Raw genomic sequence first — 43,005 nt, forward strand, 5'->3', positions numbered from 1 at the left:
GGCCGGCCGGCCCGCTCGCCGGCCTGGAGCGGCCGCCACGTGGCCGCGCTCGCCGCCGGAGCCCTGACCGCGCGCGCGGCGGTCGGATTCTTCGCGGTCCCGCTCGGCGAGGTCGCGCCGGTCGCCAAGTACGCCCACAACGTCGCGTTCCTCGCCGGCGCGGTGCTGCTCGGCGTCCTGGGGACGCGGCGTCGCGTCACCGCGGGCACGCAGGACAAGGCGACGAGTTGACCCAGGCGCGCTCACCCTTCCTCGCGGACGACCTCGCCGGGATCCTTGTCGTCGCGTAGGCCCCGCCAGGAGGGGTGGCGCAGCCGCCCCTCGCCCGTCCACTCGGCGAACTGCACCTCGCCGACCAGGACCGGTTCCACCCACCGGCCGCCCCTGGCCTCCTCCCGGGTGATGCCGTCGAAGGGGGGCGTGTCCCGCCGCAGCGGCGCCAGGCGCTCGCCCAGCCGCCGCAGCGCCTCGTCGGTGAAGCCGGTGCCGACGCTGCCGGCGTACCGCAGGCGCCCGCTGTCGTCGTTGACGCCCACGAGCAGCGAGCCGACGGTGTTCGCCCGGCGGCCCTCCCCGGCCCGCCAGCCGCCGACGACGACCTCCTGCGTGCGGACGTTCTTGACCTTCACCCAGTCGGGGGAGCGACGGCCGGGGCGGTAGGGCGAGGTGAGCCGCTTGGCCACGACGCCCTCCAGCCCCAGCCGCCGGGAGTCGGCCAGCGCGTGCTCGCCGCCGTCGGCGTAGTAGGGCGGGATGGCCCAGTGGCGCCCGGCGTGCACGAGGTCCTCCAGGCGGCGCCGCCGCTCGGTGTAGGGCATCGCGATGGCGGTGGCCGCGTCGACGTGCAGCACGTCGAACAGCAGGTACGTCACGGGCGTGGTGACCAGGAGCTGCCTGATCTTGAGCGGATTGCGCTGGTGCATGCGGGGTTGCAGCGCCTCGAACGACGGCCTGCCCTGCTGGTCGAAGGCGACGATCTCCCCGTCGAGCACCACCGCGTGCCCGCCCGTGGCCCCGGCGAGGCCGGCGAGTTCGGGATAGGCGGCGGTGACGTCCTTGCCGTTCCTGGAGATCAGCCGCAGCGTGCCGTCCTCGACGTAGCCGAGGGCGCGGACCCCGTCCCACTTCATCTCGTGCGCGTAGTCGCCCTCGGGCTCGGGCAGCCGCCCGAGCCGGGCCATCATCGGCGTGTACGCCGGAAGGCCGGCCATGCCCTGCTGGTACCCCAGCACGGCCGACGCGTACCGTCTGACCTGCGTAAACGCTTAGGGGAGGATCTCCAGGCGGACGTCGAGGCCCTCGTACAGGTAGGGGGTGGCGGTGATGATCCGCCAGCTGCGGCGGGTGGCGTGGACGGCCGCGTGGGCGGCCACCAGGACGTCGGGAAGGAGCGCGTCGGCGGCGGACGGCCGGTGGCGACGCAGGCTCGTCATGATCGCCTGCGCGTACGGTCCGCCTTCGACGGCGTCGTCGGGGGAGAGCGCACCGGTGACCACCATCGACATGCGCAGGAAGCGTTCGAGCCGGGGCTGGACGGGGCCGAGCGACAGCACCTGGACGGCGAGCGCGGGGACGAGGAGGGTGACGCCGTGGGCCGAGGACTGCCGCACGACGGCCCTGCCGTACATGCTCTTGCCCTCGATCAGGTGGACGACGGCGTCGAGGTCCAGCACGTGGCCGGACAGGACACCGGCCGGTGGGACGGGGTCGGTCACGCGGCGTCCGCCTTGGCGTCGCCGGTCACCAGCCGCGCCGCGCGGGCGCTGTCGTCATCGGTGATGCCGTCCTGCCAGCCCGGCCCCCATAAATCGGCCATGATGGCCAGGTCGCCCTGGATGCGCCGCCGCTCCCGCAGTGCCGCGGCGATGTAGGCCGAGGCGTTGCCGGACGCCTGCGCCTCGTCGGCGAGTTCATCCGGCAAAGAGATCGTAATCTTCTTGGTCATACTTGGGAGGCTACCCAGTCATACCGTCGGCGGTCCACCGGTTCCCGGAAGAACGTGGCCGGCGGGCGAACGGGGCGGCCGTCTCACGCACCGCCCGCGCCGCTCCCCAGTCGTCGTCGCCGTGCGCGACGATGCTCAGCAACTCGCGCAGGTGCAGCACCGGCATGCGGTCTCGCCAGCCGTCCTCAAGTGGCGCGACCTCCTCGTACGCGGTGAAGAAGCGGTCGGAGACGGGCGGACGGGGCGAGCACCACAGCATGCTGAGGTCCGCCTCGGCCCAGCAATAGGACACGGCCGGATCGATCAGCGCGGGGTCCCCGCCCAGGTCGGACAGGACGTTCCCGCACCACAGGTCGCCGTGGGTGAGCACCGGGGGCAGGGGCGGGACGAGCTCGGGCAGTGCGGCGCACAGCCGTTCCAGCGCCTCCCGGTCGGCGCGGTCGAAGGCCGCTTCCGCCTGAGGCTCACGCAGCCAGCGCAGGATGCGCCTGCGGGCGAAGAAGGAGTGCCCGTCGTCGTCCCACGTGTTGTCCTGGCGCAGGCGGCCCAGCCAGCCGTCCCGGTGCCAGCCGAAGCGCTCGCTCCGCGCCGTGGTGTGCATGCCCGCGACCATGCGTCCAAGATCGGCCCAGAACCGCTCGTCGTCGCGTCGCGGCCCGAGCGGCCGGAGCACGAGGACGTCGGGCGTCGCCGCCAGCACGTCCGGTGTCGTCACACCGCCCAGGTCGCGAAGCACGCGCAGACCCTCGGCCTCGACCTCGAAGAGGTCGGCGCCGGGCGTGCGCAATGTCTTGGCGAACACCGTGCGCGCGGCCAGCGGGGCGCCGCCGCCGAGGGTCACCATGCCCGCCACCGCCACTACGCCGCCTCCGGCTTCGTCCGCGGACTCGGCCGACAGCCCCGCGGCGCGAAGCCGCTCCACGAGCAGATCCATATCGCTCATCGACGCCATGATCACACAAGCGCCACCAGGGCCCAAGCGGGCCGCGCGCGGGTACACCCAGGGACGAGGGGGTGGGGCGGATGCGGCTCGCGGGGGCACGGGTGCTCGTCACGGGCGCGTCGTCGGGCATCGGCGCCGCCACGGCGCTGGAGCTGTCGGCGCGCGGCGCGCGGCTGGTGCTGTCCGGGCGCGACCAGGAGGCGCTCGCGGGCGTCGCGGCCCGGACGGGCGGAGAGGTCCTGCCCGCCGACCTGTCCGACCCCTCCGCCGACCTCGCCGTACGCGCCGGGCGGGTGGACATGCTGGTTGCGTGCGCGGGCGAGGGCTGGAGCGGGCCGCTCGCGCGGATGTCCGGCGGCACGGCCGAACGCATGATCGCGGTCAATCTGACGGCCCATGTGCAGCTCACCCGGCTGCTGCTGCCCGGGATGCTGGAGCGCGGCCGGGGTCACCTCGTCTACGTCGCCTCGATCGCCGGCGTGGTGGGCGTGCGGGAGGAGGCGGTGTACGCCGCGACCAAGGCGGGCCTGCTGGCCTTCGCCGAGAGCCTGCGCTACGAGGCGCCCGGAGTCGGCGTGACGGCGGTGGTGCCGGGGGTGGTCGACACGCCGTTCTTCGCCCGGCGCGGCCGGCCGTACACGCGTCGCAGGCCCGCGCCCATCCCGCCGGAGCGGGTGGCCCGGGCCGTCGCGGTCGCCGTCGAGCGCGACCGCGCCGAGGTGTACGTGCCGGCCTGGCTGCGGCTGCCCGCCCGCCTGCACGGGGCCGCGCCCGGCGCGTTCCGCGTGCTCGCCCGCCGCTTCGGCCGCGCGTGACGGTCCGCGACACGCGTGGCACCCGGCAGCGCGAGCGTGCGCACCGGGACTGCTCCGTGCCGGGACTACTGCTGCCGGGACTACTCCGTGCCGTCCGCCGGCAGGCGCTCCGGCAGCCCGAGCCGGGGGAACCGGTCGGCGTGGAAGATGACGATCTCGGCGATCGCCCCGCCGGTGATGCGCAGGACGTCGATCGTCAGCGGCAGGTAGCCGCCCTCCCGCTGCCGCCGCTGGTAGAAGGCGACGGCGGGCTGCCGGTTCACGGAGGTCTGGACGGCGCGCAGGTGCTTCATGCGCTCGAAGCCGTCCTCGATCCAGTCGTTCACCACCGTGTCGCGGCCGACGCACAGGCCCGGCGTGGGCGGCATCGAGCAGCGGACGTCGTCCCGCAGCAGTGCGGCGAGCGCGTCGACGTCCGTGGCCACGCTGGCGTCGGTGAAGCGGCGCACCAGCTCGCGCGTCCCGGCGTCCTCCTCGCCGCCGGTCCAGTCCTGCCGCTCGGCGGGCAGGTGCTCGCGCATGCCGGCGCGGGCCCGCTGCAGCGCGCTGTTCACGGAGTTGACGGAGTCCCCGAGGAGCTCCGCGACGTCCTTGGCCGGCCAGCCGAGCACGTCCCGCAGGATCAGCACGGCCCGCGGGCGCGGGGCGAGGTGCTGGACCGCGACCAGGTAGGCCAGCTCGATCGTCTCCCGCGCGACGGCGACGGTCTCCGGCTCGTCCGCGTCGCCCGCGGGCAGCTCGTCGAGCAGCCGGTCCGGGTAGGGCTGCAGCCACGGCACCTCGCCGCCGGTCGCAGGCTCGGGGCGGCACTTGGCGAGCAGGTCCAGGCAGGCGTTGGTGGCGATCCGGTAGAGCCAGGCCCGAAACGTCGACCGCCCCTCGAAGGTCTCCCGCCGCCGCCAGGCTCGCAGAAACGTCTCCTGCACGGTGTCCTCGGCGTCCTCGAACGACCCGAGCATCCGATAGCAGTGCACGTGCAGTTCCCGCCGGTGCCGCTCCGCCAGCCCCGAGAACGCCGGCTCGTCGACCTCGCCCAGACCGCTCACGCCCAGCTCCTCCAGCCGCGTGTCCGCACCCATCACGTCATCCTTCCGCCTCGTCGTGTCCCGTCGTAGATGTGACGGGTGCGGGCGCGACAACTCATCACCAGGGCCGGTCGGCATGACTGATTCGGTGACGGATCCGGTGGCGGAGCACGGCGCGGATCGGCCCCGCCCCCCAGGGTCAGCCGCCGCGCAGGGCGCGCAGGGACTCGCGCAGCGAGCCGAGGGTGGCGAACACCGCCGTCGGCTCGTAGCCGCAGTGCGCCATGCAGTTGGCGCAGCGCGCGTCCCGCCCCCGGCCGTAGGAGCTCCAGTCGGTCTCCTCGACCAGCTCCCGGTAGGTCTTGGCGTACCCGTCGGCCATCAGGTAGCAGGGCCGCTGCCAGCCGAACAGCGAATACGACGGGATCGCCCAGGCCGTGCAGGGGAAGTCGGTCTTCCCCTCGAGGAAGTCGAGGAACAGCGGCGAGTGGTTGAACCGCCAGCGCCTGCGGTTGCCGCCCGCGAACGCGGCGCGAAACAGCTCCCGCGTCTGCCGCACCCCCAGGAAACAGTCCTGGTCGGGCGCCTTCTCGTACGCGTACCCGGGCGAGATCATCATCTGGTCGACGCACAGGTCGTCGTTGAGGAAGTCGAGCACCTCGATCACCGTGCGCGGGCTGTCCCCGGCGAAGAACGTGGTGTTGGTGGTGACGCGGAAGCCGCGCCGCCGGCACTCCCGGACCGCCGCGACCGCCTCGTCGAACACGCCCTCCTTGCACACCGACGCGTCGTGCCGCTCGCGCAGGCCGTCGATGTGGACCGCCCAGGCGAAGTACGGCGAGGGCGTGAACTGGTCGATCTTTCGCGGGATCAGCAGCGCGTTGGTGCACAGGAAGACGTACTTCCTGCGCGCCACCAACTCCTCGACCATCTCCCCGATCTGGGGGTGCATGAGCGGTTCCCCGCCGGCGATCGACACCATCGGGGCGCCGCACTCCTCCACGGCGGCCACCGCCTGCTCCACCGGCATGCGCTGCTTCAGCACGCCGGCCGGGTGCTGGATCTTCCCGCAGCCCGCGCACTTCAGGTTGCACGCGAACAACGGCTCAAGCTCGACCAGCAGCGGGAACCTCTCCCGCCGGCGCAGCCGCTGGGCCAGGATGTACGCGCCGACGCGCAGGCTCTGGCGTACGGGCATCGGCATCAGGGCCGCACCTCCTTCGGCAACGTGAACTCGACGTTCTCCTCGGTGACCCGCCGCTCCTCCACCTCGAGCGGGCCGAGCCCGCCGAGGGCGGCCACGACGGCGTCCACCATCCCGCCGGGGGTGGACGCCCCGGCGGTGAGCCCGACCGTCCGCGCTCCGCGCAGCCAGTCGAGCGCGATGTCGCCGGGATCGTCGACGAGGCGGGCGAGCGGCGCCCCATCGTGACCGCAGCGGGCGGCGACCTCGGTGAGGCGCAGGGCGTTGGAGGAGTTGGCCGAGCCGACGACCAGCACCAGGTCGGCCTCCGCGGCGACGGCACGCACCGCGTGCTGCCGGTTGGTCGTCGCGTAGCAGATGTCGTCGCCGCGCGGGCCCTCGGCGTCGGGGAAGCGCCGCCGTATCGCCGCAGCGACCCGCCCGGCCTCGTCGGCCGCCAGCGTGGTCTGGGTCAGGTAGGCGACCCCGCGCCCCGGCGGCAGGCCCGCGACCCCCGCCTCGTCCTCGACCAGCGTGCCCGCGCCGGGCACCTCCCCGAGCACGCCCTCGACCTCCTCGTGCCCGGCGTGGCCGATCAGCACGACGAGGTCGCCCCGCGCGGCGAGCCTGCGGGCCTCCGCGTGGACCTTCGCGACCAGCGGGCACGTCGCGTCGACGACGCGCAGTCCGCGCCGCCCCGCCTCCTCCCGCACGGAGGGTGCGACCCCGTGCGCGGAGAAGACGGTGACGGCGCCCTCCGGCACCTCGGCCAGGTCGTCGACGAACACCGCGCCGCGCCGCTCCAGGTCGCGTACGACGTGGATGTTGTGCACGATCTGCTTGCGCACGTACACGGGCGCGCCGAACCGGTCCAGCGCGCGCTCCACGATCTCGATGGCTCGCTCGACCCCGGCGCAGAACGAGCGGGGCGAGGCCAGCAGGACCCGCCGCGGGCCCGTGGCCGCCGCCCACCGCGCCAGCACCGGGCCGATCCGGGCGAGCGTGCGCCGCGCGGCGACCGCGCCGCCCATCGTGGCGAGGTTCAGCAGGGGGGCGTCGGGGGTGTCCACGATGACCCGCACGGCCGCGAACGGCCGAGCCCCCGCGGCGGCGGCCAGCGGGGCGCTCTCCATGTCGACGGCGTACGCGCCCTCGCGGGCCAGCGCGTGGCGGCCGCGGCTCGTCACGATGCGGGGGGAGGTGACGAGCGGGCCGGTGCGGGCGGGCAGTCCTGCGCGGAGGAGTTCTCCGGCGAGCAGCGGGGCCGACGGGCACGGCCAGACCCGGTCGCCGGAGCGGACCTCGGTGGCGACGAGCACGTCCCCGGGGCGCAGCCCGTGGTGGAGGGCCCCGCCGAACCCGGTGACGGCGAGGGCGGCGGCGGGCGGGAGCAGGGCCGCGGCGCGGGCCGCCCGGTCGGGCCCCATCCCGATCCGGACGACCCGGACACGCGGATGGTCGCTTCCGAGGTCCGGCCGGGACCGCAGGCCGCGGGCGACCGCCCGGGCCTCCATCCCCAGCGCGGTGCACACGATCAGATCGGTCATGGCGTGGCCTCCGATCCGGCCGTCTCGTGCAGGCTCAGGTAGCGGCCGAGCGCGCTGACCGGGAAGACGAGGCGGTAGAGGTGGTAGTTGATGAAGAAGTCCCCGGGGAAGCCCGTGCCGGTGTAATGGGGCTCGTCCCAGGTGCCGTCGGGGCGCTGGCTGTCGGCCAGCCAGGCCACGCCCCGCTCGACGGACGGGCCCCGCTCCCCGGCCGCGAGCAGGCCGATGAGAGCCCAGGCCGTCTGCGAGGCGGTCGGCTCGCCCCGCCCGATCCAGGCGGGGTCGCGGTAGGAACGCATGTCCTCGCCCCAGCCGCCGCAGGGGTGCTGGTGCGCCTCCAGCCACGCCACGGCCCGCCGTACGCAGGGGGCGCCGGGTCGCACCCCGGCCGCCGCGAGGGCGGGCAGCACCGCCCCGGTGCCGTACACGTGGTTGGCTCCCCACCGGCCGAACCACGAGCCGCCGGGCTCCTGCGCCCGCAGCAGCCACACGACCGCCCGCCGTACGACGGGGGAGCGGGCCATGCCCTCGGCGGCGAGCGCCTCGACCACGTGCGCGGTCACGTCGGCCGACGGCGGATCGATGACCGCGCCGAAGTCGCAGAACGGCAGCCGCAGGCACAGCTCCCGCGTGTTGTCGGCGTCGAAGGCGGCGAATCCGCCGTCGCGGGAGGCCATCCCGGCCATCCAGCGCAGGCCCCGCTCCAGCGCCGGCCGGGCGTCGGGCCGGCCCAGCCGGCGCAGCGCGAGGATCACCTCGGCCGTGTCGTCGACGTCGGGGTAGCCGTCGTTGTCGAACTCGAAGGCCCAGCCGCCCGGTGCGAGACCGGGGCGCCGCACCATCCAGTCGCCCGGCCCCCGGATCTCCTCGCGCAGCAGCCACGCGCCGGCCCTGGCCAGCGCGGGGTGGTCGCGGGGCAGGCCGGCGTCCAGGAGCGCGGTCATCGCGAGCGCGGTGTCCCAGACCGGCGACTGGCACGCCTCCAGCCTGCGCGTGCCGTTCTCCCTGATGGTGAACCTGTCCAGCCCGGCCAGCCCGGCGCGCATGACGGGGTGGTCGATGCCGTACCCGCTCAGGCGCAGCGCGATCAGCGAGTAGACCCACGGGGGCTGGATGCCGCCCCACGAGCCGTCGGCCTCCTGCCGGGCCACGACCCACTCGGCGGCCCGCCTCAGCGCGGCGCGGCGCAGCCCGGCGACCGGGCGCCGCTCGTAGCGGTGCAGGGCGCGGTCGAGGGCCGCGAACGCCGCGTCCCAGCCGGTGCGCGACACCCGCCGCGCGGGCCTGCCGGTGCGCAGTTCGGCCAGGCCGAACGGCAGCGGGTGGACCGGCCGGTGCGCGGTCACGATCGTGAGCGGGACGATGGTCTGCCGCGCCCAGCAGGCCCAGTCGTACACGTTCAGCGGGCACCACGGCGGCAGGAACATGATCTCCGGCGGGATGACCGGCAGGTCCTCCCACCGCCACTGGCCGAACAGCGCGAGCCAGATCCGGGTGAAGACCCGGGCCGACTCGACGCCGCCGGCCCCGCGCACGTACGCCGCCGCGGCGCGCATGTGCGGAGCCGAGGGCGGGTCGCCCGCGAGCCGCAGCGCCACGTACGCCTCGACGGTGGTGGACAGGTCGGCCGGTCCTTCGTGGAAGTTCGCCCAGGTGCCCTCCGGGCGCTGCTGTGACCTGATCCACCGGGCGGCCTCGGCGGTCTCCTCCGCGGTTCGCACGCCCAGGAACTCGCGCAGCAGGAGGTCCTCGGCGTCCATCGTCACGTTGGTCTGCAGCTCGCCCTTCCACCACCCCTCGGGCGCCTGCAGGCCGAGCAGGTGGTCGCGGGCCGCCTTCAGGGCGGTCGCGGCGCGGGCGGCGCTGGTGGCGACCCCGGTGGTGACGCCGGTGGTGACGCCGGTCACCGCGCCTGCTCCCGTTCGAGATGCCGCCTGGCGAGGCGGGCCGCCTGGAGTCCGCTGCGCACGGCTCCCTCCATCGTGTCGGGCCAGCCCGTGTCGGTCCACGCGCCGGCGAGGAACAGCCCGGGCCACCGGGTGGCCGCGCCGGGGCGCAACCCCCCGCTGCCCGGGACCTGCCGGAAGGTCGCCCGCCGCTCCCTGGTGATGAACAGGTCCACGACCCGCGCCGTCCGCGCGGCCGGGAGCAGCCGCTCCAGCTCGGGCAGGAACACCTCCCGCATCACGGCCGTGGGCACCTCGATCCAGTGCCGCGCCGCCGACACCGAGACCGTCAGGTACTGGCCCCGGGAGAGCCCGCCCGAGGCGGTCCTGTCGAAGATCCACTGCACCGGCGAGCCGACGACGGCCGCGAACGGCAGCCGGGTGACGGGCCGGTCGTAGACGACGTGCACGTTGACGATCGGGCTCGCCCCGAGGCCCGCCCACGCGTCCCGGTCCGGCGCGGCCTCCGGCGGCACGAGCCTCGCGGCCTGGCCGTGCGGGGTGGCGACGACGACGGCCGACGTGCCGACGCGCTCGCCGCCCACGAGGATCGAAGGCCCGCTCGTGCCCGGCAGGCAGGGCAGCACCCCGGCGACCTTCGCCGTCAGCCGCACCCGGCCGCCGAGCCGCGCGATGGCCGAAAGCGCGGCGCCGCCGTGCAGGTCGCCGAGCGGGACGGACGGCACACCGATGTCGGCGGCGTCGGCGCGGCCCAGCAGGGCCGTCCTGAAGACCATCGCCGCCGGTCCCAGCGCCGCCTCGTCGGAGGGGATGTTGAGCGCGGCCACCGCGAACAGGTCCCACAGCGCCCGCCGTACGGTCTCCCGCTGGCCGTTGTCGGCCAGCCAGCCCCCGAGCGCGGCCCGGTCGAGGGCGGGCTCCGCCGGGTCGAGCCCGCGCAGCGCGAGCGCGCCGCGCACCGCGCGCAGCCGGTCGGCGGGGGACAGCAGGCGGTAGCCCGCGAGCGCGGGCAGCAGGTGGAACGGCCCGGGCAGCGCGGCCCGGCGCAGCCGTCCGCGCCCGCCGTGCGGGGTGAGCACGCACACGTCGAAGCGCTCCTGCAGGCGCACCCGGCCGGTGCCGCCGAGCCGGTCCAGCAGCCCGCGGTAGGCCGTGCAGCAGCGCAGGAAGACGTGCTGCCCGTTGTCGGCCGTCAAACCGCCCCGGGCGAATGAGTGGGTCGCCCCGCCGAGCCGGGGCCTCGCTTCGTACAGGGTCACCGGCCACCCGGCCTCCGCGAGCGCGAGGGCCGCGGTGATGCCGGCGAGGCCGCCGCCCACCACGGCCACGGGCGGGACGGCCGCGCCCTCCACGCCGCTCCGCGTGCCGTTCGCCGGGCCGTTCCCCGGGCCGTTCGTCCGGGCGTTCATCGGGCCGCTCCCGCGATCGCCCGCGCCGCGACCATCGCCTTCGCCCACGGCGTGAGCGACACGCGCCCGGCCAGCGCCCGCCCGGGGTCGGCGGCGATGCGGGCGAGCAGCCGCCGGTAGATGCCCGCCATCGCCGCGGTGCAGGCCGCGCTGCGCCGGTCGAGCAGCGGGATCAGGCGCATCCCCTCGGCGTACCAGCCGAGCGCCCGTCCGGCCTCGTAGCGGATGAGCCGCGCCAGCCGCTCGGGCGGGTCGGCGAACGCCCCGGACGCGTCCAGGTTGAGCGTGCAGCCGAACCTGCGCAGGTCGTCGGCGGGCAGGTACACCCGGCCGGCGCACCGGTCCTCGCGCACGTCCCTGAGCACGTTGGTGAGCTGGAGCGCCACCCCGAGGGAGTCCGCGAGCCGCGCCGCGCGCCGCAGGGCCCCGGCACCGCTCGCCGCCCCGTCGGCGAGGCCGAACACGCCGAGGGACAGCCGCCCGATCGACCCGGCGACGTCCCGGCAGTAGCCGACCAGGTCCTCGTAGGACTGGTAATGCGCGCCCGCGACGTCGGCGGCGCACCCGTCGATCAGCTCCTCGAACGCCTCCAGGGGGACGGGGAAGCGCACGGCGGTGTCGCGCAGGGCCACCAGGACGGGGTCGGCGGGGTCCGGCCGCGGGGCCCGCAGCCCCGCCCGCGCCTCCTCCAGGGCCGACAGCCGCGCGTCCACCGGCCCGGCCGCGTCGCCGATGTCGTCGATGCGCCGGGCGAAGGCGTAGAGCGCGCTGAGCGCGCGGCGCTTGGGCGGGGCGAGCAGGCGGATGCCGTAGGCGAAGTTGCGCGCCCGGGTCCGGACGACGCTCTCGCAGTAGCGGTAGGCCATCGGAACCGGCACGGACATCGGCGCGGAAACGGGCGTGACGGGGCGCAGCGCGGGGCCGGGCGGGTTGTCGCCCACGCGACGCGGGGCGGGGCCGGGCGGGCGATCGGGAACGGGATCAGGAATCGCGCCGGGAACCGTCACCGTTCACCTCCTTCAGCACGCGCACCCACTCGCTCAGCACCGCGCGGCGGCGCGCGCGGACCGCCCCGCCGAGGACGTCGTGCCGGCCGCGCTCCAGTGCCGCGAGCGTCGCCCGGCCGCCCGCGACGTACCCCGCGACCGCGGTGCGCGCGAACCCGCTCAGCGTCTCCAGCAGCGGCATGCCCTCGTCCAGCAGGGTGGCGGCGCGGCGGGCCTGCAGCGCGACGGCCCGGCGGAGCCGGGGGGAGGTGCGCGGAGCGTCCAGGTCGGCCTCGCGGCAGCCGAACCTGCGCAGGTCCTCGCCCGGGAGGTAGACGCGGCCGCGGGCGTGGTCCTCGCCCACGTCCTGGCAGTGCTCGATCACCTGCAGGGCCGAGCAGATGCGGTCCGACAGCCGCGCCCGTTCCGGCGTGGCCACGCCGAAGACGTGCAGGACGATCCGGCCGACCGGGTTGGCGGACAGCTCGCAGTAGGCCAGCAACTGCGCGAAGGTGTCGTAGCGCCGCACCACCTGGTCACGCCGGTTGGCCTCCACGAGGTGGAGGAAGGGCGTCCGCGGCACGCCCCGCCCGGCGACCAGCGGCGCCAGCGCGCGTACGGCGGGCAGTCGCGGGCTCCCTCCGGCGTACAGGCGGCCGAGGTCGGCCTCCACCGCGTCGAGCAGGGCGGGCCGCTCGGCGGGGTCCGCCTCGTCGCCGACGTCGTCCACGTAGCGGGCGAAGCCGTACACCGCCATCAGGTCGCGGCGGTACGCCCGCGGAAGCAGGCGGGAGGCCACCGGGAAGTTCTCCCGGCGCGCGGCGTCGCGTACGTCCGCTGCGGACATGCCTGAAGAATCTCCACCGCAATTCACCACAAAACCCGACAGATCGGGCAGTCGCTTTTACGCGGGCAATCGCACCGGAAAAGCACCGTACGCCGCCGGGCGATGCTCGGAAAAAGCGGCAAAAACGCGGTCGAGAATGACGTCGAGAGCAAGTGGCTATTTTTCCGGGTTTTTATGCTTCCGGCCCCAGGTAAAAGCTTGCCGGGACCGGGAGCCGGTGGGGCCGCACACCGCCGGGTACACCCACGCCGTGGGCGCCGAGCGGTCCGACACGAAGCCCGGCGGCGCGGCAGCGGCCGACCACGCCGGCGAGCGCGCCCAGCGCCGAGCGCCAGGAACCCGGGGCGGAGGTGTGGTCGCAGTCGTGCAGCAGCAGCGTCGCCCCGCCGCGCAGGCCGGGCTCCAGGGTGCGCAGCACCGACCCGGGCGTGGCCCGCTCCGTCCAGTCCTCGCCCCAGGCCGTCCACAGCACCGGCCGCAGGCCGTGCCACCGGGCCGCGAGCAGCGCCTCGGCGCTCAGCACCCCGTACGGCGGGCGATACCAGGAGGGGCGTGCGCCGGTTATGGCGGTGACGAGGCGTGCGGTCCTGCCCATCTCCGCCGCGACCCTGCCCGGCCGGGTGACCAGGGCGTTGTCGTGCCGCCAGCCGTGCACGGCCACCTCGTGGCCGGCCCGCGCGATGCTCCGCCCGATCTCGGGGTGGCGGTCGAGCATCTCGCCGAGGAGGAAGAAGGTCGCCCGGCACCCGAGCCGGTCCAGCTCGTCGAGGAACAGCGGGGTCGACCGCGGGTCGGGCCCGTCGTCGAAGGTCAGCGCCACGTGGCCGGGATCGCCCTCGCCCGCGAGGGACGGCAGCAGGCGGCGGACCGGAGGCAGCCAGGCGGCCCCCGGCCCGGCATGCGACAGGGCGGCCAGCAGGACCGGCCCGGCGACGACGAGCGCGTGAGGTCTCATCGCATTCCAGTGTCCGCCACGCCGCCCCCTACCCGGGAAGGAGGGTCATGAGGGACAGGGCATTGATCGTCAGCGCCTCGATGGGAGCGGGCCACGACGCCGTGGCCGCCGAACTGGCCCGCCGCTTGGCCGCCGCCGGCGTACGCGCGGAGGTCGTGGACGTGCTCGCCCTGCTGCCGCTGCGGCTGGGCGCGCTCCTGCGGTGGTGGTATCGCGCGGTGATGCTGCGGGCGCCCTGGCTGTACGCGCTGGTCTACCGCGTCTTCTTCGTCTCCCGCAAGGCTCCCTCCACCTCGCCGCTGACGGTCGTGGCCGCGGCCGGGCTGGCCCGGGTGGTGCGGCGCGTCCGGCCCTCCCTGGTGGTGCCGGTCTTCCACGTGGCCGCGCAGGCCGCCGGGCACCTGCGGGCGCGGGGGCGGCTGGCCGTGCCGAGCGTCGTCGTGCTGACCGACTTCGCCGTGCACCGTCTCTGGCTGCACCCCGGCAACGACCGCTACCTGTGCCCGGACACGGCCACGGCCCTCGCCGTGACGGCCGCCGCCGGCCGCCCGGCCTTCCGCTGCGCCCCGATCGTCCGTCCCGGGTTCGCCCGCGCCGGTGCCGGCCGTCACGAACCGGGGGCGGACGTCCGGGCCCGCATCGGCCTGCGGGAGGGCGACCGGATCGTGCTCGTCTGCGCGGGGTCCTGGGGGGTCGGCCGGGTCGCGGCGACCGCCCGGCACCTGGCCCGCTCGGGCCGGTACGCGCCCGTCGTGCTGTGCGGGCGCAACGAGCGGCTGCGCCGCCGCCTCGGGCGCCTGCTCGGCCGCGCCGGGGCGGGGGCCGCCCTCGGCTGGCGGGACGACCTGGCGGACCTGCTCGCCTCCGCCTACGCCCTGGTGGACAACGCGGGCGGGCTGACCTGCAGAGAGGCGTTCGCGGCGGGAGTGCCGGTCGTCACCTACCGGCCCATCGCCGGCCACGGCAGGGACGGCGTGCTCGCGATGGCGCAGGCCGGGGTGAGCGTCCACGCGCGCCGCCGCGCCGACCTGCTGCGCGCGCTCGACCGGCTCGAACCCGGCCTGCCCGGGCGGGCCGCGCTGACCGCCCGGGCGGCAGCGCTGTTCACCTCGGCGCCGGCCGAGTCCCTTCTCCTCCCCGACCTCCTGCTCCCCGGTTGCGCCGTGTCCCGGCCATGCGAGCCTGCTTCCTGAGCGGCGCGTACCTCGACAGCAGCACGCTGCCGTACAGGATGAGGGCCATGCCCGTCAGCTCGGGCAGCACCCACGGGCCGGTGCGGATGTCCTCGCCGAACATCGCCACGCCGTACACGGTGCTCGCCACGGGGTCGGTCACGGTCAGCGCGGGCTGCACGGCGACGAGCGGACCGCTGTGCAGGGCGTTCTGCAGCAGGAACAGGCTGCACAGACCGGCGGCCACCATCGCCCACAGCGACCAGGAGCCGGCGAGCGTCCGCAGGCCCCCCGGCAACTCCTCCACCGTGCGCTTCATGAGGACGGCGGTGTAGGCGAAGCCCAGACCGGCGGCGACCCCGAGCAGCACCGCGCGGGCGGCTCCGCCGCTGGCGACCGCGAAGGCCACGCAGCAGGCGAGGAGCCCGGCGGTCACGCCCGCCGAGATCACCCAGGTCAGCAGGCCGGGAAGCCGGCTGCCGGGGGTGGGTGACGCCGCCGCGAGGAACCCGGCCAGGCCGGCCGTCAGCGCGCCGACGGCCAGCCACGTCTGGGCGGTGACGCGAACCCGGAACATCCAGCCCGCCACGAGCATCGTGATCGGCAGTTCCGCGACGAGCAGGGGCTGGACGAGCGCGAGCCCTCCTGACGTCAGGGCTGCCGCCTGCAGCAGGAAGCCCGCGATGAGCGCGGCGATGCCGCCCAGCCAGGCGGGCTGCTGAACGAGGTCCCAGATCAGTCCGGGCCGGAACGCCTCGTCGGCCGGGGCGCTGCGGGCGGCCCGGCGCTGCAGCACGGACGCGACGGCGTTGGCCGCCGCGGCGAGCAACGCCAGGACTACAGCGATCATGACCCCCCGTGCCCCGTCTCCGGCCTCTCGTCGCAGGGCCTCCCATCGAGGCCCTACCGGTACCCTCCCCGGCCATGCCCGCCGCATGTCGCCGTGGACGCTCTCAACCGTATTTATCCGGTAATTGCAGAATAAATACGGGAATATTAATTAAAATCGAGAATGCCCGGATTTTATGGGGTATGGCCGTCGGCGCAAACGCACGCAGCAGGAAAGGCGGAACCAGACATGGTTGGACCCACCGGCCTCGAGCGTCATCCTGACGTCAGCGAACTGCGCCAGACGTACGATCGGGCGGGCTCGACGGCCCCCGCCCAGGTATTGGAGGGGCTAGCCTTCCTGGCCGGCCTGTATCTGGCCCTCTCGCCATGGATCGTCGGGTTCTTCGGATTCCGGGGCATGACCGTCAACAACCTGATCACGGGCCTCGTGGTCAGCGCTCTCGCCCTGGGGCTCGCGTCCGCCTTCGGGCGCACCTACGGCATGGGGTGGCTTCTCCCGCTGCTCGGCGTGTGGGCGATCGTCTCGCCGTTTGTGCTGCGCGCGGGACGTGAGGCCACAACGACGACCATTTGGAACAACGTCGCGATCGGCATCGTGATCTTCGCGCTGGGAGCCGCCGCGCTGGCGATGGCGCAGGCGTTCCGCCGGCACGAGCGGGGCGAGCGGAGCGCGCGCAGGCTCGGCAACTGGTGACGAACGGACGCCCGGCTCACTCTTCCGGGGTGGGCCGGGCGCCGTGTCGTGGGCCGGGCGCCGTGTCTAGGCGTCCGGGACGGACGTGCGCCCGAGGGCGGTCGGCGCCCGGCCGGGTTCGTCCGCGAGCGCGCGCAGGCGCGTAAGGGAGAGGGCCGCGATGTCGTCGTCCGGCGGCCGGCCCTCCGCCAGGTCGGCGAGCACCTCACCGACGAGCGCGGCGTACTTGAAACCCTCGCCGCTGTCGCCGCAGGCCAGCACCGTCGATTCGCCGACCCTGTCGATGACGAACCGGCCGTCCGGCGAGTCGGTCCAGCTGCACACCTGCGCGTCCACGACCCTCGGCGTCACGCCCGGGAACATGGCCGCGATGCGGCGGGTCAGTTCGGCCGTCCGCCCCGGATCCGGAGTGCGGTCGTCGTCCCCCGGCTCCAGCGGCCGCAGCGGCGCGTCCAGCCCGGCCTTGTAGCCGACGCCCGGGGTGGGCATTGCGTACACAGCGGGGCCGTCCTGGACGGGTCCGTCGATCAGGCCGGGCACCCGCGCGGACGGCTCGATGCCCGCGTAGTGGACCACCTGTTCGAGGTAGGGCCTGAGCGTCATCGTCACGCCCAGAGAGGGCAGCAGCGGGCCGGTGCCGGGGCCCGCGGCGACCACGACCGCGTCACCGGTCAGCGTCGTGCCGTCGGCCAGGCGAACCTCCGGCCGCCGGGCGGCGGCGTCCACGGCGACCGCCTCCCCCGTGAGAAGGCCCGTGAGAAGGCGTCCGCCGTTCGCCCGGAACCGCTCCGCCTGCGCGGCCAGGTACGCCTCGGCGAGCACCACTCCGGCGTCCGCCTGGAACACCGCGTCGCGGCCGTCGTCCGCCAGGCCGGGGAAGAACCGGGCGACGTCGGCCGCCTCCACCTCGGTGAAGGGCACGCCCGCGGCGCGCAGCGCGGCCGCCAGACCGGCCGGCGACTCCGTGTCCCGCCACAGCAGCCCCCGGCGCAGGTGCAGCGTCGCGGCCGTCACGCGCTCCAGCCGCCGCATGGCGTCGCGGGCACGCAGGGACAGCCGGATCTTCAGCGGGTCCGGGTCGGCCAGCCGCCACAACCGCGTCGGCCCCCGAGAGGAGGACAGCGGGTTGCCGATCCCGTGCCGCTCCACCAGCGTGACCCGGTGGCCCCGGGCGGACAGCTCGGCCGCGGCGGACAGTCCCCAGGCGCCGGCTCCGACCACCGTGCACCGCACGTCCCTCAACCCCCGTTCGCCCGGATGTTCCGCACCGCCCAACCTATCGGAGGGTGACGCTGAGGCGGGCCGAGGCGTCCCTGAGGTAGTCGACGAACGCACGCAGCGCGGGATTGGGATTGGTCGGGCGCAGGGCGGCGCCCACCCGCCGGTAGAGCCTGGGCCCCTCCACCTGGCACACCTGGATGCCCGCCGCGCCCTGCACACCGAGGCTCGGCACGAGGGCCACGCCGAGCCCGGCCCTGACCAGGCCGAGCGTCACCTCGTAATGATCGCTGCGGCAGCGGATGGTGGGCGTGATCCCTTCCAGGGCGCCGGCCCGCTCCAGCACCGACACCGGGGTCTCGGTGCCGAACGTGGTGATCCACGGCTCGTCGGCCAGGTCGGTCAGCCGCACACGGGGCCGGTGACCCGCGGGGTGGCCGAGCGGCATGACGAGGAGCTGCGGCTCGTCGAACAGGTGGACGACCTCGACGCCCTTCGGCGCCTTCCAGGGATCCAGCGCGTGCTCGAACACGACCAGCACGTCGAGCTCGCCGCGTTCCACGTCGGGCAGCAGCTCGTGCGGCTGCCCGAGCACGAGGTCGAGCTCGACGCCCGGGTGGCGTGCGGTGAAGGACGACAACGCCATCGGCAGCAGGCGGTAGCCGGCCGAGGCGAAGAACCCGATGCGCAGCTGCCCGGCGTCCGCCCGCGCCTGGGCGAGCAGGTCCTTCTCGGCGGATTCGATGAGGTCGAGCACCTCCTGGGCGCGCCCGGCCAGGCGGTGGCCCGCCGCGGTCAGCCGCAGGCTGTGCGCCGCCCGCTCCACCAGCCCGACCCCCGCCTCCTCCTCCAGCCGGGCGAGCTGGTGGGAGACGGCGGAGGGCGACAGCCGCAGGGACTTGGCGGCTCCGGCGATGCTCCCGGTTCTGAAGACCTCCAGGAGCACCTTGAGGCGGTGGCTGCTGAGCATTCCCCCAGTATCGGCGACCGATAACGCTGGACCTGGCCGTGGTCCGGGCCGGGTCACCACCGGCTGACGAGCGGCGTGTCCGGTCCGTGCCGCCGCCACCCTGCGGCGAGGCGGACGAGGCGGGCGGGGGAGGCGATGCCGCGCACGGTGGCGATCTTGCCGCCGGTGAGGTCGAACGTCACGGCGCCGATGACCTGGTCGCCGATCACGAAGAGGACGGCGGGGGCGCCGTTGACGAGCGCGTAGTGGATCGCGGGGGTGCCGCCGGCGAATCGCCGCTTCGCGGGTGTGGGCTTGAAGCCGGCCCGTACGACGGCGGCGATGCGCTGCGGAGTGTCGTACCACAGCACCTGCTCGGCCAGGCCGGCGCCGTCGGAGATCGCGGTCGCGTCGTCGGTGAGCAGCGCTACCAGCCGCTCGGTGCGGCCCGAGGAGGCGGCGGCGAGGAATTCCTCGACGACCCTGCGGGCGGACGCCGGGTCGACCTCGCCGCCGCGGCGCGCGGCGGCGACGCGGCGCCGGGCCCGGTGGAGGTGCTGCTGGCTCGCGGACTCGGTGATGTCGAGGATCTCCGCGATCTCGGCGTGGCTGTAGGAGAACGCTTCGCGCAGGACGTAGACGGCCCGCTCGAGGGGCGACAGGCGCTCCATGAGCGTCAGCACGGCCAGGGAGACCGATTCGCGTTGCTCGAACGAGTCGGCCGGGCCGAGCATCGGGTCGCCGTCGAGGAGCGGTTCGGGCAGCCAGGCGCCGGCGGTGCGCTCACGGCGGGCTCGCGCCGAGCGGAGCCGGTCGAGGCACAGGTTGGTGACGACCTTCGTCAGCCACGCTTCCGGCACCTTGATCCGCTGCCGGTCCGCGGCCTGCCAGTGCAGGAACGCGTCCTGCACGGCGTCCTCGGCGTCGGCGGCGGAGCCCAGGAGCCGGTAGGCCAGTGCGGCCAGCCGGTCGCGGCCGGCCTCGAACCGGCCGGTGTCGAAACGATCAGTGGCGGTGCTGTCCACGCGGACCACCCTCTCAGCGCGTGTTCCAAGCCGGCGGGTGTGGGGTCAAACCGTCGTGCGCGCGGCCGTGCCCGCGGCGGTGACGGTAGGGCGGGTGCGCAGGCCGCCGGCCAGGCACAGCACGAGACCGAGCGTGACCCAGGTCGCCAGGACGATGGCGGAGCGGGTGGCGCCGTGCCCGTCGAAGAAGGCGGTGGAGCGCAGCAACTGGCCACCGGCCCCGGGCGGGAGCAGCCGGCCGAGGGCGCCGGACCAGCCGGGAAGCATCTCGGGCGCCGTTGCGGTGCCCGACAGGGGGTTGCCTATGAGCATCATGGTGGCGGCGCCGAGGCCGAGACCGGCGTACCCGAGCAGTGACCCGAGCCCGAGGATGGTCAGCGAGGTGGCCGCGACGGCCAGGGCGACGGCACCGCTGTTGGCCCAGTAGGAGCCGTCGAGCGAGCCGAGCCAGAACTGCAGGATCGCCGCCACGGCGAGTCCGCCGGTGACGGCGAAGGCGAACGCTCCGGTGACGCGGCGGACGGAGCCGCGGACGAGCCTGGTCAACAGCACGGCGGCGAGCAGGCCGCCCATGACCAGCGGCAGGGCTCCGGCGGCCAGTCCGGCGCCGCGCGGGTCGTCGGCCGGCAGCGGGACGAGGTCGCGGGCGGCGACCGCCGTGCCGGTTCCCCGGCCGAGGCCGGTCGCGATGCTGTTCAGGGCCTGGGCGACGGCGGCGCTCGCGGCGGATGCGGTGATGACCTGGGGGGTGCCGGAGCTGACGTCGATCGCCCCGTACACCTCGCGGTCGCGGATCAGGTGCTCGGCGGCGGCGGTGCCGGCGACCTCGGTGACCTCGAAGCCGCCGGGAAGCCGCTGGTCGAGTGCGGCGGTGAGCCGCTTGACGGCGGGGGCGGGCCCGGCCACGGCGATCGGCACGTCATGCACCGACGAGCGCACCGACGGCCAGGCGAAGGCGGTGAGCAGCAGGCTGATGCCCACTGTCAGCACGGCGACCACCCCGGCCACGGCCGGCCAGGGTGAGGGCGACGCGCCGGCTGCGGGCGCGGCCTGAGTGGACATGCCTGCTCCTTCGGAGGGGGAGTTCATCGCCGGGTGAGCGGGGTTTCGGACTCGGCGCGGGCCGGCTCTTGCGGATCGCGGACGTAGCGGATGCCGCTGCCGCCGGCCTTTCCGGCACGACCGGCCTTCTCCGTGGTCGCATCCGGCGCGGCGGCCAGGCGGCGCCTGCGCCTGGGCATGCCGAAGGTCGGGTGCGAGGTGGCCCACAGCGACATCCTGACGATGCCCGCCTTGACCCGCGCGGCCGTCCGGCCGCCCGTGTACGTCGGCTTCGCCTGCCCTTCGTCGTCGACCATCTGCAGGATCCCGTCCCGCCGCCCGAGGCTGATGTGGTTGTACGTGTAGACCAGCCGGGTGTTCGCGATCGCGCAGCCGGTCAGGCGTCCCACGATCGCCTCGACGGCCTGCCGGCCGGTGTAGCCGGCCGAAGCGCAGGACATCGGCAGCGGCCGGCCGTTGTCCCCGATGGCGTAGGCGCTGTCGCCGACGGCGTAGACGTCCGGGTGCGAGACCGACCGCATGGTGCGATCGACGACGATCTGACCGTTCCCGGCGACCTCCAGCCCGCCGGCCGCGGCGATGGGGCCGACCGCGAACCCGGCCGTCCACACGGTCGCGCCGGACGCCAGGGCGGTGCCGTCGGCGCACAGCACTCGCGTCGCTTCGACGGCTTCGACGGCGGTGTGCTCCAGGACGGTGATGCCCAGCCGGTCGCAGGCCCGGCGCAGGTGGCCGCGGGCCCCGGCGGAGAGCCGGGCGCCCAGCTCGCCGCGGGCGACCAGCGTCACCGGCAGGCCGGGCCGGGATTCGGCGATCTCGGTGGCGGTCTCGACGCCGGTCAGCCCGTCACCGACGACCACCACACGCCCGCCTTCGCCCCGCCCGCTCAAGGTGTCCAGGCGCTCGCGCAGACGCAGCGCCGAGGGCCTGGCGGCGACGTCGAAGGCGTGCTCGGCCGCGCCGGGGACGGCATGGTCGGCGCCGTGGCTGCCGAGCGCGTACACGAGCGTGTCGTAGCCGAGTTCGCCGCCGCCGTCGGCGTCGGCCACGGCGACGACCCGGCGCTCGGGTTCGACGGCGGTGACGCGGGCCACGCGCAGCCGTATCCCCGTGCCCGCGAAGACGTCGGCGAGCTTCGGGGCCTCGATGTCCTGGCCGGCCGCCAGCTGGTGCAGCCGCATCCGCTGGACGAAGTCCGGCACGGCGTTGACCACGGTGATCCCGGTGTCCGCCGGGGACAGCCGGCGGGCCAGGGTCCCGGCCACGTAGGCCCCGGCATAGCCGGCGCCGAGGATGACGATGCGGTGCTTCATGTGATGCTCCTGTCGGTTCGCTTGCTCCGCTGACTTGAGCGGAACAGCGCCCCGATCGCTGACAGGAACGTCATGTGGCGTGGGTCACAGAGCGGCGAAGCGGGGATTCGGCACCAGGATCGTGAAGACGACCGGCAGGACGAAGCCGAAGGCGACCCGAGGATCAATCGGCCGGGAGGACGGCGGCGGCGATGGCGAGACCCGCCTGCCGGATCGCCTGGACCAGGGCGTGCTCGCGGCCCGCGGGCCCGTGCGCGAGCACGGCGTAGCCCTCCCACCGCGCCCCGGCCATCACGCCCACGTCGGCCCGCGTCCCGGCGTCCGTGCCGGTCTTGTTCGCCACCCAGACCCCCGCGCCGTACGGCAGGGCCGCCGGTGGGTCGCGGTCCTCGGGCTCGTGCGGGAGCAGCGCGGGCACCAGCGCGCGGTCGGTGTTGTGCGCCATCCAGCCGAGCAGCAGCCGCTTCCACGGCTCGCGCCCGGACGCCAGCGACCGCATCAGGCCTGCCAGTTCGCGCGCCGTCCCGGTGGCGAAGGCCGGTGGATGCCCGGGGAGCCGGGGTTCGCGGATCTTGTCGTGGATCCGGGTCCTGGCCAGTCCGAGCGCGGCGGCCGCCGCGTCCACCCGGCCGAGCCCGAGCCGCCGCAGCAGCGCGTTGGTCGCGGTGTTGTCGCTGACGGCGGCGGTGAGCAGCGCGAGATCGCCGGCCGTCCAGTCGCGGGCCGAAAGATCGGTCAGCAGGCCCGACCCGCCCGCGTAGTCCTCGTCGCGCAGCGTCACCCGCTCGTCCGGGTCCACGACGCCCGCCGCCACGTCCTGCGCGAGCGCCGCGAGGAGCAGCACCTTGCCGGTGCTGGCCAGCGGCAGCACCAGGTCCTCGTTCAGGGCGAGCACCCCGGGCACGCAGACGGCCAGCGTGCCCGGACAGGCGGCCGCCACCTCCTCCAGCCGCACCGCCCCCGCAAGGTCGCCGTTCGTGTCGTCACCGCTCATCACGTCGTCCCTCTCACAGGGCCAGCACCCTTCCCGGGCGGGCTCCGCTCTCCTCGCCGTCGCGCACCACGACCTCGCCGCCCGTCACGACCGCCTCGATCCCGGCGGGCGGCAGCAGCGGCTCGGTGAACGTCGCCCGGTCGGCCACCGTCGCGGGATCGAAGACCACCAGGTCGGCGTGCGCGCCGTCGCGGACCACGCCGCGCCCGGTCAGCCCGAAGCGCGCCGCGGCCATCCCGGTCATCTTGTGCACCGCCTCCTCCAGTCGCAGCAGCCCCAGCTCCCGGACGTAGCGGCCGAGCACCCGCGGGAACGTCCCGGCCCAGCGCGGGTGCGGGCGCCCACCCGGCTTCGGCACGCCGTCGGAGCCGATCATCGTGTACGGCGCGGTCAGCACCCGCCGCACGTCCTCCTCGACCATGGAGTGGCTGATGATCGTCACCTCGCCGGCCTCCGCCACCAGGAGGTCGGCGGCCACGTCGAGCGGGTCGGCGCCCGCCGAGGCCGCGAGGTCGGCGATGGTCCTGCCCTCGGCCTGCGGGTGGCGGGGCGCGCACGCGACCGAGATCCGGTCCCAGCCGCCGTTGCCGACCGTGTTCTCCCAGCCGGGCACGCCCTCCGCGATGGCGCGGCGCATCCGGTCGCGCTGGGCGGGGTCGCCGAGCCGCCCCGTGAGCGCCCCCAGGCCGCCGTCGTTCGCCCAGGGCGGCAGCATCGCGGCCAGCGCCGTGCTGCCCGCCGTGTAGGGATAGACGTCGCAGGTGACGTCCATGCCCTCGGCGCGCAGCGCGGCGATGCGCGGCAGCGTGCGCTCGGTGCGGCCCCAGGCGTACCGGCCTGCGGTCTTGTGGTGCGAGACGTGCAGCGCCGCGCCGCTGCGCCGGGAGATCTCGATCGCCTCCTCCAGCGCCTCCTCGACGCGCGACATCTCGTCCCGCAGGTGGGTGACGTACGGCTTGCCGTGCCGGGCGGCCACCGCCGCCAGCGCCACCACCTCGTCGGTGCCCGCGTACGAGCCCGGGGTGTAGATCAGTCCGGTGGACAGCCCGGCCGCGCCCTGCGCCAGGGAGGCGTCGAGCAGCGCGCACATCGTGCGCAGCTCGTCGGGCCGGGCGGGCCGGTCCACGGGGCCGAGCACGCCCGCCCGGAGCGTGCCGTGGCCGACGAGCGAGGCCAGGTGGTTGGCCCGGGGCACCTCGGCGTGCGCGGCGGCGAAGCCCGCGAAGTCGGCGTACGCGCCGACGTCGCCGCCGAAGGTGATCCGCTTCTCGGCCCGCATGGCGGGCAGCCGCTCCGGCAGGGCGGGGAAGAGGCTGGACCCGCAGTTGCCACAGATCTCGGTGGTCACGCCCTGCAGCAGCGACGCCCGCACCAGTGTCGAGCCGCCGCCGGACGCGCCGAGCAGCGTGACGCCGTCGGAGTGCGTGTGGACGTCGATGAAGCCGGGGGAGACCACGCGTCCGCGGGCGTCGATCACCTCGGCGGCGCCCGCACGCGAGGCCCCGCCCGGGGCCAGCACGCTCAGCCGCCCGGCGGCGATCCCGACGTCGGCGGGCCTGCCGGGGCGGCCGGTGCCGTCCACCAGCAGGCCGCCCCGGATGAGGAGGTCGAAACCGCTCACTGGACCTGCCCGAGGAAGGTGCGCAGCCGCTCGTGGCGGGGCGCCGCGAGCACCTCGCGCGGGTCGCCGCGCTCGACGATGACGCCGTCGTCCATGAACACGAGCTGGTCGCCGACCTCGCGGGCGAAGTTCATCTCGTGGGTGACGACCATCATGGTCATGCCGGTCGCCGCGAGGTCCCGCATGACGGCCAGCACCTCCTGCACGAGCTCGGGGTCGAGCGCGCTGGTGGGCTCGTCGAACAGCATCAGGCTGGGCCGCATGGCCAGGCTGCGGGCGATGGCCACCCGCTGCTGCTGGCCGCCGGACAGCTGGGCCGGGTAGTGGTGCGCCCGGTCGGCCAGGCCGACCCGATCGAGCAGCTCCTGCGCCTGCCGCCTGGCCTGGGCGGCGGGCGAGCCCAGCACGGTGACCGGCCCCTCCATCACGTTCTCGATCGCGGTGCGGTGCGGGAACAGGTGGAAGCGCTGGAACACCATGCCGATGCCGCGCCGCTGCCGGGACAGCTCGTGGGGGCGCAGCGCGTGCAGCCGGCCGCCGCGCTCGGCGTAGCCCATCAGCTCGCCGTTCACCCAGATCCGGCCCGAGTCGATGGTCTCCAGGCGGTTGACGCAGCGCAGCAGGGTCGACTTGCCCGACCCCGACGGGCCGACGACGCACACCACCTCACCGGCGGGGACGTCGAGGTCGATGCCCTTGAGCACCTCCAGCGACCCGAAACGCTTGCGGACGGAACGGATCCGCACCATCGGCTGATCGGCGTTCACGAGGGCTCCTTGGACGGCAGCTGCCCCTTGGACGGCAACGGCGACAGGTTGCGGCGGACCCGCGAGGACAGCCGCACGTGGCCGCGCTCGAACCGCTTCTCGATGAAGTGCTGGCCGACGCTCGCGATCGTGGTGAGCACGAGGTACCAGATCGAGGCGACCACGAGCATCGCGATGACCTCGAAGTTGCCGAGGTAGATGCGCTGCGCCACGGTCAGCAGCTCGGCCCCGGCGATCACGGAGACCATCGAGGTGGTCTTCAGCATCGAGATGAACTGGTTGCCGGTCGGCGGGATGATCACCCGCATGGCCTGCGGCAGCACCACGCGGCGCAGCACCTGCCGGTGCGACATGCCGAGCGACTCGGCCGCCTCCCGCTGGCCCGGGTCGACCGAGCGGATGCCCGCGCGGACGATCTCGGCCATGTACGCGCCCTCGTTGATGGCCAGGCCGAGCAACGCGGCGGTGAACGGCGTGATGACCGCGTTCGCCTGCCACTCGATCAGCTTGGGCCCGCCGAACGGCACGCCGATCGCGAAGGTGGGGAAGACCAGCCCGATGTTGAACCAGAAGATGAGCTGCACCAGCAGCGGCGTGCCCCGGAAGAACCACGTGTAGAGGGCGGAGGTGCCGCGCAGCACGGGGTTGTCCGACAGCTGCATGACGGCGGCCAGCACGCCCAGCGCCAGGCCGATGGCCATGGACAGCACGGTGAGCTGGATCGTGACCCACAGACCGCCGAGGATCCTGCCGTCGGCCAGGTAGGCGACGATGACGTCCCAGTGCAGGTTCTCGTTGACGATGATCGTGTAAGCGAGCCAGACGAGGAAGAGGAGGGCGACCGCCGCCCCCAGCCACCGGCCGGGCCGTACGGGGCGCACGGCCTCGATCGGCAGCTCGGCGCCGGCCGCCTTCTCCCCGGTCACTTCCACGGCTGGGTGTTGACCAGCACACCGTCGACGGCGTTGGCCGTCACGCCGTACTTGTCCAGCACGGACGTGTAGCCGCCGTCGGCCTGGAGCTCCTCCATCGCCTTGGCGACCGCGTCGCGCAGCGCCGTCTTGCGCTTGTCGACGGCGATGCCCCACGGCCCGGCCTCGTACTGCTCGGGCAGCACGTCGTACTTGCCGGTGTCCTTGGCGTACATGACGGCGACGGGGTAGTCCACGATCGTGGCGACCGCGCGCCCGGAGTCGATCGAGAGCAGGCCGGTGGGCGCGTCCTCACTCTGCATGATCTTCATCTTCGTGGCGCACTTCTCGTTCTGCTTCTCGCCGATGGCGAGGTTGGAGCTGCCCTTGGCCAGCACCACCGTGCGGCCGCACAGGTCCTCGAGGTTCTTGATGCCGTCCGGGTTGCCCTTCTTCACCATGATGGCGCCGCCGGCGTTGAAGTAGTCGACGAAGTCGACCGCCGCGCGCCGCTCCTCGGTGTCGCTCATCGAGGACATCACGATGTCCCAGCGCCCGCCCTGGAGGCCGGGGATGAGCCCGTCGAAGGCCGCGTTGGTGATCGAGAACTTCAGCCCGAGCTTGGCCGCGATGGCGGCGCCGAGGTCGGGGTCGACACCGGTGAGCTCCTGGGTGCCCTTCTTGTACATCTCCATCGGCGGGTAGCCCTCGGACGTGGCGACCCGCAGCGTGCCGGTCTTGCGTACGTCCTCGGGAACCAGGTCCTTCGCGGTCTTGCCCGTCGTCGCCGCCGCGTTCTCGCCCGCGGCGGCCCCCGACGACGAGCGCCCGCAGCCGCCGGCGAGCGCCGACACGACCAGCGCGCCGACTATGGCCACATATAGGCGCTTTGTCATGGAACCTCCTGTTTTGCGAACGATTGAGCTTATGCTGGCGACAGGAGGTAACGGCGGTAACAATCGTGAACGCTTGTGGTCCTCAGCATCGAAGACTTCGATGCTGCCTGGTGTGCTGCCTCGCCCCGGCGGCCGGCCGGACCACGACTGTCGTGTTCGTCAGCCCCCGAGACCGGGCGCCGGGCGGGAGACCGACGCCGCGGGCCGTACGACCGCGACCCGGGCACGATGGACGGCGGGCTTGCCCTCCGGGCGCGCCCCGGCGGCCCAGCACACCGCGCCCGCGGCGACGGCCGCCACCAGCGCGAGCCATCCGAGGGCCCGTCCCGCGCGCAGGCCGTACCCGCAGGCGAGCCAGTACAGCGACAGCAGCACCCTGATCCGGCCGCGCGGGCTGCCCAGCCGCCGCATCTCCATGGCGCCGAACGCGAAGTCGGCCGCCACGCGCGCGTCGTCGACGCCCGGCCGCAGCCGCTCGTACAGAACCGCCAGGCGCGCCGGGTCGGGCGCCCACTCCCCGGCCGGACCGGCGGCGTGCTCGTCCGCGCCGTGCGCCGCCCATCCCCGCCACAGGTGCTCGTCGGCGATGACCCGGCGGCGGCTCCACCACCGCAGGGGCGGCCATCCCAGGCGCAGCCCGAGCCCGCCCGGGGGCGCGGCGAACACGCACTCCCGCAGGCGCAGGCCCTCGGGGCGGCGCAGCCCGCCGAGCCCGCACGCCCGCAGGTCCACCCCGGTCAGCGTGAGCGCGGCCGCGTCGAGGCCGTCGAGCGAGGTCACCCGCAGCCGGCCGGAGCGCCGGGTGACGGCGGACAGCCCGGCGAGCGTCGCGTCCCGCAGGTCGACCTCGGCGTCGGACAGCCGTGCGGCGAGCCGCCCGAGGACGGCCGCCGCGCGAAGCACCACCCGGCACCCACCGGTGTCGATGTGCAGCGGCGCGCAGGCCCGAACTCCCGCGAGCGACAGGCGCCGCACGATGCGCATGGGGCCGAGGTAGGCCGCCCCTTCGAAACGGGCGCCCTGGAACTCGGCGCTCGCGCCGCAGTCGGAGCCGCGGAAGGAGACGGCCCGGTGGAACCGGGCGCCGCGGAAGCAGGCGTCCCCGTGGAAGACGGCCGCGTCGAACGCGGCGAACCCGTGGAACTGCGCCTTCTGGAACGAGGCTCTCTGGAACGACGCCTCCCGGACGGAGGCGTTCCCCGTCGCCCCGGCCGGTGGGGCGCCGAACCACGCCGCACCGAACAGGGCGTCGCCCCGCACCGTGACGTGGTCGAACGACGCGTGGCCGCACACCCGCGCGTCGTGCAGGGAGAACTCGCGCTGGAACCGGGCCTCGCGGAAGGAGACGTTGCGGACGAACCGGGCGCCGTAGAACGAGGCGAGGCGGTCGAACCTGGCGTGGTCGAAGGTCGCGTCGGCGGCGAAGACGACCCCGCCGAAGCGGGCCGGGCCGGTGAAGACCGCGCGGTCGAACCTCGCCCTGCCCAGGTGGCGCTGCACGCCGTCGAGGACCCGCGCGAGCAGGTCCTCCGGCAGGAGGGTGCCGCGCAGGTCGAGGGCCTGGCCGGGCGTCAGGCCCCGCAGGAACGCGGCCGCCTCGGCCGGCGTGAGGTGGGCCAGGCATCTGCCGTACGGCTCGTGGGCGACGCCGAGGCACTCGGGCACGGCGTCGCACGTTCTCCAGACCACGTCGAGCGGAACGATCCGCGACCGGGGTGTCATGGCAACGTCATACCCGATGTCCCGTCTAGGGACGTTAAAGCGTGATGGATAGGTAACAGTGTGTATCCATCGGGCGATCGCCGCCGGGCGGAGCGCCGACCGTTTGCCCTGGACGGGCAGGGGTACCCGACGTGCATGTCTGAGCAGCCGAACTCCACACCGCCACCGCAGACGCAGCCCTACCCCGGCCGGACGGGTGAGATGACGCCCGAGCCCAGGGATGAGATGCGCGACTACACCGGACGCGACCTGCTGGCGGGCAAGCGTGCCCTCGTCACCGGCGGCGACTCCGGCATCGGGCGGGCCGTCGCCGTGGCGTTCGCCAAGGAGGGGGCGGACGTCGCGATCGCCTACCTGACCGAGCACGAGGATGCCGAGCACACCAGGAAGCTGGTGGAGCAGGAGGGCCGCCGCTGCCTGATCATCTCGGGCGACCTCGCCGATCCCCGCCACTGCGAGGAGGTCGTGGAACGCACGGTCCGCGAACTCGGCGGAATCGACGTGCTCGTGAACAACGTGGCCACGCAGTCGCCGGTGCAGTCCTTGGAAGAGCTGTCGGACGACCAGTGGGAGCGCACCTTCGCGGTCAACATCCACAGCTATTTCTGGGTGACCAAGGCCGCGCTGCGGCACATGTCCGAGGGCGGCTCGATCGTCAACACCTCGTCGATCAACGGGCTGCGCGGAAACAAGACCCTGATCGACTACTCCGCGACCAAGGGCGCGATCAACGCGTTCACCTACTCGATGGCCCAGGTGCTGGTCGAGCGGGGGATCAGGATCAACGCCGTGGCCCCCGGCCCGGTCTGGACGCCGCTCATCCCGTCCACGTTCCCGGAGGAGAAGGTGGAGAAGTTCGGTCAGCAGGTGCCGATGGGCCGGCCGGCCGACCCGGACGAGATCGCCCCGTCGTACGTGTTCTTCGCCGCCAACCGGCTGTCGTCGTACTACACCGGTGAGGTCCTCGCCCCGATCGGCGGCGAGACGCTGCCCGGATGACGGATGACGGATGACGGGTGACGGGTGCGTGGAGTGCAGGGGCCGCCCGGGCAGATCCGGGCGGCCCCTGGGCGTCCTTCACCCGCTCTCGTTCAGGCGGCGGCTCTGGTCCTGCAGCTCGTCGATCAGCTTGGAGGCCTCGGCCTTGCTGAGCCCCTCCGGCACGTCCCGCCCGGCCTCCCTGGCCAGTGTGCGCAGGTAGGACTCCTGCGGCGCGGTCATCGGCTCGTCCCCGGTCGCCCACTCCTCCGGGTCCTTCTCCACAGGTCCTCGGTCCATGACTCCTCCATTGTCGAACTGCCGTTCGCTCTACCCGCCGTCGTGGTCCGAAACCTGCGCTCACCGCGCCGCGGGGTGGCGCATGTAGCGGGCCCGGGTGAGCTCGGACTCGCCCGGCTCCGCCCGTCGGCGCCGCAGCATCCGCGCGGCCATCACTCCGCCGGTGACGCATCCGGCGGCCAGCGCCGCCGCCGCGGCGAACACCGCGCCGGCGCGGGTCGACGGCGGCTCCGGCTGTACGGCGCGGGCCCGCCAGGCGCGCAGCCACAGGGCCTCGGCCGCCGCATCGAGCAGATAGGTGGGCCGGATGCGGCCCGTGGGCACGTAGGCCAGGTCGACGGCGAGCAGCGTCGCCGCCGTGGCCATGCCGAGACGGCGCGCGTGATCGACGCCGCCGGGAGTGGACGCGGCCCGGATCTGCGCCCATCCGATCCCCACGAGCAGCCCGGCGACGGTGCGCTCCAGCCACCGGTCGGTCTTCGCGCCGAACACCTTCTCGAAGCTCTGCAGGTGCAGCAGCGGCCACAGCCCGCCCGCGATGTTGAAGAGCCCGTGGGCGCGGGCCAGGGCCGTCGCGCCCCTGTCGTCCTGGGTGGTCATAGGCCGACGATGCCCGGCCGCAAAACGGACAAACCGCGCTCGGTTCGGCAGCGGCGCACCTCCTTCGCCCTTCCGGCCCGATCGCCGGCGTTCGCCGCATCGGCCTCCGGCCGATTTCCGTCGCCCATCGTGACCGTCCGCCAGACGGACGGTAATTGCATTAGCCGAAAAGTATGTTCCGGCTGGCACAATTCTCGTATTCCGCGTAAAGGTTGCTCGGCCGCGATTTTGCGCGATGACAGATGGAACATTTCGCCTATATCATCGCCGACCGTGGCTGAAAGCGATCTTTCGAGCCCGTCCCTTGTCGATGACCTGTACTTTGTCCTGCACGACAATGTGACGGGCCATCCGTTGCTTCATTCCCGGCTCACGGGGCTGGCGCTGGCCGGTGGGATCCTCGGCGAACTGATGCTCGCCGAGCGCGTGGCACTCGACTTCGCGTCCGATCCGGAACGTCTCTACGCGACGGCCCCGGAGGCCACCGGCGACCCGCTCACCCGCGCGGTGCTCGGGCACATCATCGCCGAACCGCATCACCCGGTCGGCACATGGCTCCTGTTCTTCGCCCGCACGATCTACGCCGACGTCACGGCCAGGATGATCGCCGCGAAGCTGCTCAAGCCCCCGGTCAGGCACCTGCTGAAGCAGCAGCCACCGGCCCCTGCGGACATGAACACGGCCGCGTGGCCGCTCGCCCGCCTGAATCTCGCCGTCCAGCGGCGCAGGCCGCCGGTGGACGGGGACTGCGTCCTCCTGGGACTCCTGGCCGCGGCCGGCTGCGCCCAGCGGATCCTGTCCGAGCACGATCCCCGGTTCGTGGCCGCCGCGACCGCCATGCTCCCCATGCCCCTGCGGAGACTCATCGCCCAGACCAAGGTCGCCGTCGGCCAGGCCGTCATCAGCCGCCGGTGACCTCCACCCCCCACACACGGAGTTCCAGGTGTCCCTCACACAGCAACGGCCCAGCGCCGTCACCGCCGCACTGGCCGAGGACCGGCTCGGCGTGCCGTCCATCGTGTTCTTCGTCATCTCCGCGGCGGCGCCGCTGATGGTCGTCGCGGGTTCGGTCCCGACGGCGTACACGGTCACGGGCGTCATCGGCGTCCCGTTGGCATTCCTGATGCTGGGCGCTATTTTCGCGCTATTCGCCGTCGGATACGTGACGATGGCCAGGCACGTGGTGAACGCGGGCGCTTTTTATGCCTATGCCGCCCAGGGGCTCGGCCGGACCCAGGGAGTGGCCACCGCCTGGGTGGCGCTGCTGGCGTACAACGCGCTGCAGCTCGGCCTCTACGGAATCATCGGATCGGCGGCCGAGCCGCTGCTCGTCGACTGGTTCGGCGGCTCGCCCCCGTGGTGGGTGATCGCGCTGGTGGCCTGGGCGCTGACCGGCGTGCTCGGCCTGCTGCGGGTGGACGTCAACGGGAAGATCCTGTCCATCCTGCTGGTCAGCGAGATCGCCATCGTCCTGCTGTTCGACCTCGGCGATCTGACCCACGCCGGCCCGGCCGGTCTCAGCCTCGAGGGCTTCACCCCCGGCGCGCTGTTCGTGCCCGGCGTGGGCGCCGCGCTCGCCACCGTCGTCGCGGGGTTCGCCGGCATCGAGTCGTCGGTGGTCTTCGCCGAGGAGTCCAAGGACCGTCACAGGACCGTGCCCATCGCCACCTACCTGGGCATCGCGATCATCGCCGTGCTGTACGCTTTCTCCGCCTGGGCGCAGACGGTGCCGACCGGTCCGGACGGGATCGTCAAGGCCGCCTCGAAGCAGGGGACCGGGCTCATCTTCAACCAGGCCGCCCTCCACCTGGGCACCGCCGTCTCGACGATCGGCTCGGTGCTGTTCGTGACCAGCAGCATCGCGTGCATGGTCGCCTTCCACAACACCACGGCCCGTTACATCTTCGCCCTGGGCCGGGAGAACGTCCTGCCCTCGGTCTTCGGGCGCACCTCGGCCCGCACCGCCGCTCCGATCTCCGGGTCGGTGCTGCAGACGGTGCTCGGGCTGATCGTGATCATCGTTTACGCGGTCTCCGGCCTCGACCCGGTCACCAAGATGTTCTTCATCTTCGGCACCTTCGGCGGTCTCGGACTGCTGACCCTGCTCACCGTCACCTCGATCTCGGTGATCGTGTTCTTCGCCCGTGATCCGCGAGGGGAGACGACCTGGCGCACCCGCATCGCCCCGGCCCTGTCGATCGTGGCGCTCTGCGTGATCATTGGCCTCACCCTGATCAATTTCGACACGGTCCTCGGAGTCGAGCCCGACTCGATCCTCCGCTGGATCCTGCCCGGCATCTTCGTCGTCGCGATCGTCTTCGGCCTCATCTGGGGCCGGGTGCTGAAGTCGATCCGGCCCCAGGTGTACGCCAACATCGGCCTGGGTGCCCAGGCGGTCGGCGGGGGTGTCAAATGACCGTCGAGATCACCCGGATGACGGACGCGGACGCGGCCGGCGGACTCATCGCCGAGACCTTCCACACCGACGAGATCACCGGCTGGCTCATTCCACGGGCGGAGGACCGGCTGCCGATGCAGCGGCAGTTCTTCACCCTGTGGGCCGGGCACGCGCTCGAGCACGGCGATGTCTACGGCGTCCACGAGTCGGGCGAGCTGGCCGGTGTGGCGGTCTGGTTCGCCGCGCCGTTCCCCGAGATCCCCGGGGAGCAGGAGGCGATCGCGTCCTTCGCCGGAGACAACGCCGAGCGCTACCGCCTCTTCGGGGAGCTGACGGAAAAGCTCCACCCGCAGGAGCCGCACCACTATCTGGCGTTCATCGCGCTGGAGCGGGGGAGGACCGGCCGCGGCCTGGGCACCCTGCTGCTGGAGGAGCATCACCGCAGGCTCGACGCCGAGGGGATCCCGGCCTACCTGGAGGCGAGCAGCGAGGCGAGCCGGCGGCTCTATCTCCGCCACGGCTACGTCGACATGCCCGAGCTGCTGCGCCTGCCCGGCGGTCCGGTCATGTACCCCATGTGGCGCGAGCCCCGCTCTTCCGCGCAGGCCGGATAGCCGTACCGATGGAGGACGGGACGGCCGGCTGACCGCTCAGCCGCCGCCCGTCTCCTCGGCCCGGGTGGACACGTACGCCCCCTGTCCCTCGATCGTGTACACGAGGCCCTCGCCGCTGAGCACCTCGACGGCGCGGCGTATGTCCTCGGGGGCGAACCCGTGCTCACGCACGAGGCGCTCCTCGGACGGCAGGGGACGGTCGGGCTCGATCCGGCCGCGCACTATCTCCTCGCGAAGCATCGCCGCGAGCCGCCGGTGCGCGGGGACCGGTTCCTCGGGATCGTTGGTGACGGCCACGCCCCTCCACTGCCCGGCCCCGCCCGATCCAACCCCTGCGCTCCGCCGCGGCTCGTCGTTCCCCACCGGCTCGTGGCTCGCGATTCGGTCGCTGTGGCGCACCGCCTCAGTCGCGGGCGGGCTCGGCGTGACGATCGGCCGCGAGTTCCGGACGGGGCGAGCGCAGCGCCGGAGCGGTGAGGGCCACGAACAGCGCGAGCACGGCGGGCACGAGCAGCGCGTGCGGAAGGGTGACGGCCTCGGCCAGGCCGCCGATCAGAACGGGACCGGCGAGGAAGCCGGTGTAGCCGAGGCTCGCCACGGCGGCGAGCGCGCGGCCCGACTGGGCCGGGTCGCGGTGCCCGGCGGCCGAGAACACCTGCGGGATGATGCACGAAAGGCCCGCGCCGAACAGACCGAATCCGACGACCCCGGCGACCGGCTCGTCGATGAGGATCCCGGCCGCGAGACCCGTCCCGGCGAGCCCCCCGCAGCAGCGCACCAGCGTGACCTGCCCCAGCCAGGCGGCGAGGCGGTCCCCGGCGAACCGGCCCGCCGTCATCATGATCGAGAACGCTGCGTACGCGGCAGCGGCGAAGCCGGGGGAGGAGCCCAGGTTGTCGCGGAGGTAGACCGAGCCCCAGTCGGCCGCGGCGCCTTCGCCGATCATGCAGCAGAACGCGAGGACGCCGAGGAGCAGCACGGTGCCGCCGATGCGACGGCGTGCGGGTCGCGCCTCGGGGGAGCCCGCCTGCGCCGCCTCCCGCGCCGGGTCGTCCCGCGTCGCCCAGCGGGCGCTCAGCAGGGCGATGAGCAGGATCACCGCACCCATCGCCGCGAAGGTGACGCCGGGGCTCACCCCGGCGTGGGCGAACATGCCGCCGGCGGTTGCCCCCACGAACCCTCCGACGCTGAACACCGCGTGGAAGGACGACATGATCGACTTTCCGGACGCCCGCTCCACCACCACGGCGTTGGCGTTCATCGCGACGTCGAGCGTGCCGCAGACCGCGCCGAACGCGAACAGGGAGAGCGCGAGCGTCGGCAGGTTCGGCATGTAGGCGGGAAGCACGAGGACGAGGCCCTGGGCGATGGCCACCGGCAGCATGGTCCGGTAGCTGCCGTAGCGGTCCACCAACCTGCCGACCGCCTGCATACCGGTGATGGCGCCGGCCGCGATGCCGAGCAGTCCCAGGCTGAGCGCGCCGTCGCTCAGCCCCAGGGCCGCCTTGATGGCGGGGATCCGGCTGGTCCACGTGCCCATGGCCATGCCGGCCAGCAGGAACAGTCCGTAGACGGCCACGCGGGCGCGCAGAAGCGCCGGGCGGGCGGGGGCGGACAAGGCCATGTGGTGCTCCTCGAGGCACTGGGAGGTTCGTATTGGAAGGTTCGTCTGTGTCGTCGCGGCAAGTTGTGCGAACGATCAACCGAGGTGTTCGCGCCTCCCGGCGCGCAGGGGCGCCAAACCCAGGGACGGCCCGGATCCGGGACTCCAGGCCAGGAGTCCGGAGGGCAGGACTGCGTGGGGAAGGGCTCTGGGAAGGGGCGGCTGCGGGGTGTGTTCCCGCCGCGCACATCCGCGCGGCCCTGGCCCGATACGGGGCCGACGCGGGTCCGATCCGGAAGCGACGCGAGTGCCATCCCTGGAGAGCGGCACCCCGAGACTCGGGCGACGGCCGGGTTCCGCCCAGGATAGGCGGTGCTCAGGTGACGGGGACGGAGGCGGGGACGGTGCGCACGGCGACGCCGGCGGCGGTGAGGGCGTCGTGCTGGTCCCTGGGGATGTTCTCGTCGGTGACGACCACGTCGAGCCGGTCGAGCCCGCATACGGCGCCGAACGCGGTGCGGGTGAACTTCCCCGAGTCGCACGCGACGACGACACGGCGGGCCGAGGCGATCGCGGCCTGCTTGATGGCCACCTCGGGCAGGTCGTGTGCGGTGAGGCCATGTTCGGCCGACAGGCCGCAGCAGCCGATCACCGCGGTGTCGAACCGGAGGGCCTTGATCGACGTCTCGGTGAGCGGTCCCACGAAGTTCATCTCCCCGTGCCGCACCTCCCCGCCGGGCAGGACGAGGCGGATGCGGGGCGCACCCGCCAGCTCCTGAGCCGCCTGCAGCGCCAGCGGCAGGATGGTCAGGCGGCGCTCGCGCACGGCTCTGGCGACTTCGAGCGCGGTCGTGCCCCCGTCGAGCAGCACGGCCTCGCCGTCGGCCAGCAGGCCCGCGACCTCGGCGCCGATGCGGCGCTTGGCGTCGACCGCCTCCCTTTCGCGCACGCCGAACGGCGGCTCCTCGCCACGCAGCAGCAGGCTCAGGGCGCCGCCGCGAACCCGCCGCACCACCCCTTGCTGGGCGAGTTCGTCCAGGTCACGCCGGATGGTCATCTCCGAGACGCCGTACGCCAGCGCCAGTTCGGCCACCGAGACGCTGTCGGACGTACGCAGCGCGTTCATGATGGCCCGGATCCGGTCGGCACTTTCCATGCGTGCATTTGAACACAGCCCATGTGCGAAAGCAAATAAATCTACTTTGTAAAGGTGGCAGACTGGTCACATGCGCGCGAGCCGCTTGCTGTCCCTACTGCTCCTGCTGCAAACGCGCGGCAGGATGACCGCCACGGAGATCGCCGAAGAACTGGAGGTGTCGGTCCGCACCGTCTACAGGGACGTCGAGGCCCTGTCGGCCGCCGGCGTGCCCGTCTACGCCGACCGCGGGCCGCTCGGCGGATACCAGCTGCTCGACGGCTACCGCACCCGCTTGAACGGGCTGACCGTGGAGGAGGCGTCCTCCCTGTTCCTGGCGGGCCTGCCCGGCCCGGCCGCCGAGCTCGGGCTCGCCGACTTCGCCGCGGCGGCGGAGCTGAAGCTGCTGGCCGCGCTGCCGCCCGAGCCGCGTTCCCACGCGGCCAGGATGCGGGAGAGGTTCCACCTCGACGTGCCGGGCTGGTATCGCGGCGCCGACGAGGCGCCGTTCCTCACGGAGGTCGCCGAGGCGGTGTGGGAGGAGCGGGTGCTGCGGTTGCGCTACCGCCGGTGGGGGCCGGCCGAGGTGGAGCGGCTGGTGCACCCCTACGGGCTGGTTCTCAAGGGTGGCTCCTGGTATCTCGCCGCCGCCTGCTCGGGCACGGTCCGGACCTACCGAGTGGGCCGGATCATCGAGGCCGAGGTGCTGCCGGAGCGCTTCGAACGGCCGCAGGACTTCGACCTCGCCGAGTTCTGGCGCGATTTCGCCGCGGAGTTCGCCTCACGCATGTACACCGCCGAGGCGGTGGTGCGGCTCGCCCCGGGCGCGGAGGACCTCCTCCGGTTCACCCTCGGGGGAGACGTCGTCGACAAGGCGCTGGCCGACGGACAGCCGGACCCCGGCGGCTGGACCCGGCTGACGCTGCCGATCGAGTCCCTCACGCACGCCCGGTGGCTGTTCCTGCGCATGGGCGTCCTGGTCGAGGTGCTGGAGCCGGCTGGCCTGCGCGCGCTGATGGCCGAGGCCGTCGCGGACCTGTCCCGGATGTACGGCGCGGCGCCGGAGGACGAACCCGGCGCCGGACGCTGAAGCGGACGGCGCCGGGTGCCGGCGCTGACCGCCGGGTCGGGTCGTCCCGGTCTCAGCGGCTCAGCGGCTCAGCGCGGTCTCGCGTTCCACGTGTGACAGTTTTTCGGGATTGCGGATGAAGTAGATCTCCGCGAGGCGCCCGTCCTCGATCCGCATCGCCACGACGCCGTCGATCTCCCCGTCGATCCGCATGACGAGACCCGGGTGGCCGTTGACCTGCACCGGCTCGACCGACACCTCGGCGCCGAACCTGTCCAGGCCGGCGGCCAGGAGACGAGCCACCTTGCCGGCCCCCACGATGGGCTGGGCCAGGGCCTTCTTGATTCCGCCGCCGTCGCTCAGTAGGACGACGTCGGGGGCGAGGATGTCGAGCAGGCGTTGCAGGTCGCCGGTCTCGACCGCCTGCCGGAAGGCGTCCAGCGCATCGCGGGTCTCGTTCGGGGAGACGGTGTCGCGGGGGCGCCGGGCGGCGACGTGTGAGCGTGCCCGGTGGGCGATCTGGCGGACCGCGGCCTGGGTCTTGCCGACGGCTTCGGCGATCTCGTCGTAGTCCAGGTCGAAGACCTCGCGCAGCACGAACACCGCCCGCTCGGTCGGCGACAGCGTCTCCAGCACCAGCAGCATCGCCATCGAGACGCTCTCGGCGAGTTCCACGTCCTCGGCCACGTCGGGTGCGGTGAGCAACGGCTCGGGCAGCCACGGCCCGACGTAGGACTCCCTGCGCCGGCCGAGCGCGCGCAGCCGCATCAGCGCCTGCCGGGTGACGATCCGCACCAGGTAGGCGCGCTCCTCCCGCACGGTGCCGAGATCGACGCCCGCCCAGCGCAGCCAGGTCTCCTGCAGGACGTCTTCGGCGTCCGCGGCCGAGCCGAGCATCTCGTAGGCCACGGTGAACAGAAGGTTGCGGTGGGCGACGAACGCCTCCGTGGCCGGGTCCACGGGCTCCCCATGAGCAAACGGCCCGGCTGTATCCGCCGGTGTGTCCACCTGTCCCTCGCTCATCACCGGCTCCTGCCTGATCGCTCTCGATTGGGCCACACCTGTTGGGCCACACGCACAAGATGCCGATTCTCGAGCTTCTGTGACTGCGGTGACAGGTGGCGTACGTCACACAGCCGTGCTGTCACAAGGATCGGGGCACCGGCATCTCGTGTTCGTCAACGCCGCGCGGACGATTCGCGCGGCACGCGACTCCACGGAGTGAGGACGGATGACGAACGCGGAGCGGACCTCGGTGCTGATCACCGGAGGCAACAAGGGACTCGGTCTCGAGACGGCCCGGCGGCTCGGGGAAGAGGGGTGGACGGTCTTCCTCGGCTCGCGTGACGAGGACCGGGGGCGGGCGGCCGCCGACAAACTGACCGCCGGTGGCGTCGACGTGGTCATGGTCCCGCTGGACGTGACCTCGGACGAGTCGGTGGCCGGGGCCGTACGGCTCGTCCGCGAGCACACCGACCGCCTGGACGTGCTGATCAACAACGCTGGCACACCGGGAAAGGTCACCGCGCCCGCGGACGCGACGGTGGAGGAGATCCACGCCGTCTACGAAACCAACGTGTACGGACCGATCAGGGTCACGCACGCGTTCCTTCCCCTGCTGCAGGCGGCGGACCATCCGCGAGTGGTGATGGTGTCCAGCGCGGGCGGCTCCTTCGCGGTCGTGACCGATCCGGAGCAGCCCGTCTCGAAAATGCACGAGCTCGCCTACAGCTCGTCGAAGGCGGCACTGAACATGATCACCGTCCGGTACGCCCAGGCGCTCCCGAAGATCAAGTTCAATGCCACCACCCCCGGAGAAGTCGAGAACCGCACGTTCGCCGCCACCGACATGAACAATCACACCGGTCAGCTGACGGTCACCGAGGGCACCGACTCGATCGTCGGACTCGCGATGATCGGCCCCGACGGGCCGACGGGGATCTTCACCGACCGCCTCGGCCCGATCGGGTGGTGACCGCCTCCTCCGGCAGGGGGCGGACGGCCGGCGTCAGGAGCTGGTGAGGATGACGAGTCGCTGGGTCGCCCGGGTCATCGCGACATAGCGGTCGACCGCTCCCTCGATGCCCTCGCCGAACCTGTCCGGGTCGATGAGGACGACCAGGTCGAACTCAAGCCCCTTCGACAGCTCGGGGGTCAGCGACCGGACGCGTGAGGTCTCCTCGAACGAGGGGTCGCCGATGACGCAGGCGGTCCCGTCGGCGTGCTCGGCGAGCCAGGCGCCGAGAATCGCGCCGAGATCCGAAACGGATCCGTGCGAGACGGGGACGCCGCCGCTGCGGATGGAGGTCGGCACGTTGGCGTCCGGGAGAGCGGCCCGGATGACCGGCTCGGCCTCCGCCATGACCTCTTCCGGCGTCCGGTAGTTGATGCTCAGCGAGGCCAGGGTGATCCGGTCGAGCCCGATCCGCTTCAGCCGTTCGTGCCACGACTCGGTGAACCCGTGCCTCGCCTGGGCGCGGTCCCCGACGATGGTGAAGCTCCGGGAGGGGCAGCGCTGCAGCAGCATCTGCCACTCCGCGTCGGTGAGCTCCTGGGCCTCGTCGACGACGATGTGCGCGAACGGGCCGGCGAGCCGGTCCGGGTCGGCGGCGGGTAGTGCGGACTCGTCGACCAGGGCCTGCTGCAGGTCCTGTCCGCGCAGCATCGACATCACGAGCATCTCGGAGTCGTCGGCCTCGATCAGGTCGTCGACGACGCGCGCCATGCCCTCGCGCTGGGCCGCGACAGCGGCGGCATGGCGACGCCTGCGCCGGGATGCCTCCGGGTCGCCGAGCCGCTGCCGTGCCGCGTCCAGGAGCGGCAGGTCGGACACCGTCCACGCCTGGGCGTCCGCGCGCTGCAGCTTCCGTACGTCGTCCAGGTCGAGCCACGGAGCGCACATCCGCAGGTAAGCGGGCACCGACCACAGGTCGCCGACGAGATCGGTCGCTTCGATCAGCGGCCACGCGCGGTTGAAGGTCGTGAGCAGTTCCCTGTCCCGCAGCAGCGACCTGCGGACCAGCTCGGCCGGGGCGTCGCCGTCGTGCTTGTCCACCAAGACCGTGAGCAGTTCCTCCCAGATCTGGTCGCGCGCCTCGTTGTGCGGAGTGCCGGGTTCCGGTGCTTCGAACGCCTCGGCCCAATCGTCGGCGCTCAGCCGGATGTCGGACCAGGGGGTCGTGACCGTCATCTCCGTGGTGGGCGGGTTCTCGTAGAACCGGACGGCCGGCTCGACGGCCTTCACCAGATCCGCCGACGATTTCAGGCGGGCCACGTCCGGGTCGGTCTCGATCGCCGCCGCGGCCCCCTCGGGGACGAGGTCCCGCAGGGTGCAGGTCTGCACGCCCTCCTCTCCGAGGCTGGGCAGGACGTCGGCGACGTACGCCAGGTAGGGCTGGTGCGGGCCGACGAACAGCACGCCGCCCCGGCGGTGTCCGAGCCGAGGGTCGGAGTAGAGGAGATAGGCGGAGCGGTGCAGGGCGACGACGGTCTTCCCCGTGCCCGGACCGCCGTCGACGACGAGGGCGCCCTCGGATCCCGCGCGGATGATGGCGTCCTGGTCGGCCTGGATGGTGCCGAGCACGTCGCGCATCCGCGGCGACCGGCTGCTGCCGAGGCTGGCGATGAAGGCGGACTGGTCGTCGAGCGCGGCGTGACCCTCGAACCCGTCCGGGGTGAACACCTCGTCCCAGTAGTCGCTGATCCGGCCGCGGGTCCAGCGATACCTGCGGCGGCTGCTCAGTCCCATCGGGTTGGCGTGGGTGGCTCCGAAGAACGGCTCGGCCGCCGGGGAGCGCCAGTCCAGCAGCAGCCGGCGGCCCGCGCTGTCGGTGAGGCCGAGCCGTCCGATGTACACCGGCTCGGAGTTGTCCGCGCCGACCATGTGCCCGAGGCACAAGTCCAGGCCGAAGCGGCGCAGCACACGCAGGCGAGCGGTCAGCCGGTGGACCTCCAGGTCCCGGTCCAGCGCCTGCCGGCCTGTGCCGCCGGGTGCCCTGAGCTCGGTGTCGAGGCGGTCGGACAGCTCGGCGATCGACTGTTCGAGGCTTTCGGCGATGGCCGCGAAGTGCTGCTCATCGGCGGCGATCAGCCTCGGATCGGCCTTGTGGGAGAGGTGGTCGGGAATGTCGAACGCGCTGGTCGGCAGCGGGTTCACGTAATCAGCTCCGATCTGGGTCGCTTGCGACCATTACGCGCACGAAGGCGCCTGAACCGCGGTGACGAACCCGGTGGCCATGACGAACGGACGTGGGCACCCGTGGCTCTTGCCGGTTCAGGTCGCCGGCGTGCGCAGGTTCTCGTGTTCCTGGCGTCTGGCGTGACGATCCCGCGTGGTTCAGGCGGGCGCTGGGCTCGTTTGAACCACTGGGCTTGCCTGGACCACCGGCCCTTCCCCGCCGACCGCGCCGGACCCATACGCCGACAACGACACACGCACGCGCTTCCCCCCGTTTCCGCAGGCGCTGCTTCCGGCCGACGATTGTGCGGCACGACCGGGGTCTTGCCGCAAGCCCCCCTGTGCGCTATACGTTGAAAATGGAAAGGAGCGGATAATCCCCTTTCCCATCGCCTCCTGCGGTGCCGGCGTCCCAGTGGTCGGTTGCGAGGCCGGCTTCCCGCTTTCCGTGATTTGATCAACAGGACGGACGACGGAGGCGGAGCGTCATGGCATCACACGGATTGCTGGGCGGGAAGATCGCACTGGCCGGGGTCGGAGCCCTGGCATTGGTGGCGCTCGCGTTGGGCGGCATCGCTGCGGCGAAGCAGTCCCACGGGTCGGACGTGACCGTGGTGAAGGAGACGCGAGAGGTCGACGGCCGGGGCATCCTGTCGACGAACGTGGCGTGTGGAAAGGGCCTGCGGGCCGTGGGCGGAGGTCATGCCTTCAACGGAGCCCATGATGTGAACAAGCCGGTGGCGTTCCCGGTGAGCGCGCCCGGCAGCACGAGCGACGCTCCTGGCGCTGTCCAGAACGCCTGGGACTTCGTCGTGGTGAACCCGACGAGCGAGAAGATCAGCGTCGAGCTTTACGCGATGTGCGTCCCCACAGGTTGACCAGCCCCCTGTACGACCTCGCCCGCGTCCGCGGCCAGGCGGTTCTCCACCGCCGTGGACCGCTTCGCCGTGGGCGCGGGAAAGCGGTTGCGACGCTCGGGCGCGGGCCGGGACGATGAGCCGGTGATCTGGCTCGCTTTCGTCGGTTCCTGCCTCCTGCTCGCGATGATCCCGGGTGTCAGCACCGCGGTGATCCTGCGGCAGACGCTCAAGGCCGGGCGCTCGTCCGGAGTCGCCGCTCTCCTCGGCAACGAAACCGGCATCTTCCTGTGGGCGATGGCCGCCGTGTTCGGCCTGTCCGCGCTGGTCCTGGCCTCCGAGGTCGCCTACGGCGCGATGAAGGCGGTGGGCGCGGCGCTGCTGATCGTGATGGGCGTCCAGTCGCTGTGGAAGGCCAGGCGCGCGCCCGCGGCCCGCGCCGCGTAGCGGCCGTACGGGGGGGCCCCCGCGCGGGCCCCCGCCGGCCGGCCCCGGTGCAAAGGCGGGGGGGTCGGC

General features: G+C 73.4%; 42 protein-coding genes and 1 pseudogene. 12 read left to right on the plus strand and 31 right to left on the minus strand.

From position 1 onward, the window contains the following. Positions 1–231: pseudogene (locus ABZ860_RS39880) on the plus strand (hypothetical protein); the annotation flags it as partial. An 11-nt stretch (positions 232–242) separates the two neighbouring features. On the opposite strand, the gene ligD reads toward ABZ860_RS39880, so the two are convergent. Genes ligD through ABZ860_RS39900 form a run of 4 tightly spaced genes read right to left on the minus strand, consistent with a single transcriptional unit; the run spans position 243 to position 2,888 of the window. Next, positions 243–1,211, minus strand: coding sequence for a non-homologous end-joining DNA ligase (gene ligD / locus ABZ860_RS39885; RefSeq protein WP_357230976.1), 969 nt, complete (start codon positions 1,209–1,211; stop codon positions 243–245). A 54-nt stretch (positions 1,212–1,265) separates the two neighbouring features. After that, positions 1,266–1,715: a hypothetical protein gene (locus tag ABZ860_RS39890; protein ID WP_357230980.1), complete on the minus strand. Its 450-nt coding sequence runs from the start codon at positions 1,713–1,715 to the stop codon at positions 1,266–1,268. Beyond that, a complete protein-coding gene (locus tag ABZ860_RS39895) occupies positions 1,712–1,945 on the minus strand; it encodes a hypothetical protein (RefSeq protein ID WP_142648514.1) in 234 nt (77 codons plus the stop codon). The genes ABZ860_RS39890 and ABZ860_RS39895 overlap by 4 nt, the downstream gene beginning before the upstream one ends. Positions 1,946–1,955: 10 nt before the next feature. After that, positions 1,956–2,888 (minus strand): fructosamine kinase family protein, encoded by a 933-nt coding sequence (locus ABZ860_RS39900; protein WP_357230982.1) that lies wholly within the window; start codon positions 2,886–2,888, stop codon positions 1,956–1,958. Positions 2,889–2,968: 80 nt separating this feature from the next. Between ABZ860_RS39900 and ABZ860_RS39905 the strand changes: the two genes are divergently transcribed. Beyond that, positions 2,969–3,703 carry an SDR family NAD(P)-dependent oxidoreductase gene (locus tag ABZ860_RS39905; protein ID WP_357230985.1) on the plus strand — a complete coding sequence of 245 codons (735 nt, stop codon included), beginning with the start codon at positions 2,969–2,971 and terminating at the stop codon, positions 3,701–3,703. Between the two features lie 80 nt (positions 3,704–3,783). Here the strand turns inward: ABZ860_RS39905 and ABZ860_RS39910 are convergent, their stop codons facing one another. From ABZ860_RS39910 to ABZ860_RS39945, 8 genes are all read right to left on the minus strand, one after another. After that, the gene (locus ABZ860_RS39910) at positions 3,784–4,782 is read right to left on the minus strand and encodes an RNA polymerase subunit sigma-70 (protein ID WP_357230988.1); all 999 of its coding nucleotides are present in this window, start codon (positions 4,780–4,782) and stop codon (positions 3,784–3,786) included. A 145-nt stretch (positions 4,783–4,927) separates the two neighbouring features. Further along, positions 4,928–5,932 carry an adenosyl-hopene transferase HpnH gene (gene hpnH, locus ABZ860_RS39915; RefSeq protein WP_357230991.1) on the minus strand — a complete coding sequence of 335 codons (1,005 nt, stop codon included), beginning with the start codon at positions 5,930–5,932 and terminating at the stop codon, positions 4,928–4,930. Beyond that, entirely contained in the window at positions 5,932–7,458 is a 1,527-nt protein-coding gene (gene ispH / locus ABZ860_RS39920) for a 4-hydroxy-3-methylbut-2-enyl diphosphate reductase (RefSeq protein ID WP_357230994.1), read from the minus strand. Before ispH ends, hpnH begins: the two co-directional genes overlap by 1 nt. Then, positions 7,455–9,365 (minus strand): squalene--hopene cyclase, encoded by a 1,911-nt coding sequence (gene shc, locus ABZ860_RS39925; RefSeq protein WP_357230996.1) that lies wholly within the window; start codon positions 9,363–9,365, stop codon positions 7,455–7,457. Before shc ends, ispH begins: the two co-directional genes overlap by 4 nt. After that, positions 9,362–10,774 (minus strand): hydroxysqualene dehydroxylase HpnE, encoded by a 1,413-nt coding sequence (hpnE, locus tag ABZ860_RS39930; RefSeq protein WP_357230999.1) that lies wholly within the window; start codon positions 10,772–10,774, stop codon positions 9,362–9,364. Before hpnE ends, shc begins: the two co-directional genes overlap by 4 nt. Continuing rightward, a complete protein-coding gene (locus tag ABZ860_RS39935) occupies positions 10,771–11,781 on the minus strand; it encodes a squalene/phytoene synthase family protein (RefSeq protein WP_357231002.1) in 1,011 nt (336 codons plus the stop codon). Before ABZ860_RS39935 ends, hpnE begins: the two co-directional genes overlap by 4 nt. Continuing rightward, the gene (hpnC, locus tag ABZ860_RS39940) at positions 11,756–12,607 is read right to left on the minus strand and encodes a squalene synthase HpnC (protein WP_357231005.1); all 852 of its coding nucleotides are present in this window, start codon (positions 12,605–12,607) and stop codon (positions 11,756–11,758) included. Before hpnC ends, ABZ860_RS39935 begins: the two co-directional genes overlap by 26 nt. A 172-nt stretch (positions 12,608–12,779) precedes the next feature. Next, the gene (locus ABZ860_RS39945) at positions 12,780–13,562 is read right to left on the minus strand and encodes a polysaccharide deacetylase family protein (RefSeq protein ID WP_357231008.1); all 783 of its coding nucleotides are present in this window, start codon (positions 13,560–13,562) and stop codon (positions 12,780–12,782) included. Between the two features lie 47 nt (positions 13,563–13,609). Between ABZ860_RS39945 and ABZ860_RS39950 the strand changes: the two genes are divergently transcribed. Further along, positions 13,610–14,755, plus strand: a complete 1,146-nt coding sequence (locus ABZ860_RS39950) for a hypothetical protein (protein ID WP_357231011.1) — start codon at positions 13,610–13,612, stop codon at positions 14,753–14,755. Here ABZ860_RS39950 and ABZ860_RS39955 read toward each other — a convergent pair. After that, the gene (locus ABZ860_RS39955) at positions 14,667–15,584 is read right to left on the minus strand and encodes a DMT family transporter (protein ID WP_357231014.1); all 918 of its coding nucleotides are present in this window, start codon (positions 15,582–15,584) and stop codon (positions 14,667–14,669) included. The two genes, ABZ860_RS39950 and ABZ860_RS39955, sit on opposite strands and share 89 nt — an antisense overlap. A 228-nt stretch (positions 15,585–15,812) precedes the next feature. Between ABZ860_RS39955 and ABZ860_RS39960 the strand changes: the two genes are divergently transcribed. Beyond that, positions 15,813–16,280: an SPW repeat protein gene (locus tag ABZ860_RS39960; protein ID WP_357231017.1), complete on the plus strand. Its 468-nt coding sequence runs from the start codon at positions 15,813–15,815 to the stop codon at positions 16,278–16,280. 66 nt (positions 16,281–16,346) lie between these two features. Here ABZ860_RS39960 and ABZ860_RS39965 read toward each other — a convergent pair whose 3' ends face one another. From ABZ860_RS39965 to ABZ860_RS40015, 11 genes are all read right to left on the minus strand, one after another. Beyond that, positions 16,347–17,513 (minus strand): FAD-dependent oxidoreductase, encoded by a 1,167-nt coding sequence (locus ABZ860_RS39965; protein WP_357231020.1) that lies wholly within the window; start codon positions 17,511–17,513, stop codon positions 16,347–16,349. Between the two features lie 43 nt (positions 17,514–17,556). Then, positions 17,557–18,468 (minus strand): LysR family transcriptional regulator, encoded by a 912-nt coding sequence (locus ABZ860_RS39970; RefSeq protein ID WP_357231023.1) that lies wholly within the window; start codon positions 18,466–18,468, stop codon positions 17,557–17,559. A gap of 53 nt (positions 18,469–18,521) precedes the next feature. Further along, positions 18,522–19,472, minus strand: coding sequence for a sigma-70 family RNA polymerase sigma factor (locus ABZ860_RS39975; RefSeq protein ID WP_357231026.1), 951 nt, complete (start codon positions 19,470–19,472; stop codon positions 18,522–18,524). Positions 19,473–19,517: 45 nt separating this feature from the next. Then, positions 19,518–20,534 (minus strand): hypothetical protein, encoded by a 1,017-nt coding sequence (locus ABZ860_RS39980; RefSeq protein ID WP_357231029.1) that lies wholly within the window; start codon positions 20,532–20,534, stop codon positions 19,518–19,520. A 23-nt stretch (positions 20,535–20,557) separates the two neighbouring features. After that, positions 20,558–21,847: an FAD-dependent oxidoreductase gene (locus tag ABZ860_RS39985; RefSeq protein WP_357231032.1), complete on the minus strand. Its 1,290-nt coding sequence runs from the start codon at positions 21,845–21,847 to the stop codon at positions 20,558–20,560. Positions 21,848–22,010: 163 nt separating this feature from the next. Then, positions 22,011–22,841, minus strand: coding sequence for a serine hydrolase (locus ABZ860_RS39990; RefSeq protein ID WP_357231035.1), 831 nt, complete (start codon positions 22,839–22,841; stop codon positions 22,011–22,013). A 13-nt stretch (positions 22,842–22,854) separates the two neighbouring features. Continuing rightward, positions 22,855–24,462 carry a D-aminoacylase gene (locus ABZ860_RS39995; protein ID WP_357231038.1) on the minus strand — a complete coding sequence of 536 codons (1,608 nt, stop codon included), beginning with the start codon at positions 24,460–24,462 and terminating at the stop codon, positions 22,855–22,857. After that, positions 24,459–25,211, minus strand: a complete 753-nt coding sequence (locus ABZ860_RS40000; RefSeq protein WP_357231095.1) for an amino acid ABC transporter ATP-binding protein — start codon at positions 25,209–25,211, stop codon at positions 24,459–24,461. Before ABZ860_RS40000 ends, ABZ860_RS39995 begins: the two co-directional genes overlap by 4 nt. Positions 25,212–25,225: 14 nt before the next feature. After that, positions 25,226–26,161, minus strand: coding sequence for an amino acid ABC transporter permease (locus ABZ860_RS40005; RefSeq protein WP_357231041.1), 936 nt, complete (start codon positions 26,159–26,161; stop codon positions 25,226–25,228). Beyond that, positions 26,152–27,036: an ABC transporter substrate-binding protein gene (locus tag ABZ860_RS40010; RefSeq protein ID WP_357231044.1), complete on the minus strand. Its 885-nt coding sequence runs from the start codon at positions 27,034–27,036 to the stop codon at positions 26,152–26,154. Before ABZ860_RS40010 ends, ABZ860_RS40005 begins: the two co-directional genes overlap by 10 nt. A 159-nt stretch (positions 27,037–27,195) precedes the next feature. Continuing rightward, positions 27,196–28,758 (minus strand): pentapeptide repeat-containing protein, encoded by a 1,563-nt coding sequence (locus tag ABZ860_RS40015; RefSeq protein WP_357231046.1) that lies wholly within the window; start codon positions 28,756–28,758, stop codon positions 27,196–27,198. A gap of 135 nt (positions 28,759–28,893) precedes the next feature. Here ABZ860_RS40015 and ABZ860_RS40020 point away from each other — a divergent pair, with 135 nt between their 5' ends. Beyond that, entirely contained in the window at positions 28,894–29,757 is an 864-nt protein-coding gene (locus ABZ860_RS40020; RefSeq protein ID WP_357231049.1) for an SDR family oxidoreductase, read from the plus strand. Between the two features lie 78 nt (positions 29,758–29,835). On the opposite strand, the gene ABZ860_RS40025 is transcribed toward ABZ860_RS40020, so the two are convergent. Then, entirely contained in the window at positions 29,836–30,036 is a 201-nt protein-coding gene (locus tag ABZ860_RS40025) for a DUF3072 domain-containing protein (RefSeq protein WP_357231052.1), read from the minus strand. 60 nt (positions 30,037–30,096) lie between these two features. Beyond that, positions 30,097–30,636: a hypothetical protein gene (locus ABZ860_RS40030; protein ID WP_357231055.1), complete on the minus strand. Its 540-nt coding sequence runs from the start codon at positions 30,634–30,636 to the stop codon at positions 30,097–30,099. 273 nt (positions 30,637–30,909) lie between these two features. On the opposite strand from ABZ860_RS40030, the gene ABZ860_RS40035 reads away from it, so the two are divergent. The 3 genes from ABZ860_RS40035 to ABZ860_RS40045 are packed head-to-tail and all read left to right on the plus strand — an operon-like array spanning position 30,910 to position 33,648. Further along, positions 30,910–31,551, plus strand: a complete 642-nt coding sequence (locus ABZ860_RS40035; protein ID WP_357231058.1) for a GPP34 family phosphoprotein — start codon at positions 30,910–30,912, stop codon at positions 31,549–31,551. A gap of 28 nt (positions 31,552–31,579) precedes the next feature. Next, entirely contained in the window at positions 31,580–33,052 is a 1,473-nt protein-coding gene (locus tag ABZ860_RS40040) for an APC family permease (protein ID WP_357231061.1), read from the plus strand. Continuing rightward, positions 33,049–33,648, plus strand: coding sequence for a GNAT family N-acetyltransferase (locus tag ABZ860_RS40045; protein ID WP_357231064.1), 600 nt, complete (start codon positions 33,049–33,051; stop codon positions 33,646–33,648). Before ABZ860_RS40040 ends, ABZ860_RS40045 begins: the two co-directional genes overlap by 4 nt. A gap of 36 nt (positions 33,649–33,684) precedes the next feature. Here ABZ860_RS40045 and ABZ860_RS40050 read toward each other — a convergent pair whose 3' ends face one another. The 3 genes from ABZ860_RS40050 to ABZ860_RS40060 all read right to left on the minus strand — a co-directional run bounded on the left by ABZ860_RS40050 (position 33,685) and on the right by ABZ860_RS40060 (position 36,407). Next, positions 33,685–33,945 (minus strand): GntR family transcriptional regulator, encoded by a 261-nt coding sequence (locus ABZ860_RS40050; protein WP_357231067.1) that lies wholly within the window; start codon positions 33,943–33,945, stop codon positions 33,685–33,687. A gap of 106 nt (positions 33,946–34,051) precedes the next feature. Further along, positions 34,052–35,272, minus strand: coding sequence for an MFS transporter (locus tag ABZ860_RS40055; RefSeq protein ID WP_357231070.1), 1,221 nt, complete (start codon positions 35,270–35,272; stop codon positions 34,052–34,054). Between the two features lie 355 nt (positions 35,273–35,627). Then, on the minus strand, positions 35,628–36,407 hold the full coding sequence (locus ABZ860_RS40060; protein ID WP_357231073.1) for a DeoR/GlpR family DNA-binding transcription regulator: 780 nt from the start codon (positions 36,405–36,407) through the stop codon (positions 35,628–35,630). Between the two features lie 70 nt (positions 36,408–36,477). Between ABZ860_RS40060 and ABZ860_RS40065 the strand changes: the two genes are divergently transcribed. Then, positions 36,478–37,476, plus strand: coding sequence for a transcriptional regulator (locus ABZ860_RS40065; protein ID WP_357231076.1), 999 nt, complete (start codon positions 36,478–36,480; stop codon positions 37,474–37,476). Between the two features lie 60 nt (positions 37,477–37,536). Here ABZ860_RS40065 and ABZ860_RS40070 read toward each other — a convergent pair whose 3' ends face one another. Continuing rightward, positions 37,537–38,415, minus strand: a complete 879-nt coding sequence (locus tag ABZ860_RS40070; RefSeq protein ID WP_357231079.1) for an RNA polymerase sigma-70 factor — start codon at positions 38,413–38,415, stop codon at positions 37,537–37,539. Between the two features lie 271 nt (positions 38,416–38,686). On the opposite strand from ABZ860_RS40070, the gene ABZ860_RS40075 reads away from it, so the two are divergent. Next, positions 38,687–39,430: an SDR family oxidoreductase gene (locus tag ABZ860_RS40075; RefSeq protein ID WP_357231083.1), complete on the plus strand. Its 744-nt coding sequence runs from the start codon at positions 38,687–38,689 to the stop codon at positions 39,428–39,430. Positions 39,431–39,463: 33 nt separating this feature from the next. Here ABZ860_RS40075 and helR read toward each other — a convergent pair whose 3' ends face one another. Continuing rightward, positions 39,464–41,611 (minus strand): RNA polymerase recycling motor ATPase HelR, encoded by a 2,148-nt coding sequence (helR, locus tag ABZ860_RS40080; RefSeq protein WP_357231086.1) that lies wholly within the window; start codon positions 41,609–41,611, stop codon positions 39,464–39,466. A gap of 509 nt (positions 41,612–42,120) precedes the next feature. Here helR and ABZ860_RS40085 point away from each other — a divergent pair. Next, a complete protein-coding gene (locus tag ABZ860_RS40085; RefSeq protein WP_357231089.1) occupies positions 42,121–42,510 on the plus strand; it encodes a hypothetical protein in 390 nt (129 codons plus the stop codon). A gap of 123 nt (positions 42,511–42,633) precedes the next feature. Beyond that, positions 42,634–42,936 carry a LysE family transporter gene (locus ABZ860_RS40090; RefSeq protein ID WP_357231092.1) on the plus strand — a complete coding sequence of 101 codons (303 nt, stop codon included), beginning with the start codon at positions 42,634–42,636 and terminating at the stop codon, positions 42,934–42,936. The last annotated feature ends 69 nt before the right edge of the window (positions 42,937–43,005 follow it).

This window comes from Microbispora sp. NPDC046973 (assembly GCF_040644495.1).
In the GTDB taxonomy this organism is placed as follows: Bacteria; Actinomycetota; Actinomycetes; order Streptosporangiales; family Streptosporangiaceae; genus Microbispora.

Bases quoted from the DNA above. Each gene is read 5' to 3' on its own strand.
- ligD (WP_357230976.1), bottom strand. From the start codon at position 1,211: ATGGCCGGCCTTCCGGCGTACACGCCGATGATGGCCCGGCTCGGGCGG.
- ABZ860_RS39895 (WP_142648514.1), bottom strand. From the start codon at position 1,945: ATGACCAAGAAGATTACGATCTCTTTGCCGGATGAACTCGCCGACGAG.
- ABZ860_RS39900 (WP_357230982.1), bottom strand. From the start codon at position 2,888: ATGAGCGATATGGATCTGCTCGTGGAGCGGCTTCGCGCCGCGGGGCTG.
- ABZ860_RS39905 (WP_357230985.1), top strand. From the start codon at position 2,969: ATGCGGCTCGCGGGGGCACGGGTGCTCGTCACGGGCGCGTCGTCGGGC.
- ABZ860_RS39910 (WP_357230988.1), bottom strand. From the start codon at position 4,782: ATGGGTGCGGACACGCGGCTGGAGGAGCTGGGCGTGAGCGGTCTGGGC.
- hpnH (WP_357230991.1), bottom strand. From the start codon at position 5,932: ATGCCGATGCCCGTACGCCAGAGCCTGCGCGTCGGCGCGTACATCCTG.
- ispH (WP_357230994.1), bottom strand. From the start codon at position 7,458: ATGACCGATCTGATCGTGTGCACCGCGCTGGGGATGGAGGCCCGGGCG.
- hpnE (WP_357230999.1), bottom strand. From the start codon at position 10,774: ATGAACGCCCGGACGAACGGCCCGGGGAACGGCCCGGCGAACGGCACG.
- hpnC (WP_357231005.1), bottom strand. From the start codon at position 12,607: ATGTCCGCAGCGGACGTACGCGACGCCGCGCGCCGGGAGAACTTCCCG.
- ABZ860_RS39945 (WP_357231008.1), bottom strand. From the start codon at position 13,562: ATGAGACCTCACGCGCTCGTCGTCGCCGGGCCGGTCCTGCTGGCCGCC.
- ABZ860_RS39950 (WP_357231011.1), top strand. From the start codon at position 13,610: ATGAGGGACAGGGCATTGATCGTCAGCGCCTCGATGGGAGCGGGCCAC.
- ABZ860_RS39955 (WP_357231014.1), bottom strand. From the start codon at position 15,584: ATGATCGCTGTAGTCCTGGCGTTGCTCGCCGCGGCGGCCAACGCCGTC.
- ABZ860_RS39960 (WP_357231017.1), top strand. From the start codon at position 15,813: ATGGTTGGACCCACCGGCCTCGAGCGTCATCCTGACGTCAGCGAACTG.
- ABZ860_RS39970 (WP_357231023.1), bottom strand. From the start codon at position 18,468: ATGCTCAGCAGCCACCGCCTCAAGGTGCTCCTGGAGGTCTTCAGAACC.
- ABZ860_RS39980 (WP_357231029.1), bottom strand. From the start codon at position 20,534: ATGTCCACTCAGGCCGCGCCCGCAGCCGGCGCGTCGCCCTCACCCTGG.
- ABZ860_RS39985 (WP_357231032.1), bottom strand. From the start codon at position 21,847: ATGAAGCACCGCATCGTCATCCTCGGCGCCGGCTATGCCGGGGCCTAC.
- ABZ860_RS39990 (WP_357231035.1), bottom strand. From the start codon at position 22,841: ATGAGCGGTGACGACACGAACGGCGACCTTGCGGGGGCGGTGCGGCTG.
- ABZ860_RS40000 (WP_357231095.1), bottom strand. From the start codon at position 25,211: ATGGTGCGGATCCGTTCCGTCCGCAAGCGTTTCGGGTCGCTGGAGGTG.
- ABZ860_RS40010 (WP_357231044.1), bottom strand. From the start codon at position 27,036: ATGACAAAGCGCCTATATGTGGCCATAGTCGGCGCGCTGGTCGTGTCG.
- ABZ860_RS40015 (WP_357231046.1), bottom strand. From the start codon at position 28,758: ATGACACCCCGGTCGCGGATCGTTCCGCTCGACGTGGTCTGGAGAACG.
- ABZ860_RS40020 (WP_357231049.1), top strand. From the start codon at position 28,894: ATGTCTGAGCAGCCGAACTCCACACCGCCACCGCAGACGCAGCCCTAC.
- ABZ860_RS40025 (WP_357231052.1), bottom strand. From the start codon at position 30,036: ATGGACCGAGGACCTGTGGAGAAGGACCCGGAGGAGTGGGCGACCGGG.
- ABZ860_RS40030 (WP_357231055.1), bottom strand. From the start codon at position 30,636: ATGACCACCCAGGACGACAGGGGCGCGACGGCCCTGGCCCGCGCCCAC.
- ABZ860_RS40045 (WP_357231064.1), top strand. From the start codon at position 33,049: ATGACCGTCGAGATCACCCGGATGACGGACGCGGACGCGGCCGGCGGA.
- ABZ860_RS40055 (WP_357231070.1), bottom strand. From the start codon at position 35,272: ATGGCCTTGTCCGCCCCCGCCCGCCCGGCGCTTCTGCGCGCCCGCGTG.
- ABZ860_RS40060 (WP_357231073.1), bottom strand. From the start codon at position 36,407: ATGGAAAGTGCCGACCGGATCCGGGCCATCATGAACGCGCTGCGTACG.
- ABZ860_RS40065 (WP_357231076.1), top strand. From the start codon at position 36,478: ATGCGCGCGAGCCGCTTGCTGTCCCTACTGCTCCTGCTGCAAACGCGC.
- ABZ860_RS40075 (WP_357231083.1), top strand. From the start codon at position 38,687: ATGACGAACGCGGAGCGGACCTCGGTGCTGATCACCGGAGGCAACAAG.
- ABZ860_RS40085 (WP_357231089.1), top strand. From the start codon at position 42,121: ATGGCATCACACGGATTGCTGGGCGGGAAGATCGCACTGGCCGGGGTC.